The sequence below is a fragment of the Cesiribacter sp. SM1 genome, assembly GCF_020178975.1.
Classification (GTDB): domain Bacteria; phylum Bacteroidota; class Bacteroidia; order Cytophagales; family Cyclobacteriaceae; genus Cesiribacter.
The window spans coordinates 288358-346028 of the sequence record NZ_JAHXBU010000088.1 but is presented as its reverse complement, the minus strand read 5'-3'; the positions used below and the strand labels follow the sequence as shown (position 1 = coordinate 346028).

The 57671-nt window shown below is 44.3% G+C and carries 31 protein-coding genes (2 of these 31 only partly in view); 15 read left to right on the top strand and 16 right to left on the bottom strand.

Annotated features, from left to right (window positions below; all coding sequences use genetic code 11):
- From KWJ01_RS15155 to KWJ01_RS15135, 5 genes are all read left to right on the top strand, one after another.
- Positions 1–1163: the 3' portion of a glycosyltransferase family 2 protein gene (locus KWJ01_RS15155; RefSeq protein WP_224994976.1), read on the top strand. It extends 22 nt beyond the left edge of the window; the window shows 1163 of its 1185 coding nt (coding positions 23–1185); its start codon lies off the left edge, out of view; it ends in the stop codon at positions 1161–1163.
- Between the two features lie 4 nt (positions 1164–1167).
- Positions 1168–2097, top strand: a complete 930-nt coding sequence (locus tag KWJ01_RS15150; RefSeq protein WP_224994975.1) for a glycosyltransferase family 2 protein — start codon at positions 1168–1170, stop codon at positions 2095–2097.
- A 766-nt stretch (positions 2098–2863) separates the two neighbouring features.
- Positions 2864–5731 carry a PA14 domain-containing protein gene (locus KWJ01_RS15145; RefSeq protein WP_224997474.1) on the top strand — a complete coding sequence of 956 codons (2868 nt, stop codon included), beginning with the start codon at positions 2864–2866 and terminating at the stop codon, positions 5729–5731.
- Between the two features lie 269 nt (positions 5732–6000).
- Complete coding sequence (locus KWJ01_RS15140) at positions 6001–7101, top strand: acyltransferase (protein ID WP_224997473.1); 1101 nt, start codon at positions 6001–6003, stop codon at positions 7099–7101.
- A gap of 22 nt (positions 7102–7123) precedes the next feature.
- A complete protein-coding gene (locus tag KWJ01_RS15135) occupies positions 7124–8788 on the top strand; it encodes a hypothetical protein (RefSeq protein WP_224997472.1) in 1665 nt (554 codons plus the stop codon).
- 164 nt (positions 8789–8952) lie between these two features.
- Here the strand turns inward: KWJ01_RS15135 and KWJ01_RS15130 are convergent, their stop codons facing one another.
- The 4 genes from KWJ01_RS15130 to KWJ01_RS15115 all read right to left on the bottom strand — a co-directional run bounded on the left by KWJ01_RS15130 (position 8953) and on the right by KWJ01_RS15115 (position 13461).
- Complete coding sequence (locus KWJ01_RS15130) at positions 8953–9396, bottom strand: GtrA family protein (RefSeq protein ID WP_224997471.1); 444 nt, start codon at positions 9394–9396, stop codon at positions 8953–8955.
- Positions 9397–9410: 14 nt separating this feature from the next.
- Positions 9411–10376: a glycosyltransferase gene (locus KWJ01_RS15125; protein ID WP_224997470.1), complete on the bottom strand. Its 966-nt coding sequence runs from the start codon at positions 10374–10376 to the stop codon at positions 9411–9413.
- A 210-nt stretch (positions 10377–10586) separates the two neighbouring features.
- A complete protein-coding gene (locus KWJ01_RS15120) occupies positions 10587–12197 on the bottom strand; it encodes a glycosyltransferase family 39 protein (RefSeq protein ID WP_224997469.1) in 1611 nt (536 codons plus the stop codon).
- Between the two features lie 97 nt (positions 12198–12294).
- The gene (locus tag KWJ01_RS15115; RefSeq protein WP_224997467.1) at positions 12295–13461 is read right to left on the bottom strand and encodes a glycosyltransferase family 1 protein; all 1167 of its coding nucleotides are present in this window, start codon (positions 13459–13461) and stop codon (positions 12295–12297) included.
- Between the two features lie 714 nt (positions 13462–14175).
- Here KWJ01_RS15115 and KWJ01_RS15110 point away from each other — a divergent pair.
- The 4 genes from KWJ01_RS15110 to KWJ01_RS15095 all read left to right on the top strand — a co-directional run bounded on the left by KWJ01_RS15110 (position 14176) and on the right by KWJ01_RS15095 (position 28031).
- The gene (locus KWJ01_RS15110; protein WP_224997465.1) at positions 14176–18951 is read left to right on the top strand and encodes a fibronectin type III domain-containing protein; all 4776 of its coding nucleotides are present in this window, start codon (positions 14176–14178) and stop codon (positions 18949–18951) included.
- A 295-nt stretch (positions 18952–19246) separates the two neighbouring features.
- Positions 19247–25744: a fibronectin type III domain-containing protein gene (locus KWJ01_RS15105; protein WP_224997463.1), complete on the top strand. Its 6498-nt coding sequence runs from the start codon at positions 19247–19249 to the stop codon at positions 25742–25744.
- Between the two features lie 123 nt (positions 25745–25867).
- Positions 25868–27022, top strand: a complete 1155-nt coding sequence (locus KWJ01_RS15100; RefSeq protein ID WP_224997461.1) for an acyltransferase — start codon at positions 25868–25870, stop codon at positions 27020–27022.
- A gap of 70 nt (positions 27023–27092) precedes the next feature.
- A complete protein-coding gene (locus KWJ01_RS15095) occupies positions 27093–28031 on the top strand; it encodes a sulfotransferase (RefSeq protein ID WP_224997459.1) in 939 nt (312 codons plus the stop codon).
- 72 nt (positions 28032–28103) lie between these two features.
- Here KWJ01_RS15095 and KWJ01_RS15090 read toward each other — a convergent pair whose 3' ends face one another.
- The 4 genes from KWJ01_RS15090 to KWJ01_RS15075 form a co-directional block, all read right to left on the bottom strand.
- Positions 28104–28835 carry an SDR family oxidoreductase gene (locus tag KWJ01_RS15090; RefSeq protein WP_224997458.1) on the bottom strand — a complete coding sequence of 244 codons (732 nt, stop codon included), beginning with the start codon at positions 28833–28835 and terminating at the stop codon, positions 28104–28106.
- Complete coding sequence (locus tag KWJ01_RS15085) at positions 28832–30169, bottom strand: FAD-binding oxidoreductase (RefSeq protein ID WP_224997457.1); 1338 nt, start codon at positions 30167–30169, stop codon at positions 28832–28834. Before KWJ01_RS15085 ends, KWJ01_RS15090 begins: the two co-directional genes overlap by 4 nt.
- Before the next feature lie 13 nt (positions 30170–30182).
- Complete coding sequence (locus KWJ01_RS15080) at positions 30183–31088, bottom strand: decaprenyl-phosphate phosphoribosyltransferase (protein ID WP_224997456.1); 906 nt, start codon at positions 31086–31088, stop codon at positions 30183–30185.
- 123 nt (positions 31089–31211) lie between these two features.
- The gene (locus KWJ01_RS15075; protein WP_224997455.1) at positions 31212–32183 is read right to left on the bottom strand and encodes an endonuclease/exonuclease/phosphatase family protein; all 972 of its coding nucleotides are present in this window, start codon (positions 32181–32183) and stop codon (positions 31212–31214) included.
- A gap of 511 nt (positions 32184–32694) precedes the next feature.
- Between KWJ01_RS15075 and KWJ01_RS15070 the strand changes: the two genes are divergently transcribed.
- Positions 32695–36678 (top strand): PA14 domain-containing protein, encoded by a 3984-nt coding sequence (locus KWJ01_RS15070; protein ID WP_224997454.1) that lies wholly within the window; start codon positions 32695–32697, stop codon positions 36676–36678.
- Positions 36679–36897: 219 nt separating this feature from the next.
- Positions 36898–38169, top strand: coding sequence for a right-handed parallel beta-helix repeat-containing protein (locus KWJ01_RS15065; protein ID WP_224997453.1), 1272 nt, complete (start codon positions 36898–36900; stop codon positions 38167–38169).
- A 202-nt stretch (positions 38170–38371) separates the two neighbouring features.
- Here the strand turns inward: KWJ01_RS15065 and KWJ01_RS15060 are convergent, their stop codons facing one another.
- From KWJ01_RS15060 to KWJ01_RS15045, 4 genes are all read right to left on the bottom strand, one after another.
- The gene (locus KWJ01_RS15060; protein WP_224997452.1) at positions 38372–39034 is read right to left on the bottom strand and encodes a TolC family protein; all 663 of its coding nucleotides are present in this window, start codon (positions 39032–39034) and stop codon (positions 38372–38374) included.
- Between the two features lie 37 nt (positions 39035–39071).
- Entirely contained in the window at positions 39072–40559 is a 1488-nt protein-coding gene (locus KWJ01_RS15055) for an O-antigen ligase (protein WP_224997451.1), read from the bottom strand.
- A gap of 137 nt (positions 40560–40696) precedes the next feature.
- A complete protein-coding gene (locus KWJ01_RS28345; protein ID WP_224997449.1) occupies positions 40697–41908 on the bottom strand; it encodes a glycosyltransferase in 1212 nt (403 codons plus the stop codon).
- Between the two features lie 19 nt (positions 41909–41927).
- Positions 41928–44183: a Wzz/FepE/Etk N-terminal domain-containing protein gene (locus KWJ01_RS15045; protein ID WP_224997447.1), complete on the bottom strand. Its 2256-nt coding sequence runs from the start codon at positions 44181–44183 to the stop codon at positions 41928–41930.
- A 1137-nt stretch (positions 44184–45320) separates the two neighbouring features.
- On the opposite strand from KWJ01_RS15045, the gene KWJ01_RS15040 reads away from it, so the two are divergent.
- On the top strand, positions 45321–46415 hold the full coding sequence (locus KWJ01_RS15040; protein ID WP_370634726.1) for a glycosyltransferase family 2 protein: 1095 nt from the start codon (positions 45321–45323) through the stop codon (positions 46413–46415).
- A gap of 178 nt (positions 46416–46593) precedes the next feature.
- Here KWJ01_RS15040 and KWJ01_RS15035 read toward each other — a convergent pair whose 3' ends face one another.
- Together KWJ01_RS15035 and KWJ01_RS15030 are read right to left on the bottom strand one after the other, a co-directional pair.
- Positions 46594–47259 (bottom strand): porin family protein, encoded by a 666-nt coding sequence (locus tag KWJ01_RS15035; RefSeq protein ID WP_224997442.1) that lies wholly within the window; start codon positions 47257–47259, stop codon positions 46594–46596.
- A gap of 248 nt (positions 47260–47507) precedes the next feature.
- The gene (locus KWJ01_RS15030) at positions 47508–49469 is read right to left on the bottom strand and encodes an OmpA family protein (RefSeq protein ID WP_224997440.1); all 1962 of its coding nucleotides are present in this window, start codon (positions 49467–49469) and stop codon (positions 47508–47510) included.
- A gap of 824 nt (positions 49470–50293) precedes the next feature.
- Here KWJ01_RS15030 and KWJ01_RS15025 point away from each other — a divergent pair.
- The 3 genes from KWJ01_RS15025 to KWJ01_RS15015 all read left to right on the top strand — a co-directional run bounded on the left by KWJ01_RS15025 (position 50294) and on the right by KWJ01_RS15015 (position 53950).
- Positions 50294–51733, top strand: coding sequence for a GMC family oxidoreductase (locus KWJ01_RS15025; RefSeq protein WP_224997438.1), 1440 nt, complete (start codon positions 50294–50296; stop codon positions 51731–51733).
- 10 nt (positions 51734–51743) lie between these two features.
- Positions 51744–52163, top strand: coding sequence for a twin-arginine translocation signal domain-containing protein (locus KWJ01_RS15020; RefSeq protein ID WP_224997436.1), 420 nt, complete (start codon positions 51744–51746; stop codon positions 52161–52163).
- A 326-nt stretch (positions 52164–52489) separates the two neighbouring features.
- Positions 52490–53950 carry a hypothetical protein gene (locus KWJ01_RS15015; protein WP_224997435.1) on the top strand — a complete coding sequence of 487 codons (1461 nt, stop codon included), beginning with the start codon at positions 52490–52492 and terminating at the stop codon, positions 53948–53950.
- 199 nt (positions 53951–54149) lie between these two features.
- Here the strand turns inward: KWJ01_RS15015 and KWJ01_RS15010 are convergent, their stop codons facing one another.
- Together KWJ01_RS15010 and KWJ01_RS15005 are read right to left on the bottom strand one after the other, a co-directional pair.
- A complete protein-coding gene (locus KWJ01_RS15010) occupies positions 54150–55646 on the bottom strand; it encodes a SusD/RagB family nutrient-binding outer membrane lipoprotein (RefSeq protein ID WP_224997433.1) in 1497 nt (498 codons plus the stop codon).
- A gap of 11 nt (positions 55647–55657) precedes the next feature.
- Positions 55658–57671: the 3' portion of a SusC/RagA family TonB-linked outer membrane protein gene (locus tag KWJ01_RS15005; RefSeq protein ID WP_224997431.1), read on the bottom strand. It continues 1241 nt past the right edge of the window; 2014 of the gene's 3255 nt are visible here — the last part of the coding sequence; the start codon falls outside the window, past its right edge — the gene reads right to left on this strand; it ends in the stop codon at positions 55658–55660.

The following is a 57671-nucleotide window of genomic DNA, read 5'->3' as shown; positions in this document are numbered from 1 at the left end:
AATACTCCCTCTTAGCCTACCTCCTGATCTTTGGTCTGTACATTTTTATCCCGGCACTGGCAGGCCGCCTGCGCCGTTTCCCCAGCCTATATTCTAGCGAAGACCGTTTCAGGATCTGTGTGCTGATACCGGCCTATAAAGAAGATGGTGTTATTTACCATACTGCCCTTGAGGCCCTAAACCAGACCTACACCAAAAACCGTTACGAAGTAGTAGTGGTGGCAGACTCTCTGCAACCCGATACCCTGGAAAGGCTGCGTACCCTTCCCATACGTGTAATAGAGGTTTCTTTTGATAAGAGCACCAAAGCTAAAGCACTTAACACAGCCTTTTCTCAAATATGCGATCCATTTGATATTGCAGTGATCCTGGATGCTGATAACGTAATGGAAAAGGACTTTTTAAGAAAAATTGCTGCCGAGTTTGAGCAGGGCCATGTAGCTGTACAGGGCTGCCGTACCGCTAAAAACCTCAACACCTCTTTTGCAGTACTCGATGCAGCCAGTGAGCGGGTTAACAATCACCTTTTCCGCCGTGGTTTTAACGCCATCGGACTTTCGGCACCTATCATTGGCTCAGGCATGGCCTTCGATTACCAGCTGGTAAGAGAGGCACTGGCCTCTAACAAAGCCATTGGCGGTTTCGATAAAATTTTACAACTGGATATTTTACGCAGGCGTAAGTTCATCAAATACCAGCCTCATGCTTTTGTGTATGATGAAAAAGTAGATAATGCCGATAAGTTTCAGAACCAGCGCCGCAGATGGGTAAGCAGCCAGTTTAAGTATCTGCGTGAATCTTTTGCTGTTGGCTTCAAACAACTGTTCAGTGGAAACCTCGACTATTTTAACCAGTCGGTTATGGGTAACCTTATGCTGCCCCGCATTCTGCTCCTGGGCCTGGCAGGGATAAGCTTTGCTGCCGTAGCTATATTTCCACAATTCTCAACAGCTGGATTTGCTATATGGACGGCATGCTTTATGCTCTATGTGTTTGCAATGTTGCTCGGATTAGGAAATTTTCTGGTAGACAGTCGCTTTTTAAGAGCCCTGGCAACTGTGCCAAAGGTTTTCTTTATCATGTTCCTGATCCTGTTTAAACTCAAGAACGCAGACAGCCGCTTTATTCACACACCACACAATCATACCCAAATACAGCATTAACCTGATGAAACCCTTAGTATCCATTGTAATCCTAAGCTATAATCAGTTAAAGGTAAGTTGTGAATTCCTGGACTCCTGCAGGCTGCTCACCTATGATAATTATGAAATTATTATGGTGGATAATGCGTCTGCAGAAGACCCTACCCACTTCATAAGAGAAAACTACCCGCACGTTCACTTTATCAGAAGCGAACGCAACCTGGGTTTTGCAGGCGGCAACAACATAGGTATTGCAGCAGCTAAGGGTGATTATGTCTTTATAGTAAATAATGATACGGAAGTAACCCCTGACCTGCTCGACAAACTGCTTGAGCCATTCAGCACCGATCCGGCCATTGGTGTAGTAAGTCCCAAGATCAAGTTCTTCTCTAACCCTGAGCTTATACAATACGCAGGCTACTCAGCCATGAATCCTTTTACCGGCCAGGCCGTTGCGCTGGGCAACAAGCAGCAGGACCTGGGGCAGTTTAACACATCAGGCTACACCAATTTTGCGCATGGCGCTGCCATGATGGTAAAAAAAGAAGTAATTGAAAAGGTTGGCCCGATGCCAGACATCTTTTTCCTCTACTACGAAGAGCTGGATTGGGCTGAACAGATCAAAAGAGCAGGATATCAAGTCTACTATCAGGCCGAGGCCGAGATATTTCATAAGGAATCTGTTTCAGTTGGCAAGGAAAGTCCGCTGAAGGCTTATTACCACACGCGCAACAGAATACTGTTTATGCGCCGCAATACCACTTCATTTCAGTTTAGCATGTTCTTTCTGTTTCTGGTGGCCTGTGTGATTCCAAAGGGTGTATCCAAGTACATCCTGAAAAGACAGCCTGAACATCTCAGGAACTTTATAAAGGGTATCTGGTGGAACGTTGGCTATAAGCCTGCACCAGCCCAAAAGATTGCTACTGCTGGGATGAGTACTGCTTTGAAATAAAAGAGTTCCTTGAAGGAATACTGCACTCTAAGCCTAACCTAAAGTGACGGGTAATTCAGGCAAACCATTAGCACCCGCTTATCCCTATCTGCCTGTTAATATCGAACTTATTCTTCCTGTTCCTGGCAACTACTCTGCCTGCTTCTGCAGATTTGTACTTATTAGTGAATGCTACAGGATCAATAACGTGCACTAAACCTGGTGGAGGTAATATACTCTAAGAACACTTCTGTCGTTCATAGCTGAACACTGTCAAATCTGCGCAAACAGAAACTCTTCAAGAAGAGCCTCTTAGAATTGCGCCAGGTACAGTAGTATCATTAACCGGAGTAGCACACCACCCACCCCCTGGTCGGGGGCTGATTTTTGCCTTCTACGAAACTTCAGTAGAAAAAGTTTCACTATTTCGTAAGAAAACGCATTTATCTCTTAAAAGCGTTTCATAATTCCACACCTCATTTATGTTATAACAGCAATTTCAAACGATTGCGCCATTCTGATCAATAATAGTGAAAATTAACAAAAGGCATTACATACACATTGTGGAACAAATCCACATGTAAGAACTTGCATTAAATATTAACTTTTTCAGTTCCCACGTCGCCATATATTTATATAATTATTAGATAAGTACAATTCATTATTATGCTGGAAATGCCGTTTTTGGGTATTAGCGCTATTTTTTTCTACTTTTAAAGTACATACAGTCAGATAATCAACCATGTACTTTTCACATACACCTTTACACCCAAAACCTACCAGCAAAATGAAGAAACTGGCGCAATTCACAACCAAACTTATCTGCATACTGGCAGCATTAGGATGGAGCATGAGTGCGTATGGTCAGGGCGACAACAAAGCGCGTCCATTAGGCTCTACAAGCTCCCCCTATGGCTATTATGAATATTTGCCTGTGGATTACAACTCAAATTCTAACAACTATCCTGTACTTATATATTTACATGGTCTTGGTGAAAAAGGAAATGGCACTACTCAGCTGGGAGATGCAATCAAACATGGCCCGCAAAGAGAAGTTACCAATGGCAGAGACTTTCCCTTTATCATAGTATCGCCACAGACTGATGTATGGTGGAGTGTAGATAAACTGAACTCCTACATTGAATGGCTAAAAAAGAAATATCGTGTTAACGCAGATAAAATATATCTGACCGGCAACAGCATGGGGGGTATCAGCACCTTCGATTATGTAAATAAGTATCCAAACCAGCTGGCAGCAATTGTACCCATTTGTGGTGAGAACAAACGGCTTTCAAATTCCTGTAATATCACTGGGGTAAAGCTCTGGGCTTTCCATGGCGATGCAGATCCAACCATCAATGTTAGAAAGTCAATTGATGCTGTGAATGCTTATAATGCCTGCAATCCAAACCCACTGGGCAAATTAACGATATATCCTGGAGTAAACCACAACTCCTGGACCCGTACCTACGATGGCAGCGCTGGCCATGACATCTACAAATGGATGCTACAGTACAGCCGTGGAAGCAGCAGAACATCTAACCAGGCACCCACAGTAAGTGCAGGATCGGACAAGACAATCACGCTGCCAACCAACAGCATTACCCTTAGCGGCACCGCTTCCGATGCTGACGGCAGCATTGCATCCACCACCTGGACTAAAGTAAGCGGACCTTCTGCCAGCATGAGCGGCGCTTCCACCCTTTCGCTTAAGCTTAGCAGCCTTTTGGAAGGTACCTACACCTTCCGCCTTACGGCCAAAGATAATGCCGGTGCTACCAAAACTGATGATGTGGTGCTAACTGTAAAGCCTCAGCCCGTTACTTCAGATCCTGTTTCATCTGCCAACGGGTTGAACTACAAATACTACACCACCACCAGCGGAAGCCCCTGGAAAGTTATGCCTAACTTCTCTAACCTTAAGCCTGTCAAGACTGGAACCCTTAGCAACTTCAGCATTTCACCTAAAACCCAGAGCAACTACCTGGCATTTCTGTACGAAGGTCAGATACAGATAGATGCAGCAGGTACTTATACCTTCTACACCTACTCCGATGACGGCAGCCAGCTCTTCATCAACGGGAACCTGGTAGCCAATAACGATGGTACACACGCTGCACAGGAAAGATCAGGTTCTGTTTATCTTGCTGCCGGTAAGCACAATATCAAAGTAGCTTATTTCGAGTATGTGAATGGCGAAACCCTGGCTGTGAAATACTCTGGCCCCGGCATCAGCAAACAGTCAATACCAGACAGTAAGTTATTCAAAGGGAGCAGCACCACTAATGCTGCACCTACAGTAAGTGCAGGATCGGACAAGTCAGTCACGCTGCCAACCAACAGCATTACCCTTAGCGGCACCGCTTCTGATGCTGACGGCAGCATTGCCTCCACCACCTGGACTAAAGTAAGCGGACCTTCTGCCAGCATGAGCGGCGCTTCCACCCTTTCGCTTAAGCTTAGCAGCCTTTTGGAAGGTACCTATACCTTCCGCCTTACGGCCAAAGACAATGCCGGTGCCACCAAGACTGATGATGTGGTGCTAACTGTAAAGTCGCAGACCAGCTCTACCACTACCAATGGGCTCAGCTACAAATACTACACCACCACCAGCGGAAGCCCCTGGAAGGTACTGCCTAACTTCTCCAGTCTTACACCTGCCAAAACAGGTACCATCAGCAACTTTAGCCTGTCGCCTAAAACCCAGAGCAACTACTTTGCATTCCTCTACGAAGGGCAGATACAGATAGATGCAGCTGGTACTTATACCTTCTACACCTACTCCGATGATGGCAGCCAGCTCTTCATCAACGGAAACCTGGTAGCCAATAACGATGGTGCCCATGCTGCACAGGAAAGATCCGGCTCTGTTTACCTTGCTGCCGGTAAGCACAACATTAAAGTGACTTATTTCGAACATATCAGCAGCGAAGTATTAACAGTAAAATATGCAGGTCCTGGTATCAGCAAGCAAACAATCCCTAACACAAAACTGTATAGCGGCAACAGCTCTTCCAGTGGTTCATCCTCTAACACTGGCGAGGAAGATTCTTACACGGGCACTGCTCCAAGCAGTTTGTCTGCAACGGTAAATCCATATTTTACAGGCGCAGGCCTTAGCTGGAAAGACAACAGCAACAATGAAAAAGGATACGAGATTTTCATGAGCGTTGGCAATAACAGCAGTTATAAGCAGGTAGGCAGCACTGGTTCAAATAAAACCTCTTATGGTGTTGGTATCAGCAAAGGCAATGTCTACTACTTTAAAATCAGAGCCAAGATTGGCACCGGCCACTCTGCCTTCTCTAATGAGGTAAGGTTAAGCACTGTATCAGGCAGCTCATCTGCTATAGCAGGAGCCGACTCAGTGGGTACGGAAGAGTTCAGCAGCCTGTCTGAAATCACTGAGGTTACTGCTTATCCTAACCCTGCCAGCGATCACATTAACATCAGCATTGGCAGCGAATTTAACGGAAATGTTAGCCTGCAGCTTATCAATATGGCAGGACAGCTACAGTTCAGCGAAAGCGTTCATACAGCAGAAGCTGCTACTGTGAGACTGGATCTGGACCAATACCAACTTCAGACAGGTATATACATCCTGAAGGTTAGCGATGGTTACAACCAGAAATCACTGAAGATCCTGAAAAAATAACTGCAGATTCTGCATATTGTAAATACACAAAGCCCTGGCAAGTTTAAAACAGCCAGGGCTTTTTCATTGTTGTAAAAATTATATATACCGTTAGTTTTGAAGGTTAACCACCAATTTCAATTAACAGGTATGTACAGCTTTTGTAAAACAAAACGCTCTAAAAACCGTAGAAAAAAGTAACAACTATCCCTCTTGTATCAAATTTTCAATAAAATATTTCATATTTTCGCTTAGTAGAATGTGTTTTTGATCTTATTTTTTAAATCAGAATGCAGAAAATTTTTACTCTCTCAGCCCAAAATAACAACCGTCTTGCCTGGATGGATTATGCCAAAGGCATTGCCATTATTATGGTGGTGATCAGGCATGTTACCAAAGGCATGGATCTTTCAGGTATCATCATAAATCCCACTGTACTGGATGTTGTTCATAATGTAGGACTTACCTTCCGAATGCCCCTCTTCTTTCTGTTAAGTGGCATATTCTTCAGACTAAGTATTGCTAAGCGCTCACAGACAGGTTATGTACTCCATAAAAGCAAAACCATTCTGTATCCGTACCTAATCTGGGCATTTGTGATCACTACGTTACAGTTAGTGATGAGTGGCTACGTAAATGCAACAGTAGATGGCTGGAGTTATCTCTACATCTTAATTGCACCAGCCAGCCATTGGTGGTTTCTGGTAGCGCTATTTAATGTATCGGTTTTATACTTAATTATGTATAAGATCTGCAGTGGGCAAAGATTTGTGATGTTCCTGATAGGATTAGCCTTTTATTATCTTTCTCCTTATCTGGCAGAGATTTCTGTGGTATTCCATATTTTCAGGCTATTTATCTTTTTTGTTGCTGGCGACATTGTATCCGAGTGGATACTGAACAAAGAAAATCGGCCTAAACTCGCCTCCCCTAAATTACTGTTCCTGTTTTTAATAATTGCATTTGTTGGCGAATGGGTGCTTTTCCAGGAAGAATGGCGTGAGCAAACAACCCTGTTACTGGTTTTTGCATTTACCGGTAGCTGTGCCATTATATGGGCCTCATACCGACTAGCTACGACAAATTCGGGATATTTGTCTGTAATACGCACCATAGGCCAGCATTCCCTGTACGTTTACCTGCTCCACAGTATGGTTGGTGCTGCAGTGAGAATACTGTTTGTATATGGCTTTGGCATCAGCTCTTATTGGGTAATACTTCCCATAAGTCTTTTGCTTGCCCTTATTGCACCTATCTACCTGTACAGGTTCTGCACCAACTTTGGGTTTTGGTTCCTGTTCTCACCAGATGCACCGGTTAAACAACCTGCAACAGCAAATACTGCAACAGCAGGTGTACAGCAACCCTCACTGAAACCAGTAAACGGCTAATAACTACCCTCTTATATAACTCATGATAAAAACACTTCAGGCCAGCCAGCTTGATAATAAGGTAAAGAGTTTCCAGTTAAATCATATTCAAATAGGCCTTCTGGAGGCAGCCGTAATACTTGCCTTTGCTTTTTTACCTATATTTCTCTCCTACCCTTATCGCATCAACATATTTCTTAGCTGGGAAGGTGCCTACCGTTTATACATGGGCCATATCCCCTATAAAGATTTTGGTCTGCCTATGGGCTACGCCTACTGGCTGATCCCTGCCCTTTTCTTTAAGCTGTTTGGTCCCTACCTTTTTACACTTGTTAAAGCTCAGGTATTCCTGAATTGTGTTGCAGGCCTGGCATTCAGGTCTGTGTTACAAGCTTTTAATATAGAAAGCGGAAAGCGCCTGGTGCTCATTGTATTTTTCTGCCTTACCTATCTGTTCTTTAATTTCTGGCCCTGGTACAATCAGAGTGTGTTTATTTTTGAGCTGATTGGCATAGCTTTTTTGATGCATGGTTTTAACAGCCAGAAATCTTTAAAACGCTGGGTATACCTGAGTCTTGCCGGCTTCTTTGTGGTGGTCTCTTTTTTAACAAAGCAGGATGGCGGAGGCCTGGCTTTTGTGCTTTGCACTGTTCTGGCTGCTTACATGAGCATAGCACAACGGAAGTTAAGTTACCTGCTGGTCTTTATAGCGTCTGTGTTACTCTCTGCAGCTGCTCTTATACTGCCTTTCGTACCTCATGACTTCCTGTATTGGTTTAATTACGGGCAGGAGCCTCATTACTCACGCATGAGCATCCGTGATATACTCAATGAGTTTTTCTCAGGCTCACAATGGATAAAGTTTTATGCTGTAGTTATCAGCCTTCTGTACATAAATAAGCTGACACACTGGCGGGATATATTTAAAAACAAAAGCGAGACACTATTTTACCTGCTTTGCATGGGCATACTGGTTCAGGCAAGCATCATCCAGGTTACCAGCTATATTCCGGCAGATAATAATATTTACTTCCATAGCTTTGCCCTTGCCTATGCACTACATGCGGTGCAGTTTAAGGTAAGCTTTAACCGTGTTGTTCCCCTGGCAGCCAGTATTGTAATGATTTTCTTCTGGTGGTCGGGCACCTATTATAAATATGTACAGAAAGTGGTAAATCGCTACCTGCCGGAAACAACTGCCGGTGCTGCCAAAGCCAATATAGTATCTAAGAATACTTACACCTACCAGGAAAAAAAGAGTGTCTGGACTGGTGTAAATGTTGCCAGCTGGATTGAACTACCCGGCAGTAAGGCCTTTGCCAGGGTATACATGCCAAAAGAAACTGTAGCAGGTATTCAAAAGCTGAAAGCAATGCCGGAATTCAACTCAGGCGCCGCCCCAAAAGTATTGAATATGACAGAGCTCACGCCGCTGTCGCATGAGCTTGGGTTTGAACTGGAGAAGGGAACTCCGCTCTGGTATCACCTTAACGTATCCTTTTTTGACAGAGAGCTGAAATTCTACAAGGAAAGAATCAGCAAGGATTACTATGATGTTGTGCTGTTTGAATATATCCCTGACCTCAATAACTTCTACCCTTTTGAGCTGCGAGACCATTTAAAGCAGGAGTACCAGTTGATTGATACTTTCCCTGCGCCCCGCCAGCAGAACAACACCTTTATAGAGGTTTATGTAAAGAATAAGTAAACGGCATCTTACTTGAGAGGCTATTTCATGTATAAAAGAACAGCCCCGGCATATGTCGGGGCTGTTCTTCTATACGGCTGTTTGACTATTGATTGTTAAAGAATATGAGCCAGAGCGGTTTTGCAAAGTGAGTGTAGCGTACTCCCTCCAGTGAAAGGTCTTCATTAACGGCTCAATTTGGTAGCGTACACAATTTTTTTGGTAAAGATAAAATTGAATACCATGGAAACTGCCGTTGCAGCAATCAAGCAAACCACTTCAGGAAAGTGCCCCGACGAAAAAAGGTTTGAGAAAATGAGAATGTTAAGTCCCATACCAACAGAATAGGTGAGGAACATTTTGCCATAGCTGCTGGCAATGTACCGGCTTTTGCCGCCCAGTGTATTTCTCAATACATATTCCTGCATAAAATTTTGCCTGAATACCCATAACGAATTCAGAATAAAGGCAGAAGTAATGCCAAAGGCAGCTCCCACTCCTTTTGCTATATTATAGCCCTCTGCATCGAAGATGTAATAGGCCACGAAAAAATAGGCACAATAGTCGGCAAGGGTATTTACGATCCCTGCAAGACCAAACTTTATGATAGCCGAATCCAGTAATTTCATAAATACAATATAGCTTACACCTCTTCCAGCATATTATCACTGTTTTGCTTCTTATTTCTGCCGGCACTCATGTTGATGAATATTTCATGATTGGCCGATTTATTCTTGGAAAGAATATTAAGCAGCAGAATACCTATCACAAAGAAGCCCAGACATATGATAGCCGTGGTGAATAAGCTGGCAGAAAGGGTACTGGCCCAACCCAGGATTGCTTCATCTGTAAAGATTTTTTTATAGAGAACGTAGCCAATCATACCGATGAACACGATGGCTATAAACAGGAAGAGCTTCAGGAATATCATCAGAAAATCTTCTGCATATTCGATGAAGGACTTAAATGCATGATGCACCAGGCTGGTCAGGTTCATCTTAGACTTGCCATCGATGCGTTTGCGACGATTGTAAATGATCTTCTTAGCCTCTACCCTGTGCTTTGAAAGGTAAGCGGCAAAATGCACAAAGGAGGTACCAGTGGCACTTTGCAGAATATCCTTATCAATCATGCAATAATTACCAAAGTTCATTATCCTGCCGGTAATCAGGTTAAAGATGATCTTATAAATATGGTAAGAGAACCTGAAGGTGAAGTTTTCTTTTCTTCTGCCCCGGATAACGTTCACAATTTTATAATCATCTACATACACCAGCTCCCTGATGGCCTGGGGATCATCCTCCCCATCTGAATCCATCACGATAAACTTGTTACAATCTAATTCGCGTGCAAACAACAAACCCTGGTATATGGCTCCCTGGTGTCCTGAATTATACCTAAGCTTTAAAATTTGCATGGTAACATTTTGAGCAGCCGGCTCAAATTCCTGCAACAGCTTAAGCGTATTGTCTGTCGAAGCATCATCTACCACCACAATGGTAAACTGGAAAGGAAGATCTTTAACCACCTCTACCACCTCATGGAGAAATGCAATTACCGTAACATTTTCGTTAAAACAGGGAGTAATGATTGTAACGTTATTTCTCATTAGTCAGGAAGATTTAATATGGAACAGGCAAGGGCTAACAGTTATCAATGCACTAATTCCAATCAGTTAAAGTCACTATAATACAACGAATACCATGGAGCAGGTTCAGCCATGGTTAACATAATTTTCAATACCTGAACAAGCCACTTAGCAGATAAGCCATTCCCGGGCAGCAGACTTATTAGTCTCTGCTGCGCGGGCTTGTACTATCTATTCTTTATGCTGATAGATAGAATAATTATCGACAGTCTTGATAAGCCTGAAATGATCTCTCTTGATGCGCTCAAAACTATCTGTGATGATGAAATGATAGACAGGATCTGAATCGATAATATATTTTATCTTACCATTCTTCAAACTTTCATTGAACTGGTCGAAGCCAAAGACTTTCAGGGGAGTCATGGAGAAGTGAACGATCTCCAGTTGTGGTACCACTGCGTTTGCAAATAGGGCATTGTTAATTCCCCTGCGTTCGGCTACAGACAGATTGGCAAATACCATTTCACCTGGTGCCAGTGCCATATCATCCTTTAGAAAATTAGCAACATTCCAGGTTTTTTGTCTTTCTGCCTCCAGATGGGCTCTGCCTTTAAATTCATCCACCCTGATCATGTTAAGCTGATAGAGTGTATTGATAGCAAGCAAAGCTGCGAGAAACACCCAAACACCTGCTTTTTTAAATTGTCCGTAACTAAACAAAGCAGAGGTGCTATCAAAAAATTCGTTTTTACGGCCAAAGTAATAGAAGATCAGCACCCAGGCCAGGTACTGAAAAAGGCCGTAGTACTGCGCAGTAGCTCCCATTTTAAGACCGGTAACAGTGGCAAAGCCAAAGAAACCAGCAAGACAAAAAGCAAGGAAACGTTCTTCAAGGCTGCCTTTAAAAATCATTTTGGTTTTAATGATGATAAAGGAGACGATCAGAAAGGGAATGAAAATCTTAAGCACAAATGGCTTGGCACCAATTACCCAAACCAGAAAGCCCCGCAATGTAATACCATTTGCTACGCCACCAACCACATTCAGGAAAAAAGCCTCCTCGTACTGCAGGTAGTAATACAGGTAAAAGCCTCCAAAAACAATCAGGCTTATGAGTGATCCTGCAATAAAGCCTCTCCAGTTGAAGGTAAACAGCAGGAATCCCATAAAAATAATAGGCAGCTGAATACCGCTCTGCTTAGCAAAAATTGATGCAATGGCAAGAAAAAGGGCCACAGCCAGATAGCCTACAGATTTAGTATTGTGCTGAAGATTGCGCAGGTACTTGAAAAAATAGTAGACAGCCCAGATAACGAAGAGATTCTGAAGTGAATCAGGGCGAACAGAAAAGTCATGGCGGAAGATGAACACAAAGGCACATAAGCCTGCAATAACAGACAGCTTCTGCTCCATCCTGAATATATTACTGCAGATGAGATATATAGCATAGGCCGTCAGCAGGTTGAGCAGGATGTTCCACATTCTTCCTACTACATATACTGCATGAACATCTGTAGCGGGATTGATATTCAGGAGCTTTGCCGTTACAGCACACAGATCATAATAAAGGGGTGTGTACTGTGTAATGGTAAAAGGCAGGTACATGGGGTCGTTATACAGTTGCTGACCTGCAATAGCCGTTTGTATGCTGTAAACAACATTAGTCTCCACTCCTACCAGGTCTACATTCAGACTATAGGCAGTAATAAAGCGCATTACAAGCATTGCAGCAAAGCAAAGGAGCGAAATAAGCAGCACAAGGTTTAGTACATTTCTTCTGCTTAGATAGGTTTCTGCAAAATTACCTGTCTCTGGATGCCTGCTAATTACCGGAATCATCATTATAAAAAATTTTGGATTTCATTTCAGCAAGAAGAACAAAAATAGTATTAATAAATCTGAAAAGATTCATAAACAAGAATAACTTAAAAAAAGCAGGCTAGAGAGCGGCAACTAAAGCTTTATTTCTCTTAGGCATGCTATCATAGAACTCGAGCAGAGCGCCTGCAGAAGCTTCCCAGGTAAATTTAGAAGCTCTTTCCACACCCTGCTTTACCATATCCTGTCTTAATGCTTCATCTCCCAGAATTTTATCGATACCGGCAGCAATCTCCTCGTATTTAAAGGGATCGACCAGCAGAGCTGCACCTCCCGCCACCTCCGGCATGGAGGAGGTGTTAGATGTAATAACCGGTGTGGCACAGGCCATGGCTTCGAGGATTGGCAGACCAAAGCTTTCTCTCAGAGATGGGTAGAGGAACAGCGTTGCAGCATTATACATCAGCGGCATCTGATCCGGCGAGATATAGCCCGGAAATATAAACCTGGATAGGAGCTGTTTATGCCCCAATTTGTCCAGCATATCCGAAACCAGCGCTGGGGTACAATCCAGGATCACCATCGGGATGGCATCTTTATTGGCCAGGCTGTATTCTGCAAAGGCCTGAATTACTCTGAAAGTATTTTTCTTAGGTGCCGTATTACCCAGGAATAGAATGAACTTATCGGGGAGATTATTCTTTTCCCTGAAAGATTTTAAACCTGCTGCAGAGTAATCTGTATTAAACTTACTGCTGATGGCATTGTAAACTACCTTAACCTTGTCTTCGGGTAGTTTAAGACTTTCCAGTATGGTTTCCCTCTCAAAATTGGAGACAGTGAAAATCATTTCACTCTTCTGTACTACCTTGGGCACAACAAACCGGCGATAGAGATTTCCAAAGTTCTGATAGGCCGTTCCTTTAAAATCTACCTTCTCCAGGTAGATCACATCGTGTACAGTTAGCAGCAGGGGCACTGGCTGCAGTATAGAAGAAGTATTACAGGTTGAGTGTAAAAAATCAAGCTTGGCCTCTTTCACTGCTTTAGGCAGTTGTATCTGCTCCCAGTCGGCATAGGTATAGGCAGGTAATTTCTTTATTTTAAAGTTCTCTGTTTCAGACAGGCAGCCGGTATCTACATCATCCTTTGCAAAAATTACATATTCATTTTGCTTATCCATCTGCTGCAGCTGGCGCACAAGCTCCAGTGCTACTATTTCCATACCATGCTTCTTCGGACGGAAGATCCGCTGAATTTCGATTCCTATTCGTAGGGGTCTTTTCATAATTAAATAAGGCTATGACTATTGTGGTTCAGGTGCAATGCCTTTTATGGAGAGCAATTTAAAGGAAAGTGACAAAAGGCAAAAAAATCTGAAGAGCCCTGTAACGTCATGACCAGAGGTTGTGGCTAGTACTATATCTAAATGTTATGCGTCGGATACCATATACGCTAAACGTGAGGTTTTGGATACATGAAAATGCATACTAAAGTAAAGAAATAAGGCTGCTGCAGGCCTGCAGCTGAATTCAAACGTTATATGTACCCTGTAACCAGGCATAAAAAAATATTGCAATGGAAATATGCCCTTCTCAGCCGGTCCAAAACCATCAACTAAAATTCCAGCCATCCGCAATTTAATAATACCCCCGCTGCTTCAATTGAAAGCATTAAATAGTTTCAGGAAAAGGTAATCTCCGCCTATCGCATTTACGTAATACAGCTAAGTCTTAATGCTTTTGAAACAGGCTTTGGACACAATAGGAATCTTAACATTTTTTCATATATTTATTACATAGAAGAAACTAAACAGTGCTAGATCCCACTCCAGTTCTGTTTATGGCTTTTTGATGCTCCCCTATAGCCTCTGGATAATGCATTTCAGAGGAAAAAACTTTTCTCCCTGTATCACTTTCTTAATTTTTTAATAAGGTTCTGTTTTTTTATGAAAAAAATGCTGTTCCTCCTGCCTCTGATGCTGTGTTACAGCTGGGGGCTAATGGCTCAAAATTGTCCGCCCCTACCCCCATCGGACAATAAGGTCTATAGCTGGTGCTATACCCCCGATATTGGCACCAACTGGGATACCTCGCCATACAAGGCATACATTATTAATGGCATGCCTTTCCGACTCCTCTTTCCTAAGGATTACAATTCTACTGCGGCTGCTAACAAAAAATACCCGCTCATGATTATGATCCATGGCATTGGTGAAAAAGGCACAGATAATAACCACCAGCTCCAGTATGGTGGTAAGAACCACCTGGATGCAGTTAACAGTGGCAAATACGATGGATTTGTGATGGTTCCGCAATCGCCAACTGAGTATTTCAATACGGCAGAACGCACTAAAATCCTACAATTTGTAGCATATGCCATTCAGAATTTCCGGGTAGATGAATTCAGGGTACAGCTCCAGGGCTATTCTGCAGGCGGAGGCACTGCCTGGAAGCTTGCTTATGAAAACCCAAAGGTATTTTGTGGTATCATTCCTATGTCTTCTGCAGATGCAACAGTTGCCGGATACGCCCCGGTGCTTAAGTATACAGCCGTATGGCACTCACAAGGCGGCAGAGACGACAGCCCCAAGCCGGTATCGGGCAATAATGTAGCCAGCAAGTTTAGGGCTGTAGGTGCAAACTACCGCTACCAGTATTATCATGAGCTTGGCCATGGCACCTGGAAAGCCATGTACCTGGAGCCTGATTTCTTCTCCTTTATGATGCAAAATTCTATCCTGCGCATCCATGCCCTGAATTTTAAGTACAATTTCTGCAGCGGCGAGGTAATAGCAGGTACGCTGGGTGTTAAACAGGGATTTGAAGGATATGAGTGGAGAAAAGATGGTGCAGCCATTGGCGGCAGCACCAATGAGCTTCAGTTTTCCGGAGAAGGCCAGTATACCGTGCGTATCAAGCACAATGGAGTGTGGTCGGCATGGTCGGCCCCTCTACGGGTACAACGCATACCTGCAACAGCAACGCCCTCTATCACAGCCACTGGTCCTACAGCCCTGCCAACACTCGATGGCAGAACTTCAGTAACCTTGCGAGCGCCCAAAGGCTTCCAGAACTATAAATGGTCTAACGGCTCCACCCTCGATAGCCTTGTGGTAAAAAGTGCCGGCTCCTACACCGCCTCTGTTACAGAGGCCTTTGGCTGCCCCAGTGCCTCTTCCGCACCTGTTATTGTTACTGTAAACAAGGTGGGTGTACTCCCGGCACCTGGTGGCTTACAAGTGGCAACGGCATCGGAAAGCCAGCTGGATTTGAAATGGACCGACAACAGCACCAATGAACTGGGGTTTGAGGTGTACCGTGGCAAGACAGCTTCCGGTCCTTGGGTACTGGCAGCGCAGCTTCCAGCCAATACCACCAGCTACCAGGATAAGCAACTGGAAACTTATACCCGCTTTTACTACGCTGTGCGTTCCTGGAATAATAGTGGTGGCTCACAATACGCCAATGGCAGTGGCAAAACCCTGGCCGATGTTGCAGCTCCTGCTGCTCCGGGAGATCTGCAGGTGATCAGGACCAACAGAAGCAGTATACAGCTAAGCTGGCTCCCTTCTACTGATAATGCCGATCAGCAGAAAGACCTGGTGTATGAAATATACACCAACAACAAAACCACGCTGGTGGCCACTACTTCTAAAACTGAATGGACAGTGAGAGATCTGCCTGAAAAGCAGCGCTTCAATTATGCAGTGCGCGCAGTAGATCAGCAGGGCAACCGTTCGGAGTTCAGCAACCAGGCAAGCGCAGTTACCATTATCAATGGGTTAACATATACTTATTATGAAGGGAACATCAATACGGTTAACGAAATAAGCGGTCTGCCCATTGTAAAAAAAGGATGGTCCTCTAACCTTGATATTGTTTCGCACCGGCAAAAGAACGACTACTTTGCTTTCAGGTTTGATGGTTACCTGAACATTGCCACAGCAGGTACTTATACCTTCTTTACCAAATCTGATGATGGCAGCACTGTACTGGTAAATGGTAACCTGGTTGTGAATAATGATGGCATCCATAACAGCACCAATGAAAAATCTGGTACTATTAGCCTTACTGCAGGCTTTCATCCTGTTACTGTACTTTACTTTGAAAGAAACGGAAGCGGAGAAAAGCTGGAGGTACGCTGGCAGGGCCCCGGCATTAGCAAACAGCTAATAACCGATGCAGCTTTCAGAGAAACCTCCGGCCTGCCCGGCCCACCGGCTGCTCCCGCATCAGTAATTGCTACAGCCGTAGATTATCACAGCAACCTCATTAAATGGACTGACCACAGCAGCAACGAAAGCGGTTTTGAAGTATTCAGGAGCACCACCAATACAGGTCCTTTTGTGCTGGTAAAGACAGTTCCGGCCAATGCTACGCAATTCCAGGATACAGACCTGGCCGCTGCTACCAAATATCATTATAAAGTACGTGCAGCAGGCAGTACAGGAGAGTCTGATTTTGCAGGCAAAGGCATTGATGGTATCTGGGTAAATGCTACCACAAAATCTGCCACAGGCACACTAACAGCCCCTGCCTTGCTGGCTGCCACTCGCGAAAGTACTACCAATGTTAGGCTAAGCTGGAAAGACAACTCCGGCAATGAAGAAGGCTTTGAGGTTTACCGAAATGATGAGCTGGTAAAGCGGGTTAATAATAATGCAACTGCCTACCTGGATGTTAGTGCTAGCGGCACCACCAGCCATGCTTATAAAGTAAGGGCATATAACAGCAGCGGCACCTCCGGCTGGAGCAATACTATCAGCATTGGTCTGCAGAACCATGGCACCAACAAGCCGCCGGTTATTGCCAACATACCCACTGTAGTAGTAGCACCGGAGGGCAGCACCACAGAAGTTGCATTCGATATATCTGACCCGAATGGCGATGCCCTAAACCTGATCAGCAGGTACTTACCTCCTTTTGCCAGTGTGGCAAAAACCAGCGCCACCAAAGGTAAAATTGTAGTTAACCCTACTGTAAAGGATATAGGTTACCATACCGGCATCCAGATTACCGCTACTGATGGGTCGCTGGAGTCGGATGTTAGCTTTAGCATCAATGTTAAGAACAGTGAGAAAACATCCACTTACATTAACTTTACTTATGCACACGCTGAACTGGCGCAAAAGCCCTGGAACAACACAAATGTTTTTGCGGGCTCTGCCAATAAGATCATCCCCGGAAACAAAAACCTGCTGGATGAAAACGGCAAAGGCACCGGTTATTACATAACCCTGGTACAGCCGTTTTCAGCAAATAAATCTTATGGCGAAAACAGCCTGTATGACGATGGTCTGTTTCCTAACGCTGTTACTGAAAGCGCCTATATCATCAACCCGGGTAAAACAGCACAGTTTAAAATCTCCGGCCTGAAGGCTAACCTGCGTTACAACCTGGTTTTTTATGGCAGCAGCATCTATAAAAGCAACAATGGCAGCACCAGGTATACGGTAGGCTCGGAAACTGTTACCCTTCACGTACAAAGCAACAGCGAAAAAACTGTGCAGATCAATGGCATTAAGGCCGACGCCAATGGTGAGGCTTGGGTTACAGTAAGTGGTGCCAGCGATGCTACAAAAGGTGGTTACCTGAATGCACTGGTCATTGAGCAGTATGATGATAACGGGCAGGTATTGCGGCCAGGCAGGTTAACAGCTGCAGCTACATCTTCAACACAAATGGAGCTTAGCTGGACAGACAACTCCCACCAGGAAACCGGCTTTGAAATCTGGAGGAGAATGCTGCCGGCAGGTTCTTTCGCAAAAGTAGCCACAACCTCTGCCAATGCCACCAGCTACACAGATAATGGCCTGGCTGCCAATACCGGCTATGAATATAAGGTAAGGGCCGTTAGTGGCTCCCAGTTCTCTGCCTATAGCGAAACCAAACAGGCCGCCACACTGCTGTACGACCTGCTGCTGAATGTTAACAAAGATACCCAGGCGAAAGCAGACCTGCCCTGGAACAACCTGAACAGGCTTCCGCTCACCGGCTATACCTGGTACAACCTGAAAGACAGAAACACGGCAAGCACATATATTAACTTTAAGCTGCTCGAAGGCTTTGACGGAGGCAATAATTTTGGTCCGGATGCTAAGGGCCTTGGTCTCTACCCCGATAAGGTAATCAAGAGCTTCTACTTCAACGAGATTGGAACCATTGCCCAAATCAGGGTGTATGGCCTTGATCCTGAACTCCTTTACAACTTCCGCTTTTTTGCCTCTACCGCTTTCGGAACAGAAAATGGTGTGAGCGAGTACAGGATCGGTAACAAAAAAGCAACCCTGGATGCGCAGGCTAACCTTAAAAACACCGCTGTTATCAGGAACATAGAAGCAGTGAACGGAGAGGTGATCATTGAAGTGGAAGCCGGTGAGTTTGCCCGCTATGGTTATTTGTCAGCACTGGTGATAGAAGCCCGTGATGGATCAAAAGAAATAAGCGGCAGCAGCACTACAGTTTCTTCCAGAACAACAGATGCTGTAAGCATGAAAATGGCAGCTGATGAGCCTATACAAGCTGCTTCTGTTTACCCCAACCCATCTGATGGCGAATATTTTGTGGATTACACAGCCCCTGCAGAAGGCAACTGCCTGCTGCAGGTAACAGATATGAGAGGCAAAATAATATATAGCCAGGAGGTTAGGGCCCAGAAAGGAGATAATTACTATGCAATTGATTTAAGACAGCAGAATATTGACAAAGGCATTTACATCCTCAGGATTGTAGCGGATGATAGCCAGGTCAGGTTTGTCAGAATCATGAAACAGTAACTGCGACATTGTTAGTTTTAATCTAAGATTTTACCTGAAAAAGCAGCCTGATGGCTGCTTTTTTCGTATAAGGTGTAAGTTTTTCAAGGTATTGATCCGGATAAGCAATAATCAGACTCATGATTTTCAGTTTACCTTACAAGTACCCATTATACCAAAAGCAATAATAAATATAATTTTTTCTACTTAAATATCAATTTTTTGCTTTTAACTTTTCTTTATCCAATAAATATTTAATTTTACGACTTTAAAGCTTACATATAGCATACAAGCAACTGTTATGTAATTTTTTGATATGAAAAAAACTCTACTTCTCCTTGCCATGCTGCTGTGCAGCAGTATTTCTGTTATTGCCCAGGATAAATGTGAACCACCAAAATCCCCTTATGGAAATGATGACAAAGTACATGAATGGACTTACAAAGATAATTTAGGTGCCTGGACAAAGGAATATAAGCCCTTCATAATAAACGGAATGCCATTCCGTTTGCTGTATCCTAAAAATTGGGAATCAGATTTGATTAACCACCCTGATAAAAAATATCCACTGATGATCATGTTGCATGGTATTGGTGAAGATGGGTACAGCAGTTGCTTTGACAATGATGAACAACTGAAGGATGGTGGAAAAATTCACCTGGATGCACGCAATAGTGGAGAGTATGATGGGTTCATTATGGCTCCTCAGGCTGTTGGTTGCAAACCCACAGACACGAATTGTAGCAGTGTATTCGATTCGGGCGAACGAAATGCAATTAGGTTGTTCATTGATCATGCTATAAAGGAATTAAGAGTAAATGAATACCGTGTAATGCTACAGGGATATTCCGCAGGTGGCGGTGCCGGGTGGAAAATTGCATATGACAACTACACAAAAATTTCAGGTGCCATATTAATGTCATCCGCTGAACCTGGCGTTCAACCACACCATCATAATTCTAGCAATTTTGTTGAGAGATTAAAATATACCTCTTTATGGCATGCCCAGGGTGGCCTGGATGGAAGGCCAAGACAATCTGCAGCAGAACAGATAGAAACATCATATACAGCAGCAGGAGCCAACTATAGACTTCAGTTGTACCCTAAAGTTGGACACGGTACTTGGAAGGTAATGTACCATGAGGATGATTTTTTTTCCTATATGATGCGTACCCATATGTTACGCCCTCATGCCCTTAAGTTCAAATCAAACTTTTGCCCAGGCGAGGAAGTGCAGGGAACAATGGGTATCAAACAGGGATTCTATCAATATGAATGGCAGAAAGATGAGGTAACCATTCAGAAGGACAATAGAAATGAATTGGTTTTTAACGAGGAAGGATCATACCGGGTAAGAATACAGAAAACAGAAAACAGCAGCTGGTCAGAATGGGGGCCTCCACTGGAAATCAAAAAAGTAGATTTTACACCTCCTGTAACAATAAAAGCATCTAGCTCTACAGCAATTCCCACACTCGATGAAAAGTATTTTGTAACATTAAGAGCACCTAAACTTGACCTTAATGGACAACCCTATCAAGACTACGTATGGTACAAAGATGATAGAATAATAGAAAACGAAACAGCTGATAGTTTAGTCACATCTCAAGCAGGCAACTATACAGTGGTTGTAACAGAACGATTAGGTTGCCCCAGTCCTGTACATTCCAATGCAATAACTGTAACTGGTGAAATAAACAGTAACCTGCAACTTCCCTCCAATTTTACTGCTGCTGCAGTATCAGAGACAGAGTTGATATTGACATGGGACGATAATAATGCAAATGAAACTAGTTACGAGCTGTATGCAAACAGGACTAATGAGTCACCTTGGGAACTGATTGCTACATTACCTGCAAATACCAAGAGCTTTGCTCACAAAAACCTTAATTTTTATACCCGCTATTTCTATAGACTTAGGGCTGTAAATAACAATGGCAGCCATGCTTATCTTGAAAAAGACTATGCAAGGACAAGCGGAAAAACTAAGAAAATTGATGTGAGCAGTTCTGCTCCCACTGGATTAAAAGTTAGTAGTTCTTCCAGAACTCACATTTCGTTACAATGGAACCCGCCAGCAGGTTTGAATAATGAAGAGGGTGTTATTACTTACGAAATTTTTGATGCTGTAAATCAGCAGGTAATTGCAACCAGCACAATAACTGAAATTACCCTCAACGATCTTGCAGAAAAGCAATGGTACACTTTCGCTGTAAGAGCTGTAGATCTTTATAAAAATAAATCACCTTTTAGTAATCAGGTTACTGCCGGCACTTTCAATCAAGGCCTCAAATACAGCTATTACGAGGCTACGCTGAATTGGATAGATGAAATTCCCCCACTTACACCAGTGAAAACAGGTACAGTCGCAACTTTCAACATCAATGCAAATCCTAACAGACCTAATGATAAGTTTGCATATAAATTTGATGGCTATATAATCATACCAGAGTCGGGGGAATACACATTCTACACCAGATCTGACGATGGTAGCAGATTATATATAAATGATAAAGTAGTTGTAAATCATGATGGAACTCATGGTTCAGAGAATGATAAAAGTAGTGAGGTACAGTATTTAGCCGCTGGTGCTCATAAAATTCAGGTACTATATTTTGAAAAAACTGGTGGTGGTGAAATGCTACGTGTGAGTTGGGAAGGTCCCGGTATAGTCAAACAGGAAATTCCTGCTTCAGCACTTAAGGATGAATACACCCAACCGAATACTCCTGTTGCACCATCAGCTTTTACAGCGACCACAAAAGACCATCAGAGTATATTACTCAAATGGACAGATAACAGCACTAACGAAACAGGCTTTGAAATAAACCGCAGCACGAGCAATGATGGGCCTTTTGAATTTGTAGCCACTGTAGAGGCTAATAAAGTAGAATACCTGAACAGTAACCTGCAACCTGACACGCGATATTACTACCAGCTAAGAGCTCTAGGCAATGGTGGCGGATCTGCATTTATCGGTAAAGGTGATGATGGCACATGGGTAAATACTAAAACCGATATTGGCTCTGGTAGTACTGAAGTCAATGCACCTACAGAATTGAAGGCAGTACGCCAGAACGATACCAGTGTACTACTTGAGTGGCAGGATAATTCCACTAATGAAGATGGTTTTGAGGTATACCGGAACGGTGTACTATTGGCAACAACAACAGCCAATAAAGTAAGCTATCTTGATCAGACTGCAGGTGGCACAACAACCTACGGTTATAAGGTAAGAGCTTTCAAAAGCAGTAGCTTTTCAGATTACAGCAATACTGAAACCATTCTGGGCACTAATCATGCACCCATCATGACAAAGGTTGGGAACTTACAGGTCCGCTACGAAAACATAACACAGATCAAGTTAATAGCTTCGGATAAAGATAAAGATGCACTCACCTATAGCGCTACAGGTCTTCCAGGATTTGCTACAATAATACAAAATGAAGATGGTACTGCAGATTTAAAAATTCACCCGCTGCGTGCTGATGCAGGTACTTATGAAAATATTTTACTGAAAGTAACAGACACAAAAGGAGGTACTTGTTCTGAATTAATATCCCTTGTTGTTGGAGAGAATGCCGCTCCCGGATTCTTCAATCCTGTTACCCTTACCCTTTATGAGAAAACCAGCAGGACTGTTGATTTAAGTGCTTGGGATGCTAATGGAGAACTACTTGATTTCACCATGGAGGGAGCCCCCTCTTTTATAGTACTTTCTAATAAAGGAAATAATTCTGCCTCCCTTACCATCACACCAAATTATGGTCATGCCGGTGAATATAAGTTTGCCGTAAAAGCTACAGATCCTTTGGGTGCAGTCAACTTCGTAAATATAAATGTCACAGTTGCAGAGGTTGTTACCAATCAGAAAGTCTTGATAAACTTCAATGATAGTTTTCATGAACAGGCACAGGCGCCTTGGAACAATGTAGCAAGATATCCATCTTTAGGCACCAAACTCAATAATGCATATAATACAGAGGGTGTCTCTACATCAACCGATATTAGATTTATAGATGGGTTTGGACGTGCAGAAGGTGGAACAGTAACTGGTAGCGATGCCAATCAGGATTTCCCTGATGCTGTATTAAAAACTCATTACTACGGCTTTACAGATCAGGAGAGACAGATCAAAATCAGCGGGCTTAACCCTGACCTTAGCTACAGTTTCACAATTATTGGTAGCAAGGCCTATGCAGAAGATGTTCAAATCATTACCATATACAATATCAATGGCATAGATAAGCAACTTGATGTTAGAAATAATACGACTAACTCAGTTCGTTTCACGAATATTTCTACTGCCACCGGAGAAATCATCTTGTCAGTACGCCCGGAAGACCCTAAGCAGTACTCCTATATCAATGGCTTGATCATAGAATCAGAATACATAGATAATTCACAGTCACTAACACCAACGCAGCTTAGCACAGTATTAACAGAAAGCGGTTTAGTGAATGTTAGCTGGGTAGATAATGCCTACAATGAATCTGGATATGAGCTACAGAAGAGTATTGATGGTACTAACTTCAGTCAGCTGGCATTGCTGGAGACCAATAGCATGAGCTTTACTGATGCTGATGTTAATTCAGGCGCTACCTACCATTATAGAGTGAGAGCAGTAGCCTCCAATTCTAATCTCTCCTCTGCTTGGAGCGAAGTTTCAATAATAACAATAGAATCTGATGACGCCGAAGATCCTGGAGATGGTGGTGATACTGATAATCCTGGAGATAATCCAGATGAGAATCCAGGAGATGACCCAGGGGATGATCCAAATGAAAATCCAGGAGATAATCCTGGTACCGGAAACACAGGTCCAGCACTTATAGCTGATTATACAGGTGTTATGCATACTGTGCAGGGCATGGAGAAAACCTACACTTTTACTGTAACAGACCCTGATGTTGATGATCAACTTTCACTAATTATCCGCTATCTGCCTTCATTTGCTACACTGGAGGAGTATGATGCTGTAAATAAAAAAGCAGTTATAACCTTAAAACCAGAGTTGAAAGATGTTGGCTACTACAATGGTGTGCAGCTTACAGCAACAGATGGAGAGTTAGAGGCAGATGTGACTTTCAGCATTAGCATCACAGAAAGCGATGTAATATCTACATATGTTAATTTTATGTATGATTATCCGCTTCGTGCATCCAGACCATGGAACAACACTAATAAATGGCCTTCTAATGCGAATATTAGTTCTCTGCGCAATGAGAGCAATGAGGTACAACCCTACACGATCAGCCTAAGAGGAACCTGGAATAAATTTCAGGCATGGGGTGAAACCTCACTGGACGATTCCGGGGTTTTTCCTAATGCCACTACTAAAACCGCTTATGTTATCAATAAAGGCAGTAAAGGCCAGGTAAATGTTACCGGATTGAAAGAAGGTAAAATCTATAACTTTATTTTCTTTGGCAGCAGTGTCTATAAAAGTAATGGCGGCAATACCATCTATCAAATAGGCAGCGAATCTGTCAAACTACCTGTTCAAAGCAATATTGAAAATACTGTTCAGATCAATGGCGTTAAGCCGGTAAATGGCAGTGTTACCATAAATGTAAGCAGTGAGGCAACAGATCATGGCAGCTTCCTGAATGCTATGGTAATAGAAGAATATACCGATGAAAATATACTGTATAGCCCTGGTAAGCTTCTGGCCCATGCAAGAATACAGCAAAGTGGTAACAACAAATGGACACATCTAATCGAGCTAAAATGGATAGACAGGAGCAAGGGTGAGTCCGGTTTCAAAATTTACAGAAGAACGTTACCTGCCGGAGCTTTCAGAGAGATTGCACAGACTGAGCCAAATGCAACTACTTACACCGATATGGAAGGCCTGGTGGAAGATACAGGGTATGAATATTATGTCAGTGCTGTAAAAGGTAGTGTATCTGCAGAAAGCAACATGGCTCAAACAGCTACACTTAAGTCTATTGTATTGCTGAACTTTAACTATGGTGGTTCTTACAATGCCCCTTCCCCACCCTGGAATAATACTAACTTGATACCAAGGGAGTACACAAAATCTAACCTGAAAGATTACAAAAATTCCGGAACTCCTATCGATTTTCGAATTGATGAGAACTTTAATGGTTATAATAACAAAGGACCAGTAGCAAACGGAACAGGTGTATACCCTGACCCTGTAAGTGAACAGTTTTATTTTGTTGAACTGGGTTCAACGGCACGTCTGAAGTTTTTTGAATTAGATCCAAACCTGGTATATAACTTCCGCTTTTATGCTGCCTCTGTCTTTGGCAGTGACAATGGTGTTACCCTCTACAAGATCGACAACAAACAGGTTAGCCTGGATGTACAAAATAACTTAACGAAAACGGCAATAATAAGGGACATAGTAGCACCTAATAAACAAGTTACCATTGAGCTGGAAGGTGGAGAGTATGCCCGCTACGGTTACATCAATGCATTGGAAATTGAAATTCGTGATGGCGCTAAAGAGAAAGAGGGGGCTAACCTTGCTAGCAAATACAATAATGAAGAAGCTACCGCTACTGCAGGTATTACAGATGAGCCAAACGAAGTGACCACCGTTTACCCTAACCCAACGCGGGATGAGCTTTTTGTAAATTTCCTGGCTGAACAGGAGGGCAGGGTAACACTCCAGGTGATGGACCTACAGGGCAGAACCGTGTACCTGCAAGAGGTTCAGGCACAGGAAGGTGACAATGTATTCAGGATGAACCTGGGCAGCGAAAATATTAGCAAGGGAATGTATATTTTACGAATAAAATCTATGGATTTTACAAGTAAAGTTGTTAGATTTATGAAGCAATAATCAGAGGAGTAGTTTCACTAAAAAGATGTCCGGCTATGTCGGGCATTTTTTTTTGCCTTTACGTATAATGGTTAATCCCATCGTATGTATCTTTAAAGAACTTAGAATATTTTTCTAATTTTTATGACTAATTATATCCGATCTCTGGATGGAATAAGAGCCCTGGCTGTTGCACTGGTTATGCTGTTTCACTTTCAGCTGTTTGATGCCGGCTGGATAGGCGTACAAATCTTCTTTGTTCTATCTGGTTTTCTGATCACCCGTATTCTGCTGCACGAAAAAAACCAGTCCCTGGACTTTTACCTTAAAAGGTTTTACTGGCGCAGAGCTGTGCGCATCTTTCCACTCTACTTTACCTACCTGCTACTGGTAAGCCTGGTGTTCCTGTTTGTTTCCATGCCGGAATCCACCACTAGTATGCTGCCCTATTTATGGACTTACACCTTTAACTTTACACGCCTCTCTGCCGACTGGACCCACTCCCCTCTTTTCACTCATTTCTGGTCGCTCTCGGTAGAGGAACAGTTTTACTTGGTGTGGCCCCTGCTGGTCTTTGTGCTTTCAGAAAAATGGCTCAAACGCATGCTACTGCTCATCATTGCTGCAGGGCCAATTGCCAGATACCTGCTGGGTGAGTGGCTTATTGGCGGCAGCCTAAGTGATGAAGCTGCCGGTGAAGCAATCTACTGGTCTACCCTAAGCCACTTCGATGCCTTTGCCATGGGTGGTGCCATTACTCTTTTCAGGCTGCCGGAGAGAATAATGTATCCGGGCCGTTTACTGATTGCTGCCACATCTTTTACAATTTTGGTTGGTGGCTTAAACTGGTACCTGCTGGAAATGCAGGGTGCCGAACAAAATCTTCATAATTTTGGGTATGGAGTGGGTGTAATTCAAAACTATCAGCACGTTTGGTCGTATACTTTGCTGAACTTTTGCTTTGCAGCCTTCATCATAAGTTTAATTACCAGCAACAGCTTATCAAAATTTTACCCATTACGGCTTTTTGAGCATCCGGTTATGGTAGCAATTGGCAGGGTATCTTATGGAATGTATGTTTTTCACTGGGCCATTATGGCCGTTTTTATCAAAGTGATGGCACCCATTACAGGAAAAGGATGGTTATCTTTCGTCTTATATTTCTGCCTGGTGTGGCTGGTTTCCTGGCTTAGCTTCCAGCAGTACGAAAGCAGATTTTTACGCCTGAAGGACAGGCTGTTCAGTACAAAAAGAGCAAAACAAGCAACCAAAGGCAAAGCTGAAGTAGTGCCCCTATAAAACTGCAGTATTCTGCTGCTATTTTCAGTAGCAGTCAGACTTTTTATATTTACCGGATTTACAAATGATTATGAACTCTTTGTTGCCAACATTTCTTATTATCGGTGCAGGTAAGTCAGGTACTACCTCACTGCATAAATACCTGGATCAACACCCGGAAGTATTTATGTGTCCGGTGAAAGAAACTAACTTTTTTGAATTAGAGGGAGAAGAGCTTGTCAGAAGCAGAAAGCAGGACCCTGAGCGCTTTAAGCACTATCCACAGTCTGTCACTGTATGGGAGGAGTATGTAAAACTTTTTAACCAGGCCACCAGGGCAAAGGCCATTGGCGAAACCTCTCCTATGTACTTGTATGGTAAGCGTTCGCCCGAAAATATCCGCAAATACCTGCCAGAGGCAAAGCTGATTGTTATTCTTCGTGAACCTACCAGCCGACTCTACTCCCGCTACCTGCACCTTGCACGAGATGGCAGGCTGCCTACACCAAATTTTGAGGATGCCCTGGATAAGAATAATACTGTGTGGTGGACACGGAACGATCTGGTGCAGGAGGGCTTTTACTATAAACACCTCTCCCGCTATTTTGAGTTTTTTCCCCGGGAACAGATCAAGATTTTCCTCTACGAGGATTTGCAGAAAAACCCTGTAAAGGTGATGAAGGAACTCTTTGGCTTTATTGGTGTAGATGATAGCTTTCAGCCAAACATGGAAGTTACCTACAACCTGTCTGGCAAGCCCAAGAATGGCTTCATCAATTCACTGATTGGTGCCGATGGTGTTTTGATCAAATCTGCAAAGGCAGTATTACCCGGTGGTGTGGTAAAGCTGTTGAAGAAAAGTACTGCGTCACAAAAAATGGTGCAAAACATCAGGAAGAAAAACCTGGAACGTCCGCCAGTAACACCAGAAGTGAAAAAGCGCTTCTACAGCGAAGTCTATGCCGATGATATCGATAAACTTGAGAAGCTGATCAACCGTGATCTTTCCCGCTGGAAACCTAAGGCTTAAGATATTACTGCAGCCCCGGCCTATCATCAGTGGCCGGGAAGCACCTATTCAAAAAAATGAACCTCTGTACTTTCAGAGGTTCATTTTTTTGAATACAGCTTCAGGTATCATCCGGATGTTCTGCATGATAAGCTGCCAGACCGGCAGCACCCACAGCACATTTGTTTTCTTTATGTACGCTTTAAAGATAGCTTTACCCACCTGCTCCGGGCTGGCGGTAAGCGGCTTTGGCAGTTTCAGGTGCTCTGTCATACGGGTGGCCACAAAGCCTGGCTTTACCGTTACTACATGCACACCTGCTGCCGTAAGCCTGTTGCGCAGGCCGGAAAGGTAAGCGGTTAAGCCCGCCTTTGCGCTGCCATACAGGTAGTTGCTCTTACGCCCTCTTTCTCCTGCCACCGAGCTAACGCCAATGATGCAGCCCTTCTTTTTCTGTTCATAATCATTTGCCACCAGGTTGAGAATAGAAACAGCCCCTGTATAATTGGCATCAATAATCCTTTTAGCCTCCTCCCAGTCTGCCTGCGCTTTTTCCTGCTCCCCCAGGTAGCCAAAGAAAAGGGCAGTGACCTCTGGCTGGTGGGGCAGCCGGGAGTAAAAGTCAGCATGGCTGCCAAAGTCTGCGGCTTCAAAAACCAGTGTGTGCACTGGTACATTGTAACGAGTCTGCAGATCATTTTTCAGTACGGCAAGTTGCTTTTCGTTTCTGGCAGCCAGTAATAAGCCCCAACCCCTTTGGGCAAACTCCCTGGCAGTGGCATAGGCCATATCAGAGGTAGCCCCTAAAATCAAGATGTAGTTCATGCTGGTATGGCCAGTCTTTTTCGCTGTAGTGAAACAAATTTATGATCAGGATCGAAGCTTTCCAGACTCCTGATGAAATCTACGGCCCCGGGATAGCCCCTAAAAAACATTGATGACTTCATCCTGGCATCTTTGGAGAGGTAGATGCGCCCTCCCAGTTCATGCACCAGCTCATCGAGCTCATCCAGGAAAGGGAAAAGTCCATCACAAACAGGAAAGTCCAGGGCAAGGGTGTAGCCTTCCATGGGAAAAGAGATCAGGCCCTGCTCCTGTGGTCCAAAAAGCTTAAGCACCGCCAGAAAAGAACCCATTCCTTTTTTGCTGATGCGCTGCAGAATAGTAGTAAGGCCTTCATAACTGTTGTGCAGGGGCAGTACAAACTGGTACTGCACAAAACCTTTGGGACCGTACATGCGGTTCCAGTGGTGCACGAAATCAAGAGGGTAAAAAAAGCTGTCGTAGCTGGCAATACTGCTCTGCTGCTGCTTCCTTAGCTTATGGTAGTAGGCAAAGTTGAAAGCTTTAATTGAGTAGCTGTTTAATGTAAAAGAAGGAAAGTTAAAGGGAACGGAGAGCTTCAGCTTGTCTGAAAGCTGCAGGGGAGCCTGCTGCAGCTTCCGTGGCAGCTCCTCTGCCTGTGCGTGTTCTCCCAGCATCAGTATGCTTCTGCCAAGGCTGTCACCGCTTTGCAGACAATCGATCCAGGCAACGGTGTAGGTAACATCCCTATACTGCTCAAAGAGCTGGAATACCTCCTTTAGATTAGCAGCCTTTAGCTGGGTCTGCTTAATGTAGGCAGTCTCTATTGCTTTAAGCTGAAAACGTACCCTGGTAATGATGCCGGTAAGCCCCATACCTCCGCAGCTTGTCTCAAACAGTTCTGCATTGTGCTCACGGCTGCATAACACCTGCTCCCCCTTACTGTTCATGAGGCTAAAGTCGAGCACCCACTTGCAGAAAGAGCCTTCCTTGTGGTGGTTTTTGCCATGCACATCAGAAGCCACGGCACCCCCAACAGTAATGAATTTGGTACCAGGAGTTACCGGCAGGAACCATCCTGCAGGCACTACCAGTTTCAGTACCTCTTCCAGGCTTACCCCCGCCTGGCAATCCAGTATTCCCCTGTCCCTATCAAAAGAAATAAACTTGTTAAAGCGCGTGGTGGAGACTACTGTTTCACCCAAGGATGCATCGCCATAGCACCGGCCCCGGCCGCGGGCAATCAGTGATGCCGATTTTCCAATAATTTCAGCTATTTCTTCTTCTTCCCTGAAGTGGAGCTCATCTGCTTCCAAACAGGGATACTGGCCCCAGTTGGCAATAGTTTTTTTCATTAACCTGAATGGCTTAAAATTTAGGGAAGTAGAGTATTACGTAAAAGCAGATGATCCAGCCAATGATGGTAATACGAATAAAAGTATCGTTGAAGAGTATCCTGGTAGGATAGCCACTTTTATTTTCCACCATGGTAATCTGCAGGTAGCGCATCATACCTGCAATTACAAACACCGCGGTTATATAAAGCTGATTAGTATCATGTCTTTGAATAACATCAGGTGAAATTGTGTACATAATGTAAGACACCATGATGATGGCAGAAATCAGCGTAAGGCAGGAGTCTAAAAACTGTATGTTGTAATTCTCCACCGACTTCCGCACCTGCTGCCCCGACTGCTGGAAAATCATCAGATCGTCGCGCCTTTTGGCCAGTGCCAGAAAGAGCGCCAGCAAAAACACCATGATCACCAGCCATTGGGTAATGGCTACCCCAGCCAGCAAACCACCGCCAACAATTCTTAAAATAAAGCCCAGCGCTATAATAAAAAGATCCAGCAGGGCAATGTTCTTAAGGCCAAAAGAGTAAGCAAGGTTAACAGTAAGGTATATTGCCAGGGTGGCAAAAAAAACAGGATCAAGTACCCAGGCCAGGAGCATACCTGCGCTTAGTATGATAAACATTAGGGTAAAAGCAAAAGGAATGCCTATAAGACCAGAAGCCAGTGGCCTGTTTCGCTTTTCAGGATGAGCCCTGTCCTTTTCAATATCATTGTAGTCATTGAGAATGTATACAGCACTGGCAACCAGGCTAAAAGCAACAAAGCCTGCAAAAAGAGAAGAAAGGGCGTTTACATCGAATAATTTACCAGCAAAAAATAGCGGAATGAATAAAAACAGGTTCTTTACCCATTGCTTTACCCGTATCAGCCTTAAAATTCCGGGTAATTTCAGAAGAGAGAGCGCATAAGAAATCATAATCAAAAAGTAAAATCAATCCTGGCTAATAAACACAAATTACATTTATTAAACTTAAAATAAAAAATATACAAATTAATTACTTTAAAATGTTGAGCATTTGCTTTGGGGATAACAGTTATCTTATTCTCTTTCTGTAAAATAGTACCAGCCTTCTGTTGGAAAGTGCGCACTGAACGGAACATCCTGCCTTGTATTGAAGTGCAGGACTTCTACTTCTTTAGAGACGAACTGATGATCTATACGTAAAAAAAACATTTTTGGATGATTGAAAGTAAAACCAAACCCACTCCCTTCTTGTTCGAAGGCATTAACCAGTTTATCATCCAGTATCTGGTAAACGGGGCTGTAGGGCGTACTGTTTAAATCGCCACATATAATAAGCGGGTACGGGCTGTTATCTGTTATAGCCAGCACTTTGCGTAACTGTTCCACCCTCTCCTGCTGACTTTTCCTGAACGACCAAAATGTTCTTTTGGCAGCTTCTTTAAAACCCCGCTCTTTATTCTTATATAGAATACGCTGTAGCTGGGCAGACTGCAAATGCGCATTCACTACCCTAACCGTATCATTGTAGATCTTTACATCTGCCCAAATGCCCCTGTTAAACCCGGTGCGACCTATGAATAACACACCTTTATCTACAATAGGGTATTTTGAATAGATTGCTACACCAAACTGGGACCTGTTAATGCGCAGGGTATCTGTAGAAATGTATGAATGTACCCAGCCCTCCTGCCGAAGCCTGGCATCTGTATTAAAAATTGTGCTTCCTGAAAAAGTATAAAATTCCTGAAAGCACTTTATATCTGCGGTATTGTTAACTACCCAGTCTATATACGCCCTTGTATCTGCAGTACTGCGCAAGATGCCAGAATCGGCTTCAAAATGATAGCCTTTGGGCCTGTTAAAATGGCTTACATTATAGCTTAAAACCTTGATTGCTCCCGGACCAGGGCTCTTTTCCCCAGAAAAAGCAACAGTATCATTTACAAGCCCTAAGCCGGCCACTACAGCCACCACCGTAAACCCCAGCCACCAGTTGGGCCTGATCAGGCCAGGCAGCAGCCAGAGCAGGTTAACGATCCACAACAAAGGAGCCAAAAACCCTAAAAGTGATAAACCCCACCATGCTTCAGGTGAAATTTTAAGAGCAGCTAAGCAGGCAAAAAACAGTAGAGAGAGCGCAACTGTAAGTGCTTTCACGGCCAAAAAACTAGCTTTAATTAAATTTTAATACCTATAATTTGATCAAACCTGTGCTTCCTTACATGCCCAGGCACTTCCACACTTTTTTTGCAAGATAGTACTATTCCTCAAGGTATTTAGATTTAGCTGGCAAAGTTGTAGAAGCCTTCCACAACTTACTCACACCGTTAGTTATTCTTGCCTCTGTTTAAGCCACAGCTTTAGCCATTTAATATAGAATCTGACTCTGTAAGTGTGGGATTAATACAACTAATTTTTTTAGCGCCACACCCCCTATACTTGCATTACACAGCAACAACTTACTGATCAAACACTTGCCGACCCGCAAATCACTGCAAGTAAAACCGAGAAAAAGTTGACAACGGAAAATTTAAAAATAGCATAGAGGGACAGCTGTATGAACACAAATTTTATCAACAAACTACTCCAGACGATTATTGCCTTTTCTCTGATTGCTCTTTTTTCCTTCCTATCATTTTCTGCAAACGCACAAGACTGCGGCTGCGATCATGTAATAGGACCGGATAAGAGCTATGTAAGAGCAGCCGACATGCCTGATGTAAAACCAGGAGACGTAATTTGCATTACGGCCGGTGTAAGAGGCAGGCTTGTTCTTAAAGATTTTAAGGGTACCAAAGAACAGCCCCTGATCTTTAAAAATTGCGGCGGACAAGTGGTCTTCGAAAACAACACTGATCTTGCCGGTACCTTTACCTTTGCCAACTCACAGTACTTTCGTGTAACGGGTACTGGCAGCCCGGAGCATAAGTACGGCTTTCTGATCAAAAAAGGCGGAAACAGCTCTGCCATGTTTGTGACCAAATCAGACTTTGAGCTGGACCACATCGAGATTGCCTCTGCCGGTTTTGCAGGCATTATGGCCAAAATCGACCCCAACTGCAATAACACAGAATACCACCAGGGCAACTTTGTGATGGAGAATATCTCCATTCACGATAACTTTATTCACCATACAGTTGGTGAAGGTCTTTACATTGGCCATACCTGGTATTTTGGCAAGCCTTCTGATTGCGGCACCCTTTACCCACATGCAGTAGAAAACCTGCGCGTGTACAACAACATTACCGAAGATACCGGTGCAGATGGCATACAGGTAAGTGCGGCCACTAAAAACGTAGAGGTATACAACAACACCATTCGCCGCTATGGAGCAGATCCTTTCAAACCTGTACAGGTAAACGGCCTGCAGATAGGCGGTGGCTCAACGGGTAAATACTACAACAACCTGATCATTGATGGCGGCGGCATGGGCATCCAGTGCCTGGGCATGGGTGATGTATACATGTACAACAACCTGATCATCAGGGCTGGTGTAGATGGTATCTTTGTAGACGAAAGAGGTACTGTACTGCCCGGCAAGGCATTCCACGCTCACAACAATACAGTGGTGGCTCCAAAGCGTGATGCTATCCGCATGTACTCCAGAAACACAACCGGCAGCACCTTTGTAAACAACCTGCTGGTGGCCCCCGGAAGCCTTAACCTTAACTACTATACCAGGAACCAGTACATTTACATCATTGATAAAACTGTAAACTACAGCGAAAACAACAACCTTTTTGTTCCTACTGTGGAAGAAGCCGGTTTTGTGAATGCAGGAGCCGATGATTACCAGCTGCAGGCAAAAAGCTCTGGTGTAGACAAAGGTGCACCTCTCTCCTATTTTGGCTTTGACTATAACAACAATCCAAGACCACAGGGTGCTTCATTTGATGTTGGCGCTCATGAGTTTTCAGCTAACGATCAGACTACTCCTAACGAGCTGCCAGTTGTAAGTGCAGGTGCCGATCAAACAATTACCCTGCCAGCAGACAGCCTCCAGCTAACAGCATCGGCCACTGATACTGACGGAAAGATTGTCTCGGTGATATGGACCAAAGTAAACGGACCAGCAGCAGATCTAAGCGGTGTGAACACGAACACGCTTAAGCTTGCGAAATTACTGGAAGGAACCTACACCTTTAGGTTTGCAGCAACAGACGATGCAGGTGCTGCTCAGTCTGATGATGTGGTGGTTGTGGTTAAGCCCGCTCCTGCAGCTCCGGTTCCGCCAGCCAACCTGCCTCCAGTAGTTGATGCGGGTGCAGACAGAACTATTACCCTGCCTACCAACTCCCTTTCATTACTGGCTACAGCTACTGATTCTGATGGCACTATTGCTTCAGTTAAATGGACACAGATCAGCGGCCCAACAGCTACCATGGCTGGCCAGGCTACCAACAGCCTTAGCTTAAGCAATTTGACAGAAGGTGATTACAGCTTCCGCTTTACTGCAACAGACGACAAAGCTGCAGTTACTGCAGATAATGTAATTGTAACGGTTAAACCTGATCCTACACCAGCACCTCCGGCACCAAATGAGTTACCTGTGGTAAGTGCAGGTGCAGATAAAGCCATTACATTGCCAGAAAACAGCCTTACCCTCACTGCCTCTGCCAAAGATGCCGATGGAACCATTACTGCTGTAGCCTGGACAAAAGTTAGCGGACCTGAAGCCAGCCTGAGTGGCCAGAACACCACCAGCCTTGCCCTTAGCAATCTGCAGGAGGGTACTTATACCTTCCGCTTCACTGCTACCGACGATGCAAAAGAATCTGCCTCTGACGAAGTACTGGTAACCGTAAACCCTGCGATAGTTGCGAAAGAACCTGCAACCTCAGACAATCAGGGCGTGAACTACAGGTTTTATGCTACCTCTAACAAGAGTTCATGGAGCAGGCTGCCAAACTTTAACGCACTTACGCCCACAAAAACAGGTGTGGTAAGCAATTTCAGCCTGAGCCCTACAACCCAGCCTAACTACTTCGGATTTGTATTTGAAGCATACGTGCAAATAGATGAGCCTGGCACCTATACATTCTACACAAATTCTGATGACGGCAGCCAACTGTTTATCAATGACTTATTGGTTGTAAATAATGATGGTTCTCACAAAGTTCAGGAGCGTTCCGGAACAGCAACACTAACAGCAGGTAAACACGCGATCAGGGTAACCTATTTTGAAAAAAACAGCGATGAAATGCTTGAAGTGAGCTATGCTGGCCCTGGATTTGAGAAGCAGCGGATTCCGGCTGAAAAGCTCTTCACTACCAATAATCAAACCGGCAGCGAGGCCGACAGAACAGACAGCCCTGATGCACCTGCGGCAGATAGTGATACGCCAACAGACCTGACTGCTACCCTTAACAGAAACACCGGCCTGGTTTTCCTTACCTGGGCTGACAACAGCAGCAAGGAGTCTGGCTATGAAATCTACATGAGCAACGACAATAACGGAAGCTATAAGCAGGTTGGCAGCACCGGATCTAACAAGGAAAACTACACCGTAGGTGGCATTGAGCACAACAAGCTCTACTACTTTAAAGTAAGAGCTAAGGTGAATTTCAAAAACACTTCCTTCTCTGAAGAAATTGCAGTTGGCACCGGCGACGACACTTCAGTTGAAACAGGAGATCCACTTAGACTGAACAAGCAGATCCTGGTTAACTTTAACAATGGAATGAATGCTTCAGGCCCCTGGAATAACTTCGACACTGACCCGAACCCACTGTACAGACTTTCTGCCCTGAAAGATAATGCAGGTAAGCAGACTTCTGTTAATATCACACTCCTTACGCCATGGGGTTATGCCAGAACAGGCACCAACGGTTATAACGACCTGGGTATGGTTACTGGTAAAAACACTGGTGTATACCCCGATAAGGTAATGCAAACATGCTTCTGGTCAGAGCGTGATGAGGCAGAAGAAATGGAAATAGGTGGTCTGGAACCAAACCAGTACTATTCATTTACCTTCTTTGGCAGCCGCAATGCAGGAGGCAACCGTACTACCCTTTACACCATCGGTAAAAACACGGTTTCACTCAACGCTTCTTTCAACACCCGGAAAACGGTTACCATCAACAATGCCAAGGCAGATGCTACAGGTAAAATCAAAGTGCTGGTTCAAAAAGGCAGGAACTCTAAGTTTGCTTACTTGAATGCCATGACCATTGAAGCTACCGGTTATGTTGATAGTAAGAAAGTAGCCAAGGGTGCTGCTGCAACAAACCCGGTAACACAGGAGCAGGACAGCACTTATGAGGGCCAGACCCGTGATTTGATCGAGTACAGTGTATATCCTAATGCCGCCAAAGATCACATCATTCTGCGCTACGAATACACCAGGGAAGATGTAAAGCTGGATATTCAGATCCTTGACTTTTCCGGAAATGTTCGCTTAACGGCATCAGAATTTACGAATGATGAGAACGGATCAATTCGCATAGAGCTTGATCAGGATAGATTCCCGTCTGGTTATTATATCATCCGGGTAGTATCTACCTATGGTGTAGAAACCATCAGGTTCCTAAAATTGTAGTCTTAACCAATAATTAAAAGCCGGCGCTGCCGGCTTTTTTTATGCCCTTTCCGTTCTATTGTAGTATATTCTTATACTTTTGAGTAGCATACACCCTGAACAGTCGGGGTACAATACAGCCTTAGCAGGATGAAGAAATATCAGTTTTTATTTTTACTAGTCTTTTTTACTAGTCTAAACTCAGCAGATTCCCAGGCACAGGACTGTGACTGCGACTATGTGGTGGATACAAATAAGAGCTACATCAGGGGATCTGATATGCCAGGCGTTAAACCAGGCGATGTGGTGTGCATTAAAGCTGGCGTGAGGGGAAGGCTGGTTTTCAGGGAGTTTCAGGGCACCAAAGAGAAACCTATCATATTCAAAAACTGCGGTGGCCAGGTAGTCTTTGACAACACCGAAAGAGCCGGCACCTTCAATTTCGAAAACTGCCGTTACTTCAGGGTAACAGGCACTGGCAGCCCGGAGCATCGCTACGGTTTCCTGATCAGGAAAGCGACTAAGGGCACTGCCATGTATGTTACAGAATCAGACTTTGAGCTCGACCACATCGAGATTGCCTCTGCCGGTTTTGCGGGCATTATGGCCAAGATGGATCCTAATTGTAAAAATGAGGAATACCACCAGGGCAACTTTGTGATGGAGAACGTCTCCATTCACGATAACTTCATCCACCATACAGTTGGTGAAGGTCTTTATATTGGCCATACCTGGTATTTTGGCAAGCCTTCTGATTGCGGCACCCTTTACCCACATGCAGTAGAAAACCTGCGCGTGTACAACAACATTACCGAAGATACCGGTGCAGATGGCATACAGGTGAGTGCAGCCACTAAAAATGTAGAGGTATACAACAACACCATTCGCCGCTATGGAGCAGATCCTTTCAAACCTGTACAGGTAAACGGCCTGCAGATAGGCGGTGGCTCAACGGGTAAATACTACAACAACCTGATCATCGATGGCGGCGGCATGGGCATCCAGTGCCTGGGCATGGGAGACGTATACATGTACAACAACCTGATCATCAGGGCTGGTGTAGATGGTATCTTTATCGACGAAAGAGGTACTGTATTGCCTGGCAAAGCATTTCACGCTCACAATAATACAATCGTCGCTCCCAAACGCGATGCTATCCGCATGTACTCCCGCAAAACAGAAGGCTCTACTTTTATCAATAACCTGCTGGTTGCTCCTGGCAGCCTGCCTAAAAATTATTATTCGAGAAACCAGTACATCTATATCATCGACAACACTGTAAATTTCAGCCAGAGCAATAACCTGTTTGTTCCTACGGTTGATGAAGTACTGTTTATGGATGCCGCTGCCGATAACTACCAGCTGAACCCGCAAAGCCCGGTTATAGACAAAGGCACTCCTCTACCCTACTTTGAGTTTGACTACAACAAAAATCCACGCCCACAGGGTGCTTCTTTCGATGTTGGCGCCCATGAGTATACAGCCCAACCGCCCATGCAGTCGGGCAGGTAACAGACTTTACTTATATAAGTACATGAAATTAGATAGAGTTTACTGCCTCTTAACCACAAACCGCAGCTTAAGCATTAGCGGATGGATCGCATCCCCAGCAGCGAAACAGGGCAGCAAATAATGCACTCCCTGAAGAACGTAAATGCTGTTAAAGTTACGCCAATAAAAAAGGCTCCTGTTGGAGCCTTTCACTGATTATTGATTATTTAACATCTTCCAGTCTAACACCTATAAGAGATTCAAGCTCCAGCTTGGCTTTAATGTAGTTCGTTTCTGCAGCAAGCTTTTGTCTTTGCTGGCTCATGTACGCCCTGGCAGATTCGTTGTACTCATCCAGCAACAGCTGTCCACGCTTGAAGCGTTCTTCTTTCAGCTCAAACTCTGTAGTGGCACTCTCGAGCATCCGGGCTTCCATTTCAAGTACCTGTTTTTGCATCAGGTAGTCCTGGTAGCGCTGCAGTACCAGGTTCCTGGTTTGTATCTTCTGCTCATCGGTGGCAAGCTGGGTGAGCCTAAGATTTTCCTTTGCTGTTTTAATCTCCATAGGCACCTTTAAGATCATGCCAGGCGAAAAGGAGATGTTAAAATTATATTTAGGCCAAAAAGCAGTTCTACCATCAGGTAAATCACGCGCGCCAATGGTGTACTCATTTAAGTTAGAAGAAAAAGTAAGCCTATCCAGCCACGACCAGCGGGCCATGGTAACAGCATTCTCCGCAATTATAATCTGAGATTGGGTTGCAATGTTAGAGGGTAGGTTTTGCCAGCTCAAACGCACCAGCTTTTCTGCAAAATCTTCATTTGCAACAGAGGCCGCCGGTATGATCCTGTTGTAATCCACCTGCTGCGCAGCTGAGTAACACACAGGCATTGCTAAAAATGGCAGCAATAAAAAAAGCCGTTTAGTGAATAGTTTCATTATGAGTAGAGGTTGAGTTGTCGTCGATCGTTTTAAGTCTGAACATCAGCACCAGGATACAAATATTGACAATATCTGCCGGTGGGTATGACACAGCATTTTGTGCTATGTTACCAATGGTGATTGCAAAAAAAGCTGCCATATAGGCGGCATAATAATTCTTGATGACCGGGTCTCTCGATCGGAAAAAATTCCGCACCCCTATCATCAGCGTCACAAAGTATAACCAGCAGGTAATTGCCAGACCAATATAACCTGTTTCCAGAACCGTTAACATATAGCCGCTATCGGGAGGAAAACCAGATAGGTAGTGTCCCGGGTAGTATTTTTTGCCTGCATTGGAAGTTGTACCTACACCACCTCCCATCGGATGGGTATGCATATAGGGCTGTATCAGGTCCCTATTGGCTTCCCTAACCTGCATGGAGGGATCGTCTGAAGGCTGGAAAGCCGTTCTGATACGGCTTAGCGTGCCGCCATAAAAAGGGCCAAACATCAATCCAACACCTGCAACAAAAGCAATTACTGCAAACACCAGGGTACGACGGCTGGTAATGGTTAGCATTACATAAAATGCAATACCAACCGGTACCATTACATAAGCAGTACGTGTACCGGAATAACTCATACCAACTAGCATACACAATGCTGCAATAACCAGCAGCACTTTTTTATAGGCTTTATATGGCCCCAGTGCCAGCACAAGTGTTGTAATTGCTGAAAAGGCCATGATTACCCCAAACGAACTTACCTCTCCCAGTATTGACCACTTTCTTAACTGGCCATTAATAAAGAAAAGTTTGTAGCGCACCGGGTCGCTCATTACCCATTTAAGGTCAAAATCGGGTAGCCCCACCAGCTCCTGGTACATGCCGTACAAGGCTGCAATAAATGCAAACGCAAGGCAGGTGATGGTGAAATTTTTTACATCAGATTTAGTCTTGAAGGCATGCAGGGAAAGTACAAAAACAGATACCTTAACAGCTATACCCCGCAGTGCCAGGTTAAGCCATGCTTCTATGTTGAATGCATTGGGGTTGGCAACCTGTATAAACAAATATCCGATGGAGATAAAAAAGGCAACTGTGATAGGATTTTTGAGTGGTTCGGCAATTTTACTTTTCCTGTACATGACACCCAGCACCCCTATTACCAGTATTGCATCAGACACAGTACCAGTGGGCAGATCATATATACCCGAAATACGCCTTACCACAAAAATCAGGTAAGAAAGAATGACAGAGGCAATCAGCGCCTGCAGGGGATTGCTGAAGCAAATCCAGGCCATAGGCAGGCCTATCAGCAGGCACAGCGCATATACGCCAAAAACCCAGCCTTTGCTGACCATCAGGAAAGTAAGCGCAATCGATCCTCCCAGCAATATCAGCAAAAGCAGTATTGAGCGAATGACAGGATGAACACCACTATTCTCACCCTCGTTAATCCTTAATAGATTGATAAGCTGGGGCATTTTAAAGAAACATCATCTTTACGAATATATATATATACACCGCCGCCAGAAAAACAAATACAAGCTTTTCCAGTGTTGCTTCCTTGGTATTTTTGATGGGATCTTCTTCCATAAATCATCCGTTCTGTTCAACTTCCCTAATATACCGCTGCTTTGGCTGTTTTCTGTTCTAAAAGATCCTGAAGCACTTCTTCCAGGGTCTCTACCCTGCTTTCCCAGCTGTTTTGTATAGCAAAGCCTGCTCTTTGCTTTCTTTTCTCAGGTGTATCGGCCTCCACTTCCTGCTGTAGCTTTCTTACAAAATCTTCTTTCGAGGCTGCCACAGCAGCAATAGCTGAAAACTCATTGAGGTCAGCAAAATCTGTCATTACCACAGGCAGGCCTGCGGCAAGGTACTCATTAATTTTCAGGGGATAGATGTTCCTGGTAAAACTATTACAGGCAAAAGGTATCATACCGGCATGAAAACCAGCCACTTCCGCAGGCAACTGCTCTGGTTGGCGCGCTCCCCTTAGTTCTACATTTGCATACTTTCTGAAGCGATCGGCCATGGCCTGCGAAACAATACGACCTGTAATCACAAACTTATATTCAGGCATTTGCTCAAAGCAATAAGCAAGCAGATCGGCATCAATGCGATCATCTACAGAGCCTAAATATCCAATCACCTTCTGTTTTTCCTTTGCCGGTGGCAACTCCCGGAAGCCCTGGTGAAAAAGGTTGTAATCAACCCCGTTCTTCACTAAGTATGCAGCTGGGTTCAGTTTTCTTTTAGCAGCCAGCAGGGCATCTGAGGTTGTGATAACGCCATCTGCCTGTTTCATGAAAATTTCTTCCTGCCAGGCACCATGTCTGCCGCACCATTGCGCCGCACTGATTTCATCATAGCAGTAGTAAACCAATAAGGATTCGTCTAGTTTACCAGCCATGGGCACACCAAAAAACGGGCTGAAGGCATTGATCACGATTGGATTATTAAAGCCAAGGTCATGTATGGCCCCACGCACGCTCTCCCCTACCTTCTTACCCTCCTGTGCCATCACTGCTTTGTACAGGCCGGGAGAGGTTATCCAGTTGGCAGGCATCACAGGCGGAGGCGTAAGCACATGCACCTCTGATCCAAAGCGTGTATGAATTTTTCTTAATCTTGGGGTAAAGCCAAGCATACGCTGCCAGGGAGCCTTTTGCTTGCCCACAGCTGCCATCAGGGCATCTTTCCAGGTAAAGGTGTAGTCTACATAAAGAACCCTGTGCCGCTTTGCCAGCAACGACATAATCTGAACAATCGTCTTCATATAGTCGCCCTCCCAGGTAGGAAGGGCAACACAAACTATGTCTTTCTTTTGCACTAAAATGTGGTTATGGTTATTACAGCTTAAGGTTCTTGTGCTCCACCTTATTTACTACCGCCCCCATAAGGCTACCGTTAAGCTCCTTCAGGTAACGGATAGATTCCTTATCCAGCTGCTTGATTACCGATTGGGCTGAAAATACTGCTACCACTTTTTCTGCATAGCGTATCAGCTCTTTGGTGTCAGAATAATCGTTCAGAGAAGCACCCTCCAGGAATATGTAATCGTAATGATGCTTTAACTCTACCATTAACGAGTTAAACCCTTTACCAGATAATATTTCTGCCGGAGAGGCAATGGTTACATGGCTGCCAATAATATCTATATTGGTGTGGTGTGTTGGAGAAATGAAAGAGTAATGATCTGATTCTTCCGTTTCTGTTGCAGCATCTGCTGTGGCAGCTGCCGTTGTAGATTCCTCTTTCTTTGCAGCATTGCCCTCGGTTAAGAGCAGTTTACCATTTGCCATATAGCCATTCAGCAACTTGGTGTTCTGCGGCTTGGCCAGCAGGCTTTGTGTAAGCGTGTTGTGTTTGAAATTAGTATCAATAATCAGCACACGCTTATGAAGCAGGCTTAAAGAATAGGCCAGCGTCATGATCACAAATGATTTGCCTTCTGCCTGTTTGGTGCTGGTGAACAGAAATACCTGCTTACCACTCTCCTCCAGCTCAAAGCGCAGTTTGCGCAGCAGGTGCTTAAAGGTTTCCAGGCTTTCCTCTTTATGGGTGTTATGGAAGAGGTCGTACAGATCTAGCTTTGAGGCGTTGATCTGGTTAAGCGTACCGGCAACCGGCAGGCGCGTCTGGTTTTCGAAGTTTTGCGGCGTTCTGATAGAAAGGTCAACATACTCTATCAGGAGTACAACCACCAGGCAAAGGAACAGGCTCACCAGTCCGGCCATGGTTATAAAGATCCAGTTCTTGGATGGCTCGGGCTCAATGGCTGGTTGCCCGTAAATAACCTGGTGAATGTTTCCGGTATCTACAAGCGCCACGTTTTTAGCGGCATTCAGTTTTTCCTGTGCAGAGGTGTATTCATTGGAAGCAAGCTCCACTTCACGCTCGAGCTCTGCTATTGTAGACTTTTTATCTGCAAAATCAGATTTGATGGCATTAAGCATAGCCAGCTGGCCTTCTAGCGACCTGATCCTGCCCCTGCTCACATCTATCTCCAGAAGTGTCTGGTTTTTATTTTCCTCCAGGGTAATAATCTTATCCTGCGAACCATACAAACCGAATTGTGCTTTTGCAGACTCTTCTTTGATCTGGTTGCGCACCAAATCTATACTGTCGCGCAGTTGCTGGTTATTACTGCCAATATAACGCGAGTTCAGGCTTTCAAGCTTATTCTGCAGCTCCACGATCCTGGTGTTTCTTGCACTGCCGGCACCATCACTCTTAAAGTAATTCAGCTGCTTGTTTATATCCCTTAAGGTTAGTTCAAGCCCCATGAGCTTACTTTGCTCATCCTGCTTTTCACGTTCAATATTAGCTATCTGGCTTACTTTGGAATCTCCCTCCAGGTTTGCATTCAATACTTTGCTGTCTGCCAGGTAAGAACGGAGCAGTTCTCTTTTCTCATCCAGGCTTTTTCTTTTTTCTTCTACCAGTGTGGCAAAAAATTCTACCGACTGCCCTGAACGTTGTCCATGCATTACATCGTGGTAACGCCTGAATTCATCAACAAAGGTATTCACCACAAAAGCAGAAAGCTGGGGGTTTTCAGACAGGTAGGAGATATCGATATAGTCTGTGTTTTTTACACGCTCTATACCCACCCCTTCCGATAAGGTATTGTAGTCGTAGCCATAGAATTTAAGTAAATCTATAAGCTTACGGTCCTGGTCATCGAATGCATTGAGCACCTCCATGTTATCAAGCTTTTGCCTGAAAACAACTGCTGCCTGCTGCAGATCATTTTTGCTAAAGTACTTATGAAAGTCCTCGCTCTCTGCCTGGGTCCTGAAAGCATCGGGGCTTTCCAGGTCGTGCAGAATAAGCCGGTAAGACAGTAAGCCCACCACTACCGGAGACTTAAACGTCTGGATAAGGTTATTGAATTTCAGATCTGCCTCCCAGGGAGAAAATCTTTCTTCATTGAGTTGTACCTTCTCTCTTATTGTGATACCGGTTGCTACCTGCGTGGTAGAGGAATAGTAATCTTCCGTATCCCTGAGCAGCATGTATGCAATGCCCGCTGTGATTAAAGGAACAGTAATTAATAACCAGAGACGTTTGAGGAGTATCCTGAAAATGTGTACGAGGTCCATAACTTAGTTAAAAAAGCAGATGAATACGGCTTATTTTATTACGTACAAATGTAAAAATAATTATTGTATAATGGAGGTGTAATTTATAAATTTATATTGATAATCTATAATTAATCTTCAATAAAATCAAGCTAGATATATATTTAATACAATTAAAAAGGCTCTCGTTTACTAAAACAGTTCAATTACAAAGACTTACAATATATAATTACAGGAGGTCTTTTACCGATAAAACTTATTATTTCTTACTTAACGATAAAAGCATTTAGCTTGATCATGTTATTTGAAGATGCCCTTCAACATCATATCCACATCAACATATATTGGCTCCACATTTTCATGTGTAGTGCGATTCCACTTCTTAAACGGAATCATAATTTTTTAGTTGACTTCGATGCAAAATTATAACAGTAGGTTTTGTCATAAGCAGGTTAACGCACCCGTTTGCAGCACGCTAAACAATTGATTTTCACCCAATGGCACTAGCTAAAATATTTTTTCAGGAACACGGTTTCTTGAAAGTTTGCCGATGATGCCCGGCACATCCTATAGAAAGCCTGGAAAAGGGAGGCGGTTGGCTGTGCTTTTATGTAAGCTACTTCTGGCCCATCTTATACCCCCTGCCGCAAAAGGATTGGGCTGCTTCATTAAGCCAGGTGTAAACTTCGTATCTGGCAGATGCTCAACAAACAGATTAGATGAGCAGGGGCTACCCTCCTGCCTGAGCTCCTAAGTATACATCAGTAGTATAAGTATACTCCCCTTGCTTTATCTTCAAACGGAGCGGGTAAAGCATCCTTTTCAAAAGCATCTTTCATTTATTTTTTCTTCAATTCAAACCCTTATACCTGATCAAAACGTATAAGCACCAAAATAATCTCTGTAGCTGCACTACAGGCAGGCATAAAGCAAATGTTTACAATATATAAGTATACAGCCCCTATCAAACTACTTCACAAAGCCTGATATAATTTGAGTCAATGGCTTCCTTGTATAACTTTTTATATTTTTATTTGTAAATATATTATCAACCTTAAGTTCCTCTCTTCCACCATGAAGTTTATTGCAATACTTTTTTGGCTCAGTCTTTTCATTGTTTTTTACTCGTACATGGGTTACGGGTTATTGTTGTGGTTCATGATAAAAGTAAAAAGGTTATTCAGGGGAAAACCATTTGCAGCAGAACCTCCTGAGTGGCCTACGGTAACCCTACTTGTTGCAGCCTATAACGAGGAGGAAGACATCCAGACAAAGATTTTTAATTCGCTAACGCTCGACTACCCCACTGAACGTATCAAATATATGTTTGTGACCGACGGCTCTGATGACCGCACCCCAGAGATAGTAGCCCGTTATCCGCAACTGGTGCACCTGCACCGCCCGGAGCGCCAGGGAAAACTGGCAGCAGTAGAGCGTGCCATGAAGCAGGTAACAACCGATCTGGTTGTGTTTACTGATGCCAATACCCTGCTCAATCCACAGGCTATCAAAAACATGGCCAGGCATTTCAAAGATGAAAAAGTGGGTGCTGTTGCCGGAGAAAAGAAAGTGCTTAGTGCCCAGGAAGATGCCGCAGCAGGTGCTGGCGAAGGCTTTTACTGGCGCTACGAAAACACACTTAAGCGCTGGGACTCCGAACTACATACCGTTGTGGGTGCTGCCGGTGAGCTGTTTGCCATACGCAGCAGCTGCTTTGAAGCTGTACCGCGTAATACTGTAATAGAAGATTTTTACCTAACCATGCGCATTGCCCAAAAGGGCTACCGTGTAATTTACGAACCTGAAGCATGTGCAGAAGAGCTTCCTTCCGCAAATTCAGGAGAAGAACTGAAGCGCAAAATCCGCATCGCTGCCGGAGGCATTCAGGCTGTAGTGAGGCTTAAATCTGTGTTGAACCCACTCCGTTATGGCTGGCTAAGCTTTCAGTATGTATCGCACAGGGTGCTGCGCTGGACCCTCGCCCCTCTTTCACTGCTGATCATCCTGTTGTCTAACATGGCACTTGCCCTTAGTGGATCTCCGTTCTTTCAGCTTGTATTAGGTGCACAGTTAGTATTCTATGCATTTGCCCTGCTGGGTTTTTTACTGGAAAACAGGCGTACCCGCATAAAAGTATTTTTTATACCCTACTACTTCTTTATGATGAATTATGCTGTTTATGCCGGTTTCTGGCGATACCTGCGCGGCAGCCAGTCTGCTGTCTGGGAACGTGCTAAACGCCAGGCTGCTTAATGTTCCACTGCATTATTCAATACAGCCAGGCTGTGCAATACTGGCGGCAGTGTAATGATTACTCTGAGATACAGGGCTAGATGCCAAAGAGTGTCTCATTGTAAAATAAAAAAACCAAAAAGCCCCGCTTCCAGGCAGGGCTTTTTGGTTTGCAGATCTTTATTATTCAAAATGTTGATTAGAGTCCAAAGGTATATCCTACTGAAACCTTGATCACCCTGTTGTAGGCATCAAAGTTACTTTTACCCTCATCAAGGGAGCTTAGACCCCACTCATATCCTGCCTGCAGGTTCAAGCCCTGGGCAAATTCATATCCGATACCACCGGCTACACCAAAGTCAGCTTTGCGTAAACCTGGATCTACCTCCCAGTTCTGCTCATAAGACAAGCCCAGGATGCCAGCTTCTGCATTCACCTCATTTGCTACCAGGTATGAGAGCTGTGGTCCGGCGTACACCTGAAATCCGGGGCCGAGGTGAAAGCGCATCAGAACAGGCATTTCTATATAGTGTGAATTATTAGTTACCGTAGCCTGTGGCCTGATAAAGCTGTTTGTACCAAACGTCTGTGTAACGCGCATCCCTTTGCCAGAATAGTATATGCCCGGCTCGATGGAAACAGCATTGCTGATTGGTACCTGCAGATATGCCCCCGCATGAAAAGAAGGATTCATTTCTGTTTTAACCACCCCTGTAGCATCTAACATATCGGTGAAGCTCTCTACAGCATCGCCACCCCAGGTGGCTGCGTTAAATCCTGCACGTATACCGCCACGTACCTGCGCCTGGGCCTGTAGCGTAAAAATAAATACTGCAGCAAAAAGGGTTAATGCAATCTTTTTCATAGTAACGAAGTTTAAAAACACTTATTCATTTGATAAGCGTAATCGAAAAATCGTGCCAAAAAAGACAATTAGTTCCCAGCTATTAGTATTCAAATTTGCTAGGCCTGACCGGAAGCCTGCACAAAATAAGTTATAATACCAGGGCAAACAGCTCCCCGGTAGAAGACTGCTACAGTTGAAACCAACTTATACAATATGAACGGGCGCAGAACCAATTGATCATTTACTGCGCCGGCTATGGTATCTCCTTAGAAAGAGAGTACTTCTATTTCTGTTCGCCGGTTCAGTGCCCTTCCTTCCTCCTCATCGTCGTTGGAGAACAGGGGTCGCTCCTGTCCATATCCCATTACCGATAAACGGCCCGCCTCAATGCCATTGTTCACCAGGTAGTCCATAACAGACTGGGCTCTTTTTTGTGATAATTGCTTGTTGTAATGAGCCTTCCCAACATTATCGGTATGCCCGTTAATCTGAATTTTAATGGATGGTGACCGCTGCAGAAAGTCCCTGATCTTATCGAGCTCAATGATAGATTCTGTTCTAAGATTAGACTTACCTGTTTCGAAAAAAATGTTGGCCATAATAGCCTTGGTACCTACTTTGATAGCACTCATGCGCAGGTCTGTGTTCATGTGCCTGGTTTTCTCACCCATGCGGCTGATTTTAAGGGTACGCGATAAAATAATATATCCGTCAGACTCGGCGCTAAGGGCATACAGGCCTTCCTTCTCAACACTTAGGCTGAAAATACCCTGTTCATCTGTCTGTGCTACAGATATTATGTTACCGGATTGTGGATCGGCAATGGTGAGTGTACCCTGCAGGGGCTTTCCGCTTTCAGCATCCAGCAACTGCCCCGAATAGACTGCCGCCGCCGGGAGTACTGGTTTAGCTTCGGAACGCACAGCCGCCGCCTCTTCTTTTTTCTTTTTGGCTGCTGCTAATATTGCGTTTACCTTTTCATCCAGAAAGGTAATTCTGTAGAGATCTGCCTTACCTTCCCCACCCTCCTGAACAGATGTATAATAAGCCTGGGTACGGTTTTCAGCCATGATAAAATGAAAATTATCATCGGGGGTATTGATGGGGTATCCCATGTTTACCGGCTTTTGCCACTGCTGCCCCGACCATTCGCTCCTGAACACATCGTAACCTCCCAGCCCCCGACGACCATCGGAGCTAAAGTAAAGTGTTTTGCTGTCGGGGTGTATATAGGGAGAGTCTTCAGAACCTGCAGTGTTGATAGTTGGCCCCAGGTTTACAGGCAATCCCCATTTGCCATCTGCCTGGCGCTCGCTCGTGTAAATATCGAGATCACCCTGCCCGCCAGGCCTGTCGCTGGCAAAAAACAGGCGCTTGCCATCCGGAGTGATCGACAGCGAGGTTTCCCAATAAGGTGTGTTGATGGGATCAGGCAGGGGTTCCGGTTCGCTCCAGTCACTGCCATCAAACACCGAGCGATAGAGGTCCCCTCCATTTTCTTCTATGTACAGGTAAAGCTCCCTGCCATTGGCCGAAATGCCGGCAGCGGCGTCGTGGTAATCATAGTTAATGTTTTCACTGATCTGCACAGGGGCGGTCCAGTTATCGCCACGGCGGTAGCAAATGTATATATCTTCAAAAGACTCTCCGTCGGCTGTTTTTTGCCCCCCCGTAGAACCCTCCCTGCGGCTTGTGAACACCAGTACAGACTGATCTGGAGTAATAATAGGCGCATAGTCATGTGCTGGGGAATTTATCGCTGAACCCAGGTTTTCTATCTCTACGGCTACCGGGTTGCTAATGAGCGAATCGCCCTGCTGGCATTGCCTGATCCTGGGGGTTACATCTGGCTTGTTCGATAAACGTAGCTTGGCATAAGCATTATAATGCTCAATGGCTTCTTCAAACTGGTAGTTGTGCTGGCAGGCAAGCCCCATGTAAAATCTGATGTCGGGATCTTTTTGAGGTGCCAGCTTTAGAACTTTAGTCAGATAGGGCAAAGCATAGTGTTTATAATCACTAAGCAAATAAGCACATCCAATATGCAGAGCCAGATCAACATTTCCCGGCTCCAGTTTCTCTGCCTCCAGGTAATAATGCAGGGCACTGTTGATTTCACCACGATCGTAATGCTTCTTGCCCTTTTTCATTAGTTTCTTGTAATCCTGTGCAAAAAGCTGGGCAGATACCAGCAACAATAACAGAACTATACAGAAGCGCTTGCTCATGATAAAAAAAGAATATTGTTACTATGATAGATGTTTTAGCGCTTAAATAGTATTACCCTGCCGGTGCTGTAACGCAAGAATAGAAACGAAATAGCATTTTTTTAAAGCCTTAGCAGTAACCTGAAAAAGAAAACAGCGTATTGATTGTGCCCGAGCACACGATAGCGCTAAAGCCCTGCACTTTTTAAATAATAATTAGGACTTATATAACGTGTAATGTCAGGGAAATGATTACACCACTTTAGTTAAAGAAAAGCTTTAATCTGTTGCCATAAGGCTGTAGCGCTGATGCCTGTGCTCTGCAGTGGCGCTTCTGCCCTGCTGGTACATCATCATAAAGTTAATAAGCTTGATTAGTGTAAAAGGTCATCGGCAGGTGTAAGCATTATCCTGCTGTTGGACCTGGGGATCAGCCACATAGAACTCAAAATAGGAATTAGCTGGAAAATTACTCGAAAAAAGCACTTATTATTTCTAATATTTAAAGAAATTATTCAAATTGCGGTGTACTTTTTAATTAGTTCCATCTTAAAATGTAGAGATGGTTAGTGCTGGTAAGGCAATTGGAAATAGAACACAAGCCCTGCACCTCTTTGTAGTCTTATTACAAATCAGGTTTAAGGCTTACAGTAAAGTACTGCAGGGCATCTAGAGCAGAATGATTTTTTAGCTGATTTATGCTTAGCACAGATAAGGATCTTTAAGCAGAATTCGCAAACAATTAATATAGCATTAAATGAAAGCTGTACTTTATAGTTTACATTAGATCTGACTATTATTTAAATATACCTCTATCACCATTTTTACATTAAACTTTTAGTCTGGTGAAACACGACTCATATGATTTAGTAGTGATCGGTACAGGCTTTGCCTCATCCTTCTTTCTGAAAAAATACTTAAGTAAGGCTGCTGCTTCTGCAAAAGTACTGGTTTTAGAGCGCGGGCATCTGTACCCCCATCAGGAAAGACTTAAGGAAAAAAGGGGCGAAGAAACCCCTTATGCAAAACTTAATGTCCCCTATGAAGACTCCTACATCAATAATAATCCGGAAAAACACTGGAAGTTTCAGCCTGCTTTCGGAGGTAGCTCTAACTGCTGGTATGGCTGCACGCCACGTTTCTTACCATCCGACTTTAAGATGAAGAGCCTCTATGGTGTTGCCAACGACTGGCCTGTACAGTACGATGAGCTGGAGGATTACTATACTGAGGCAGAAGAGACCATGTCCATATCCGGACCTGCTGATGAAACACCTTTCCCCAGGAAAGGCCCCTACCCGCAGCCTCCGCACGAATTCACTACGGTAGATAAAGTACTGAAGCAAAAGTATGGGAAGCTTTATATTAACCAACCCACTGCCCGTAGTCGTGTTCAGGTAAATGGCAGAGGCATCTGCTGCGGCAGTGCAGTTTGCCATACCTGCCCGGTAGATGCAAAATTTACTATTGAAAACTCAGGTATCGGCGTTTATGAAGACAGCCGCGTTGAGTTGATAACGGGTGCACCGGTACTGCACCTGGACCTGCAACAGGACAAAGTAAAGGCTGTACATTTTCAGAAGGACGGCAGGGACCAGAAAGTTAGCGGCGAAGTTGTTGCCCTGGGCACCAATGCCATGTTCAATGCAAACATTTTGTTGAATTCCGGCGATTCGAACAAATTTACCGGAAAGTACCTGGGTGAGCAGTATGGTTTGCAAACCATGGTTTACCTGGATGGACAGGCAAATGTTGGTGGCAGCACCTGGGTAAATGCCAATGGCTATATGCTCTATGACGGTGACCACCGCAGGGAGTATGCAGCATGCCTGATGGAATCCAGCAATTATCCTTATTTCCGCCTGGAGCGGGGCAAATGGCGCAACATCATCAGCTTCAGGATGATCTTTGAAGACCTGCCCCAGGAGCGTAATTATGTTGCCACAACAGCAGATGTGCTGAAACCTGCCGTACACTTCAAGGGGATTTCGGAATATGCCAGCAAGGCAGTAGAAAAAATGAAAGAGAACCTGCCGGGCATACTCTCCTGCCTGCCAGTGGAAAAGATTGAACACGAACCACCCTTCGATACAGAAGCACACATATTGGGTACTGCACGTATGAGCAATTCTGCCAGCGATGGTGTGGTAGATAAGCACTTGATACACCATCAGTACCGTAACCTGTTTGTGCTCGGGGGCAGTAGCTTCACCACTTTTACGCCTGCTAACCCTACACTTACCATATCAGCGCTGTCGCTTTATGCAGCTGATCAATCATTTTAATTTTTAAGTCATGCAAAGAAGGAAATTTTTACAACTTACCGGCCTGGGTGCTGCAGCACTTGCCCTGCCAGGGATAGGTTACAGTGCAATTTCTACGGAACAGGCAATGGCCGGAATTTTGAAGAACGAATTTGACTACCTGAAATTAGACGAAAAGGGTGTTGAGCAGTTTGTTGCTGACTTCTTCAAATACAGGGGACAAGGTAAATATGTACACATAAAAGCCAGAACGCTTTATCTGCTAAAGATCAAATCAACTGATTCCTCCCTGGTAGATTTCCTTGCAAGGGAATATATTCTTTCTACTGACTTTTTCATCAACAAAATGGATGAAAGCAAAACAGTAAAGTACATTGGCCTGTATGATGCGCATAAACGCCCATGCGCTAATCCTTTTACTTATAACTATTACCAGCATTTGAGCGCTTAGCAGTTTATTTGCAAGCCCTTAGCTGCACCTGCAAATAAAAGGTCATCAATAATTATTATAGTCGCACCGTTATCACAACTGTAGCAGGGTAAACAGTTATGATAAGGCTGTGACTATAATTGTTTCTTACTACAACATCAGGTTAATGTGTCTTAAAAGGAGCTTTATTCTAGTAATAGAAAAAAATTAACAAATAAAAGTTCAAACTTCACAACCTGAATTGTAGGCCAGCCGTTAAAAGCGTATCAGATTTTTTTACTACTCCCTGATGGCAGACAAAAAAGAGTGAATTTTCGGTTTTTTCAACTATCAACTGAATCATCTGCATGTATTCGAATGTACTCATTAACCAACAAGATCTGTCGGAACCAGTAGAAAGCCACTACCATTCTACTGAAATCAGGTATAAGATCTTTGTGAGCATCTGGGCCATCTCCACCCTTTTCCACATGGCTACCAACAGGATGTTCACGATTGAGTTTCACTACTTCTTGCTAAGTGCAGCTGCAGTTTACCTGATGTTTAAGCCCTCTTCCATTATTAGGCTGCTAGTTTTTATAGCCCTGCAACTGTATGAGGTGTTTAATGCTCTTCCCATGGGCAGCAACCACTGGATATTTGCAGCCTTTGTGAATTTAACAATCCTACATGCACTTATTTACTTGGTGCTCAAACATAAGAGCTTCCGGATAGATCGTGTTGAGTTCCTGGAAACCCTTGCCCCAATCGTGAGAATTGAACTCATCATTCTTTACTTTTTTGTAGTTTTTCACAAACTGAATTCCGACTTCTTTACAACGGAAGTTAGTTGTGCCTCTGATTTTTACGTGGCGCAAAATGCTTACTCGATATTACCATCAACAACAGATATACTAGCCCTTAATGCTTATCTTACTGTTTTTGTTGAAGCACTGATACCGATTCTGTTGTGCATAAGGCGAACACGAAACTGGGGCTTGCTCATTGGACTGGTGTTTCACTGTGTAATTGCCTATAATCCAATCAATGGCTTTTACGATTTCTCTTCGGTTATTTTTGCTTTGTACTTCCTGTTTACCAGCTACCGCTTCAGCAATAAATTATACAATGTGTATAAAGCCACTTATAGCAGAAAGTTCTTTATCAAGGCACAGTTACCCAGCTTTAGTTACCTTAAGCTAGGTATGTTCCTGCTGGTGTTTCTGGCCGGAGTTGCAGTAGTGCATGTTTTAACAACCGGGTTTAAAGATTATTTCAGGCATGTAATCTGGACAGCTTTCAGCTTTGGCTTTATTGCAATCTTTATTACGGCCATGCTCACCAGGGATACCAAAACAGGCGCATCAGACAAAGCCTTTTCTATTGCCCATGCTTCTTTACTGATTATACCAATACTGGTATTCTTTAATGGTATATGCCCTTACCTGGGCTTGAAAACAGAGTCATCTTTTGCTATGTTTTCTAACTTAAGAACAGAAGGTGGCATATCGAACCACCTGATTGTACCTGCTTCTGTGCAGATTTTTGATTATCAGAAAGAACTGGTGCAAATCAAATCATCCAGCGATAAAGTACTTAAAAAATATGTAAGGCAGAACAAGATGGTGGTGTACCCGCACTTTCAGCGGATCATATCAATGCGGAAGCCTGCAAATGTTACCTACGTTTATAAGGGCCAGGAGAAAACTTTTTCAATGGCAAGTGCTGCTCCCGGCGATCCACTGCTGGAGCAGCAACCTTACTGGTTCAGAAAGTTAATCCGTTTTCGCCCAATCAGCGAAAAGCTTCCGCAGCCCTGTGCACATTAGTGATTATTTAAAGATACCAATCAACCAACCACGCTCAATGAAAAAAAACACTCCCAGGCGGGAGTGTTTTTTTATGTATGAAGAGGATGGATTGACAATAATTAGGTGCATCAAGGCAGGTACTTAAACTGCATCAGAGAGAATTGAGCAGAACAATGTGAAACCTGCCGTAGGAACTCGTGAATATCACGCACACATGCTACTGATCTGCAACATCGAAGAACAGTCGGCTTTCTACGGAATCATCTCCCCCCAGCGAAGCACGGGCCACTGCGGCTTCATAGTTAGCCTTATTCACATTTTGTTCGCTTACCGGGTAGAAGTAACGAACCGGTATACCGGAAATGGCACCTGCCGCTTCTTCTAATTTTGGATAATCGAGGCGCCTCCACTGCAACCAGGAGGTATAACCCCGGTTATAAAAGGCCAGCCATGACTGGATGCCTATTTTACGCTGTGCTTCCGCATCCCAGCCACTACCTGTATACTGCACATCCTCATCCTGGAGGTAGCTCTGTATGGCAGCTTCTTCAACATCCCAGTACCGCATGGAGGAGGTGATGGCTTCATAATAGTTATCTTCGGCTGTACCTGCTACAGCCCAGCCTCTCGCTGCTGCTTCTGCCATGTAAAACTTAACCTCGGTATAATCGAGCAGAACAGCTTCGAGGTTTTGAAGTGTCAGGGCTTTGCCAGGTAATGAGTAATTGGTAAAAGGTGTACTTCTCTGGCCTGGAAAGCCACCAACATACGCTACTCCTTCCGCAGCAAGGGTGGTATCGAAGTAAACAGGTAACCTTGGATCATAAACATCATCATCAAGCACATCTGCAGGATCGCCAATGGTATCCAATGCTGCAATCATGGTAGTAGCAGCAACAAAATCCCTGCGACCACTCTGAATCAGGTTTGTCCACAGAGGGTTCGTATTTGGCGGTACCGTTGAAAAGGCAAAAGCTGCATTGTCGGCATCAGAAGTAAACGCATGTGGCGCCGCTGCTTCCACTATTGATTTTGCCTGGGCGCTGTTAGCGTCTGCCATCATCATGCCCAGGCGCATTTTTAAAGAATTGCTGAATTTGATCCATTGGCCAACATTGCCACCATACAGTACATCTGCTGTTTCAAATACCACTACTCCCCTGTTTGCATTAAGGGTAGCTATAGCTGCATCTAATCTTTCCAGCAAAAGCCCGTAAATCTGGTAAGCATCATCATAGGCGGGCTGAATTCTATTGATATCCATGGCCTCGCGGTATGGAACATCACCAAAAGTCGTGATCAGTACAGACCAGGTGTAAACCTCCAGCACATCTATCATTGCCAGCTGGTTTTCCTTTTCGGCAGCATCCAGCTCGGTATTGGCCTCAATGAGCCTCCTGCTTTCCACCAGATCGGCTATAACATCTCTGTTAAGTGTGTGCCAGAAGGCATCGTTGATCCCCCTGTTCGAAATGTCGTAGCGAGCTTCATTCATATACTGCACCTCGTTCCAGTACTGCATGATGAGCCTGAAAATATTCAGGTTTACACTGGGGCTGGCCATTGCATGCGCCAGGCTAAGCTGTGCATTGGAAAAAAGTGTAACAGGATCTGCTGTTGCTGGCCGCTTGCTGTCTTCGTTAAGGCCATCCAGCTCGCAGGAGGTAAAAAACACCCCCACAGCCATCAAACCAGTTATAATTATCTTCTTCATAGTTGTTCTCTTTAGAAATTCACTTTGATGTTAAAGCCAATGTTGCGGGTGGTGGGATATACCCCTACCTGGTAACCATGGATATTGCCTGCGCTAAGACCGGCTTCAGGATCTGCATAGGGCAGGTTTTTGTGTATGATCCACAGGTTTCTGCCCACCAGTGAAACATCCACTCCCTTGATCAGCCCTATGCGCGACATCAGCTTCTCGGGTAGTGAATAGGTAAGTGCCAGCTGACGCAGCTTTACATAACTTGCATCATATACAAACTGCCTGGATGGTGCTGCATCTGAGCCCCAGGCCGTTAGCTTATATACAGGAATACGGGTGGTGTTGGGGGTACCATCTGCGTTTACACCCGGCAGAATTACGCCGCCACCAGCTTCAAGGGTATTACGCACAGGATTACCAAGATCATTCAAGCCTGCTGTTTCTTCATATATACCAGTGAGTAAGCCATAGGCCATATCAAGCGAGTAAACATCTCCACCCTTCTGCACATCGATCAGGAAATCAAGACCAATACCTTTGTACTTAAGGGTGTTGGTAAGGCCGCCTGTCCAGTCGGGATTGATATCACCTATGATGTTGTTGGAGTTGTCGCTGAATACATAGTGTCCTTCTTCTACCAGGGGCTGGCCGTTTACATACACAAAGTCACTTCCGCGAAGGGTGCCATAGGGTTCTCCTACAGCTGCATTGAGGGTAACATCGCTCTGGAAACTGGCAATCTGCAGGTTATCTGTTTCGCCAAGCGATAAAACTTTATTCCTGTTTCTGGTCCAGTTAACACCCATTTTCCAGCTAAAGTCTTTGTTTCTGACAGGGTATGCAAAAGCCGAAAGCTCCACACCCTTATTTTCAATCTCACCTGCGTTTACAATTTTAAAATCGTAACCGGTAGAGCGTGAAACCGGCAGGGGTACAATCTGGTCTACTGCCCTGGAATTGTAGTAGGTAAGGTCAAAGCCCAGGCGGCCATCGAGGTAAGAGGTTTCCACCCCAATCTCAAAACTTTTGTTGCGTTCCGGCTTCAGGTCAGGGTTTCTCTTTACATTATCCAGGGAGGCAAGCGGAATGCCGTTAATGCCGGTGGGTACATCGTAGGTATCATCTACATAATATACTGGTGCAGCATTACCAACTTCAGCATAATTCAAACGCAGCTTTCCGTAGGTTAGCAGCGGAGATTCTTTCATTAGCTCAGAGAACACAAAGCTGCTGGATACAGAAGGATAGTAATAGGCATTATTTGCCTGTGGTAAGGTAGATGACTGGTCCCTGCGCAGGGCCAGGTCAAGGAACAACAACTCTTTGTACCCAAGGGTGGTATTGGCAAACAGGCCGTTTACCTGCTCCGCAGACTGCACTTCTGCCGGTGCCTCTATAGGATTGGCAGAGTTGAGCAGTGCATACAGCCGCGGAATAAGCAAACCACCATTGGTCTGGGCAAAAACAGAGTTGATCTCTGTTCTGCGAATGTTTGTACCTACCAGCCCCTTAAAGCTGATTACTTCGCTAAGATCTTTATTGAAGCTCAGCATCAGGTCGTAGTTACGTTCAGCAAAGCTGCGGTTAAACAGGGTATATTCAGATACACCCACACTGCCTATGGCAATACGCTCTTCCTGCATCTCATCATAGGTATCCAGAGAAATACGGCCCATTACATCCAGCCAGTCGTTCAGCTTATAGTTAAGCATGGCATAGCCAAAGTAGCGCTTCCTTTCATCGTTCTGGTAGTTTTCATAGCGTGTCCAGTAGGGGTTATCCCAGTAGGCAGGGCGCATTTGTTCCCTTGGCACTGTGGGGTCCAGCCAGTTCCAGGTTATATTTTCACGATTTCTGAAATAAGCCTGTTCCTGCTCTTTCAGATCCACGTTTACCTGCCACCATTCACGAAAGCCTGTCATTAAGTTACGGCCACCGCTACCATCATAACCGGTGCCATAGCGGCCAAGACCTTCTATGTTAGAGAAGTTAACAGAGGCAGTGGCTTTGAGCCTGCTGCTCACATCATAAGAG

Excerpts from the sequence above, each read along its gene's own strand:
- KWJ01_RS15150 (WP_224994975.1), top strand. The coding sequence starts at position 1,168 with ATGAAACCCTTAGTATCCATTGTAATCCTAAGCTATAATCAGTTAAAG.
- KWJ01_RS15145 (WP_224997474.1), top strand. The coding sequence starts at position 2,864 with ATGAAGAAACTGGCGCAATTCACAACCAAACTTATCTGCATACTGGCA.
- KWJ01_RS15140 (WP_224997473.1), top strand. The coding sequence starts at position 6,001 with ATGCAGAAAATTTTTACTCTCTCAGCCCAAAATAACAACCGTCTTGCC.
- KWJ01_RS15135 (WP_224997472.1), top strand. The coding sequence starts at position 7,124 with ATGATAAAAACACTTCAGGCCAGCCAGCTTGATAATAAGGTAAAGAGT.
- KWJ01_RS15130 (WP_224997471.1), bottom strand. The coding sequence starts at position 9,396 with ATGAAATTACTGGATTCGGCTATCATAAAGTTTGGTCTTGCAGGGATC.
- KWJ01_RS15125 (WP_224997470.1), bottom strand. The coding sequence starts at position 10,376 with ATGAGAAATAACGTTACAATCATTACTCCCTGTTTTAACGAAAATGTT.
- KWJ01_RS15120 (WP_224997469.1), bottom strand. The coding sequence starts at position 12,197 with ATGATGATTCCGGTAATTAGCAGGCATCCAGAGACAGGTAATTTTGCA.
- KWJ01_RS15115 (WP_224997467.1), bottom strand. The coding sequence starts at position 13,461 with ATGAAAAGACCCCTACGAATAGGAATCGAAATTCAGCGGATCTTCCGT.
- KWJ01_RS15110 (WP_224997465.1), top strand. The coding sequence starts at position 14,176 with ATGGCTCAAAATTGTCCGCCCCTACCCCCATCGGACAATAAGGTCTAT.
- KWJ01_RS15105 (WP_224997463.1), top strand. The coding sequence starts at position 19,247 with ATGAAAAAAACTCTACTTCTCCTTGCCATGCTGCTGTGCAGCAGTATT.
- KWJ01_RS15100 (WP_224997461.1), top strand. The coding sequence starts at position 25,868 with ATGACTAATTATATCCGATCTCTGGATGGAATAAGAGCCCTGGCTGTT.
- KWJ01_RS15095 (WP_224997459.1), top strand. The coding sequence starts at position 27,093 with ATGAACTCTTTGTTGCCAACATTTCTTATTATCGGTGCAGGTAAGTCA.
- KWJ01_RS15090 (WP_224997458.1), bottom strand. The coding sequence starts at position 28,835 with ATGAACTACATCTTGATTTTAGGGGCTACCTCTGATATGGCCTATGCC.
- KWJ01_RS15085 (WP_224997457.1), bottom strand. The coding sequence starts at position 30,169 with ATGAAAAAAACTATTGCCAACTGGGGCCAGTATCCCTGTTTGGAAGCA.
- KWJ01_RS15080 (WP_224997456.1), bottom strand. The coding sequence starts at position 31,088 with ATGATTTCTTATGCGCTCTCTCTTCTGAAATTACCCGGAATTTTAAGG.
- KWJ01_RS15070 (WP_224997454.1), top strand. The coding sequence starts at position 32,695 with ATGAACACAAATTTTATCAACAAACTACTCCAGACGATTATTGCCTTT.
- KWJ01_RS15055 (WP_224997451.1), bottom strand. The coding sequence starts at position 40,559 with ATGCCCCAGCTTATCAATCTATTAAGGATTAACGAGGGTGAGAATAGT.
- KWJ01_RS15045 (WP_224997447.1), bottom strand. The coding sequence starts at position 44,183 with ATGGACCTCGTACACATTTTCAGGATACTCCTCAAACGTCTCTGGTTA.
- KWJ01_RS15040 (WP_370634726.1), top strand. The coding sequence starts at position 45,321 with ATGATAAAAGTAAAAAGGTTATTCAGGGGAAAACCATTTGCAGCAGAA.
- KWJ01_RS15035 (WP_224997442.1), bottom strand. The coding sequence starts at position 47,259 with ATGAAAAAGATTGCATTAACCCTTTTTGCTGCAGTATTTATTTTTACG.
- KWJ01_RS15030 (WP_224997440.1), bottom strand. The coding sequence starts at position 49,469 with ATGAGCAAGCGCTTCTGTATAGTTCTGTTATTGTTGCTGGTATCTGCC.
- KWJ01_RS15020 (WP_224997436.1), top strand. The coding sequence starts at position 51,744 with ATGCAAAGAAGGAAATTTTTACAACTTACCGGCCTGGGTGCTGCAGCA.
- KWJ01_RS15015 (WP_224997435.1), top strand. The coding sequence starts at position 52,490 with ATGTATTCGAATGTACTCATTAACCAACAAGATCTGTCGGAACCAGTA.
- KWJ01_RS15010 (WP_224997433.1), bottom strand. The coding sequence starts at position 55,646 with ATGAAGAAGATAATTATAACTGGTTTGATGGCTGTGGGGGTGTTTTTT.